Source organism: Chryseobacterium sp. CH21, assembly GCF_004119445.1.
In the GTDB taxonomy this organism is placed as follows: Bacteria; Bacteroidota; Bacteroidia; order Flavobacteriales; family Weeksellaceae; genus Chryseobacterium.
The window spans coordinates 1-57,671 of record NZ_QICI01000095.1 but is presented as its reverse complement, the minus strand read 5'-3'; the positions used below and the strand labels follow the sequence as shown (position 1 = coordinate 57,671).

The 57,671-nt window shown below is 36.2% G+C and carries 58 protein-coding genes and 1 pseudogene (1 of these 59 running past the window's edge); 36 read left to right on the top strand and 23 right to left on the bottom strand.

Translation table 11 applies throughout. From position 1 onward, the window contains the following. The 6 genes from nuoL to BOQ62_RS20265 all read left to right on the top strand — a co-directional run. Positions 1-1,451: the 3' portion of an NADH-quinone oxidoreductase subunit L gene (gene nuoL, locus BOQ62_RS20290; protein ID WP_129042195.1), read on the top strand. Its footprint begins 463 nt before the window's first position; only the last 1,451 of its 1,914 coding nucleotides appear in the window; its start codon lies off the left edge, out of view; it ends in the stop codon at positions 1,449-1,451. Between the two features lie 2 nt (positions 1,452-1,453). Further along, positions 1,454-2,947, top strand: coding sequence for a NuoM family protein (locus BOQ62_RS20285; protein ID WP_164976806.1), 1,494 nt, complete (start codon positions 1,454-1,456; stop codon positions 2,945-2,947). 16 nt (positions 2,948-2,963) lie between these two features. After that, entirely contained in the window at positions 2,964-4,343 is a 1,380-nt protein-coding gene (locus BOQ62_RS20280) for an NADH-quinone oxidoreductase subunit N (protein WP_129042193.1), read from the top strand. Positions 4,344-4,511: 168 nt separating this feature from the next. Continuing rightward, positions 4,512-5,180, top strand: a complete 669-nt coding sequence (locus tag BOQ62_RS20275) for a hypothetical protein (protein ID WP_129042192.1) — start codon at positions 4,512-4,514, stop codon at positions 5,178-5,180. A 221-nt stretch (positions 5,181-5,401) separates the two neighbouring features. Continuing rightward, positions 5,402-6,571, top strand: a complete 1,170-nt coding sequence (locus tag BOQ62_RS20270; protein ID WP_129042191.1) for a S41 family peptidase — start codon at positions 5,402-5,404, stop codon at positions 6,569-6,571. 153 nt (positions 6,572-6,724) lie between these two features. After that, positions 6,725-9,037, top strand: coding sequence for a GAF domain-containing protein (locus BOQ62_RS20265; RefSeq protein ID WP_129042190.1), 2,313 nt, complete (start codon positions 6,725-6,727; stop codon positions 9,035-9,037). Between the two features lie 6 nt (positions 9,038-9,043). Here the strand turns inward: BOQ62_RS20265 and BOQ62_RS20260 are convergent, their stop codons facing one another. Together BOQ62_RS20260 and BOQ62_RS20255 are read right to left on the bottom strand one after the other, a co-directional pair. Then, positions 9,044-9,967, bottom strand: a complete 924-nt coding sequence (locus tag BOQ62_RS20260; RefSeq protein WP_129042189.1) for a bestrophin family protein — start codon at positions 9,965-9,967, stop codon at positions 9,044-9,046. 16 nt (positions 9,968-9,983) lie between these two features. Then, positions 9,984-11,159, bottom strand: a complete 1,176-nt coding sequence (locus BOQ62_RS20255; RefSeq protein ID WP_129042188.1) for a Pycsar system effector family protein — start codon at positions 11,157-11,159, stop codon at positions 9,984-9,986. 83 nt (positions 11,160-11,242) lie between these two features. Between BOQ62_RS20255 and BOQ62_RS20250 the strand changes: the two genes are divergently transcribed. Both BOQ62_RS20250 and BOQ62_RS20245 read left to right on the top strand, forming a co-directional pair. Beyond that, positions 11,243-14,902 carry a metallophosphoesterase gene (locus BOQ62_RS20250; RefSeq protein ID WP_228414401.1) on the top strand — a complete coding sequence of 1,220 codons (3,660 nt, stop codon included), beginning with the start codon at positions 11,243-11,245 and terminating at the stop codon, positions 14,900-14,902. Positions 14,903-15,231: 329 nt separating this feature from the next. Then, positions 15,232-15,930 carry a hypothetical protein gene (locus tag BOQ62_RS20245; RefSeq protein WP_129042186.1) on the top strand — a complete coding sequence of 233 codons (699 nt, stop codon included), beginning with the start codon at positions 15,232-15,234 and terminating at the stop codon, positions 15,928-15,930. Between the two features lie 101 nt (positions 15,931-16,031). Here the strand turns inward: BOQ62_RS20245 and BOQ62_RS20240 are convergent, their stop codons facing one another. From BOQ62_RS20240 to ruvX, 5 genes are all read right to left on the bottom strand, one after another. Continuing rightward, positions 16,032-16,904 (bottom strand): SdiA-regulated domain-containing protein, encoded by an 873-nt coding sequence (locus tag BOQ62_RS20240; RefSeq protein ID WP_129042185.1) that lies wholly within the window; start codon positions 16,902-16,904, stop codon positions 16,032-16,034. A gap of 57 nt (positions 16,905-16,961) precedes the next feature. Further along, positions 16,962-17,729 carry a nucleoside triphosphate pyrophosphohydrolase gene (gene mazG, locus BOQ62_RS20235; RefSeq protein ID WP_129042184.1) on the bottom strand — a complete coding sequence of 256 codons (768 nt, stop codon included), beginning with the start codon at positions 17,727-17,729 and terminating at the stop codon, positions 16,962-16,964. Positions 17,730-17,965: 236 nt separating this feature from the next. Next, positions 17,966-18,523 carry a DUF5606 domain-containing protein gene (locus tag BOQ62_RS20230; protein WP_105704129.1) on the bottom strand — a complete coding sequence of 186 codons (558 nt, stop codon included), beginning with the start codon at positions 18,521-18,523 and terminating at the stop codon, positions 17,966-17,968. Between the two features lie 75 nt (positions 18,524-18,598). Then, entirely contained in the window at positions 18,599-19,171 is a 573-nt protein-coding gene (gene def / locus BOQ62_RS20225; protein WP_034693378.1) for a peptide deformylase, read from the bottom strand. Beyond that, positions 19,168-19,584, bottom strand: coding sequence for a Holliday junction resolvase RuvX (ruvX, locus tag BOQ62_RS20220; RefSeq protein ID WP_129042183.1), 417 nt, complete (start codon positions 19,582-19,584; stop codon positions 19,168-19,170). Before ruvX ends, def begins: the two co-directional genes overlap by 4 nt. 115 nt (positions 19,585-19,699) lie before the next feature. Between ruvX and BOQ62_RS20215 the strand changes: the two genes are divergently transcribed. The 3 genes from BOQ62_RS20215 to BOQ62_RS20205 all read left to right on the top strand — a co-directional run bounded on the left by BOQ62_RS20215 (position 19,700) and on the right by BOQ62_RS20205 (position 22,308). Continuing rightward, positions 19,700-20,176 (top strand): SixA phosphatase family protein, encoded by a 477-nt coding sequence (locus tag BOQ62_RS20215; protein ID WP_062675602.1) that lies wholly within the window; start codon positions 19,700-19,702, stop codon positions 20,174-20,176. Beyond that, entirely contained in the window at positions 20,157-21,047 is an 891-nt protein-coding gene (locus BOQ62_RS20210) for an archaemetzincin (protein ID WP_129042182.1), read from the top strand. Before BOQ62_RS20215 ends, BOQ62_RS20210 begins: the two co-directional genes overlap by 20 nt. Positions 21,048-21,255: 208 nt before the next feature. Then, complete coding sequence (locus BOQ62_RS20205; protein WP_129042181.1) at positions 21,256-22,308, top strand: T9SS type A sorting domain-containing protein; 1,053 nt, start codon at positions 21,256-21,258, stop codon at positions 22,306-22,308. Positions 22,309-22,493: 185 nt separating this feature from the next. Here BOQ62_RS20205 and BOQ62_RS23995 read toward each other — a convergent pair whose 3' ends face one another. Continuing rightward, complete coding sequence (locus tag BOQ62_RS23995) at positions 22,494-23,555, bottom strand: serine hydrolase (RefSeq protein WP_262708374.1); 1,062 nt, start codon at positions 23,553-23,555, stop codon at positions 22,494-22,496. A gap of 32 nt (positions 23,556-23,587) precedes the next feature. Continuing rightward, complete coding sequence (locus BOQ62_RS24340) at positions 23,588-24,004, bottom strand: serine hydrolase domain-containing protein (protein ID WP_262708371.1); 417 nt, start codon at positions 24,002-24,004, stop codon at positions 23,588-23,590. Between the two features lie 120 nt (positions 24,005-24,124). On the opposite strand from BOQ62_RS24340, the gene BOQ62_RS20195 reads away from it, so the two are divergent. The 6 genes from BOQ62_RS20195 (at position 24,125) to BOQ62_RS20170 (ending at position 27,614) form a co-directional block, all read left to right on the top strand. Next, positions 24,125-24,592, top strand: coding sequence for a hypothetical protein (locus BOQ62_RS20195; RefSeq protein WP_129042180.1), 468 nt, complete (start codon positions 24,125-24,127; stop codon positions 24,590-24,592). 59 nt (positions 24,593-24,651) lie between these two features. Then, positions 24,652-25,101 carry a hypothetical protein gene (locus BOQ62_RS20190; RefSeq protein ID WP_129042179.1) on the top strand — a complete coding sequence of 150 codons (450 nt, stop codon included), beginning with the start codon at positions 24,652-24,654 and terminating at the stop codon, positions 25,099-25,101. Further along, positions 25,101-25,598, top strand: coding sequence for a metallophosphoesterase family protein (locus tag BOQ62_RS20185; protein ID WP_129042178.1), 498 nt, complete (start codon positions 25,101-25,103; stop codon positions 25,596-25,598). Before BOQ62_RS20190 ends, BOQ62_RS20185 begins: the two co-directional genes overlap by 1 nt. 128 nt (positions 25,599-25,726) lie before the next feature. Then, entirely contained in the window at positions 25,727-26,221 is a 495-nt protein-coding gene (locus BOQ62_RS20180) for a Smr/MutS family protein (protein ID WP_129042177.1), read from the top strand. An 18-nt stretch (positions 26,222-26,239) separates the two neighbouring features. After that, positions 26,240-26,956 (top strand): DUF3822 family protein, encoded by a 717-nt coding sequence (locus BOQ62_RS20175; protein WP_129042176.1) that lies wholly within the window; start codon positions 26,240-26,242, stop codon positions 26,954-26,956. A gap of 85 nt (positions 26,957-27,041) precedes the next feature. Continuing rightward, complete coding sequence (locus BOQ62_RS20170; RefSeq protein ID WP_129042175.1) at positions 27,042-27,614, top strand: RsmD family RNA methyltransferase; 573 nt, start codon at positions 27,042-27,044, stop codon at positions 27,612-27,614. Positions 27,615-27,621: 7 nt separating this feature from the next. Here BOQ62_RS20170 and BOQ62_RS20165 read toward each other — a convergent pair whose 3' ends face one another. Then, complete coding sequence (locus BOQ62_RS20165) at positions 27,622-27,957, bottom strand: winged helix-turn-helix transcriptional regulator (protein WP_129042174.1); 336 nt, start codon at positions 27,955-27,957, stop codon at positions 27,622-27,624. 85 nt (positions 27,958-28,042) lie between these two features. Between BOQ62_RS20165 and BOQ62_RS20160 the strand changes: the two genes are divergently transcribed. Continuing rightward, on the top strand, positions 28,043-28,642 hold the full coding sequence (locus BOQ62_RS20160) for a nitroreductase family protein (protein WP_129042173.1): 600 nt from the start codon (positions 28,043-28,045) through the stop codon (positions 28,640-28,642). A gap of 77 nt (positions 28,643-28,719) precedes the next feature. Here the strand turns inward: BOQ62_RS20160 and murI are convergent, their stop codons facing one another. The 5 genes from murI to BOQ62_RS20135 form a co-directional block, all read right to left on the bottom strand. Then, positions 28,720-29,550, bottom strand: a complete 831-nt coding sequence (gene murI / locus BOQ62_RS20155) for a glutamate racemase (RefSeq protein WP_129042172.1) — start codon at positions 29,548-29,550, stop codon at positions 28,720-28,722. Between the two features lie 60 nt (positions 29,551-29,610). Further along, positions 29,611-30,735: a radical SAM family heme chaperone HemW gene (gene hemW, locus BOQ62_RS20150; protein ID WP_129042171.1), complete on the bottom strand. Its 1,125-nt coding sequence runs from the start codon at positions 30,733-30,735 to the stop codon at positions 29,611-29,613. Positions 30,736-30,786: 51 nt separating this feature from the next. Next, complete coding sequence (locus BOQ62_RS20145) at positions 30,787-31,737, bottom strand: PorP/SprF family type IX secretion system membrane protein (RefSeq protein ID WP_047377725.1); 951 nt, start codon at positions 31,735-31,737, stop codon at positions 30,787-30,789. A 51-nt stretch (positions 31,738-31,788) separates the two neighbouring features. Then, a complete protein-coding gene (locus tag BOQ62_RS20140; RefSeq protein ID WP_185146812.1) occupies positions 31,789-32,862 on the bottom strand; it encodes an RluA family pseudouridine synthase in 1,074 nt (357 codons plus the stop codon). Positions 32,863-32,934: 72 nt separating this feature from the next. Beyond that, complete coding sequence (locus BOQ62_RS20135; RefSeq protein ID WP_129042170.1) at positions 32,935-34,026, bottom strand: PASTA domain-containing protein; 1,092 nt, start codon at positions 34,024-34,026, stop codon at positions 32,935-32,937. Positions 34,027-34,182: 156 nt separating this feature from the next. Between BOQ62_RS20135 and BOQ62_RS20130 the strand changes: the two genes are divergently transcribed. From BOQ62_RS20130 to BOQ62_RS20120, 3 genes are all read left to right on the top strand, one after another. Continuing rightward, positions 34,183-35,166: a D-alanine--D-alanine ligase gene (locus tag BOQ62_RS20130; protein ID WP_129042169.1), complete on the top strand. Its 984-nt coding sequence runs from the start codon at positions 34,183-34,185 to the stop codon at positions 35,164-35,166. A 97-nt stretch (positions 35,167-35,263) separates the two neighbouring features. Beyond that, entirely contained in the window at positions 35,264-35,728 is a 465-nt protein-coding gene (gene coaD / locus BOQ62_RS20125) for a pantetheine-phosphate adenylyltransferase (RefSeq protein WP_129042168.1), read from the top strand. Between the two features lie 103 nt (positions 35,729-35,831). After that, a complete protein-coding gene (locus BOQ62_RS20120) occupies positions 35,832-36,467 on the top strand; it encodes a trimeric intracellular cation channel family protein (protein WP_129042167.1) in 636 nt (211 codons plus the stop codon). Positions 36,468-36,743: 276 nt separating this feature from the next. Here BOQ62_RS20120 and BOQ62_RS20115 read toward each other — a convergent pair whose 3' ends face one another. Beyond that, positions 36,744-37,313 (bottom strand): hypothetical protein, encoded by a 570-nt coding sequence (locus BOQ62_RS20115; protein ID WP_105704103.1) that lies wholly within the window; start codon positions 37,311-37,313, stop codon positions 36,744-36,746. 149 nt (positions 37,314-37,462) lie between these two features. Then, positions 37,463-37,960, bottom strand: a complete 498-nt coding sequence (locus BOQ62_RS20110) for a dihydrofolate reductase (protein WP_129042166.1) — start codon at positions 37,958-37,960, stop codon at positions 37,463-37,465. A 74-nt stretch (positions 37,961-38,034) separates the two neighbouring features. Between BOQ62_RS20110 and BOQ62_RS20105 the strand changes: the two genes are divergently transcribed. The 5 genes from BOQ62_RS20105 (at position 38,035) to BOQ62_RS20085 (ending at position 42,480) form a co-directional block, all read left to right on the top strand. Next, entirely contained in the window at positions 38,035-38,640 is a 606-nt protein-coding gene (locus tag BOQ62_RS20105) for a LemA family protein (RefSeq protein ID WP_129042165.1), read from the top strand. Positions 38,641-38,642: 2 nt separating this feature from the next. Next, positions 38,643-39,071, top strand: coding sequence for a TPM domain-containing protein (locus tag BOQ62_RS20100; protein WP_185146811.1), 429 nt, complete (start codon positions 38,643-38,645; stop codon positions 39,069-39,071). Then, positions 39,052-39,867, top strand: a complete 816-nt coding sequence (locus tag BOQ62_RS20095; RefSeq protein ID WP_129042163.1) for a TPM domain-containing protein — start codon at positions 39,052-39,054, stop codon at positions 39,865-39,867. Before BOQ62_RS20100 ends, BOQ62_RS20095 begins: the two co-directional genes overlap by 20 nt. A gap of 198 nt (positions 39,868-40,065) precedes the next feature. After that, positions 40,066-40,587: an NAD(P)H-dependent oxidoreductase gene (locus BOQ62_RS20090; RefSeq protein ID WP_129042162.1), complete on the top strand. Its 522-nt coding sequence runs from the start codon at positions 40,066-40,068 to the stop codon at positions 40,585-40,587. Between the two features lie 3 nt (positions 40,588-40,590). Beyond that, positions 40,591-42,480 (top strand): monovalent cation:proton antiporter-2 (CPA2) family protein, encoded by a 1,890-nt coding sequence (locus BOQ62_RS20085; protein ID WP_129042161.1) that lies wholly within the window; start codon positions 40,591-40,593, stop codon positions 42,478-42,480. A gap of 1 nt (position 42,481) precedes the next feature. On the opposite strand, the gene BOQ62_RS20080 is transcribed toward BOQ62_RS20085, so the two are convergent. Next, positions 42,482-43,309 carry a GIN domain-containing protein gene (locus BOQ62_RS20080; protein WP_129042160.1) on the bottom strand — a complete coding sequence of 276 codons (828 nt, stop codon included), beginning with the start codon at positions 43,307-43,309 and terminating at the stop codon, positions 42,482-42,484. A 256-nt stretch (positions 43,310-43,565) separates the two neighbouring features. Between BOQ62_RS20080 and BOQ62_RS20075 the strand changes: the two genes are divergently transcribed. Next, entirely contained in the window at positions 43,566-45,707 is a 2,142-nt protein-coding gene (locus BOQ62_RS20075) for a M3 family metallopeptidase (RefSeq protein WP_129042159.1), read from the top strand. A 105-nt stretch (positions 45,708-45,812) separates the two neighbouring features. Continuing rightward, entirely contained in the window at positions 45,813-46,190 is a 378-nt protein-coding gene (locus BOQ62_RS20070) for a YchJ family protein (RefSeq protein ID WP_129042158.1), read from the top strand. Positions 46,191-46,405: 215 nt separating this feature from the next. Here BOQ62_RS20070 and BOQ62_RS20065 read toward each other — a convergent pair whose 3' ends face one another. Together BOQ62_RS20065 and BOQ62_RS20060 are read right to left on the bottom strand one after the other, a co-directional pair. Continuing rightward, on the bottom strand, positions 46,406-46,906 hold the full coding sequence (locus BOQ62_RS20065) for a peptidylprolyl isomerase (protein WP_129042157.1): 501 nt from the start codon (positions 46,904-46,906) through the stop codon (positions 46,406-46,408). A gap of 182 nt (positions 46,907-47,088) precedes the next feature. Then, a complete protein-coding gene (locus tag BOQ62_RS20060) occupies positions 47,089-47,337 on the bottom strand; it encodes a VF530 family DNA-binding protein (RefSeq protein ID WP_105704114.1) in 249 nt (82 codons plus the stop codon). 105 nt (positions 47,338-47,442) lie between these two features. Here BOQ62_RS20060 and BOQ62_RS22625 point away from each other — a divergent pair, with 105 nt between their 5' ends. From BOQ62_RS22625 to BOQ62_RS20025, 8 genes are all read left to right on the top strand, one after another. After that, on the top strand, positions 47,443-47,595 hold the full coding sequence (locus BOQ62_RS22625; RefSeq protein ID WP_164976805.1) for a hypothetical protein: 153 nt from the start codon (positions 47,443-47,445) through the stop codon (positions 47,593-47,595). A gap of 64 nt (positions 47,596-47,659) precedes the next feature. Next, a complete protein-coding gene (locus BOQ62_RS20055; protein ID WP_129042156.1) occupies positions 47,660-48,865 on the top strand; it encodes an exonuclease SbcCD subunit D in 1,206 nt (401 codons plus the stop codon). 3 nt (positions 48,866-48,868) lie between these two features. Then, positions 48,869-51,904 (top strand): AAA family ATPase, encoded by a 3,036-nt coding sequence (locus BOQ62_RS20050; protein ID WP_129042155.1) that lies wholly within the window; start codon positions 48,869-48,871, stop codon positions 51,902-51,904. Positions 51,905-52,043: 139 nt separating this feature from the next. Continuing rightward, complete coding sequence (locus BOQ62_RS20045) at positions 52,044-53,132, top strand: sensor histidine kinase (protein ID WP_129042154.1); 1,089 nt, start codon at positions 52,044-52,046, stop codon at positions 53,130-53,132. Positions 53,133-53,136: 4 nt separating this feature from the next. Next, on the top strand, positions 53,137-53,814 hold the full coding sequence (locus tag BOQ62_RS20040; RefSeq protein ID WP_129042153.1) for a LytR/AlgR family response regulator transcription factor: 678 nt from the start codon (positions 53,137-53,139) through the stop codon (positions 53,812-53,814). A gap of 295 nt (positions 53,815-54,109) precedes the next feature. Beyond that, complete coding sequence (locus tag BOQ62_RS20035; RefSeq protein WP_228414398.1) at positions 54,110-54,844, top strand: intradiol ring-cleavage dioxygenase; 735 nt, start codon at positions 54,110-54,112, stop codon at positions 54,842-54,844. Positions 54,845-54,984: 140 nt separating this feature from the next. Then, positions 54,985-55,632 (top strand): hypothetical protein, encoded by a 648-nt coding sequence (locus BOQ62_RS20030; protein ID WP_129042152.1) that lies wholly within the window; start codon positions 54,985-54,987, stop codon positions 55,630-55,632. Between the two features lie 18 nt (positions 55,633-55,650). Then, entirely contained in the window at positions 55,651-56,151 is a 501-nt protein-coding gene (locus BOQ62_RS20025) for a hypothetical protein (RefSeq protein ID WP_129042151.1), read from the top strand. A 159-nt stretch (positions 56,152-56,310) separates the two neighbouring features. Here BOQ62_RS20025 and BOQ62_RS20020 read toward each other — a convergent pair whose 3' ends face one another. The 3 genes and pseudogenes from BOQ62_RS20020 to BOQ62_RS20015 form a co-directional block, all read right to left on the bottom strand. After that, entirely contained in the window at positions 56,311-57,171 is an 861-nt protein-coding gene (locus tag BOQ62_RS20020) for an LLM class flavin-dependent oxidoreductase (RefSeq protein ID WP_228414396.1), read from the bottom strand. Beyond that, positions 57,059-57,334 carry a hypothetical protein gene (locus BOQ62_RS23670; protein ID WP_228414394.1) on the bottom strand — a complete coding sequence of 92 codons (276 nt, stop codon included), beginning with the start codon at positions 57,332-57,334 and terminating at the stop codon, positions 57,059-57,061. Before BOQ62_RS23670 ends, BOQ62_RS20020 begins: the two co-directional genes overlap by 113 nt. A gap of 118 nt (positions 57,335-57,452) precedes the next feature. Further along, positions 57,453-57,671: pseudogene (locus tag BOQ62_RS20015) on the bottom strand (hypothetical protein); the annotation flags it as partial.

The window sequence follows — 57,671 nt, the reverse complement described above, 5'->3', positions numbered from 1 at the left end:
GATTCTGGTATACCAACGAAGAATACGGTAAAGCAGCAAGAAAAGCTTTCATCATGAACAGAATTGGTGACCTTGCGTTATTGATCGGTATTTTCATGATTGCTTCTCAAACCAATGCTGTAGATTATCTTTCTGTAGCAGAAAACGCTTCAAAATTTGAATTAGACGGAACAGTGATTATCTTTATTACAGCGAGTTTATTCATCGGTGCTACCGGTAAATCTGCTCAGGTTCCATTATATACATGGTTACCGGATGCGATGGCCGGGCCTACTCCTGTATCAGCGTTGATCCATGCGGCAACAATGGTAACGGCAGGTATCTATTTGGTAGTAAGATCCAATTTCTTATTTACTTTAGCACCTACAGTACAGGGAGGAATTTTATTCATCGGATTCTTAACGGCTGCTTTGGCAGGATTCTATGCACTACGTCAGAATGACATCAAAAAAGTACTGGCATACTCTACAGTTTCACAACTTGGGTTTATGTTCATCGCTTTAGGTCTTGGAGCATACACAACAGCAATGTTCCACGTAATGACACACGCATTCTTTAAAGCGTTATTATTCTTGGGTGCAGGTTCTGTAATCCACGCAATGAGCAACGAACAGGATATGCGTTTCATGGGAGGTCTTAAAAAATATATTCCTCTTACCCATGCTACATTCCTTATCGGAACATTAGCCATCTCAGGTTTCCCTTTATTATCAGGGATGATCTCTAAAGACGAAATTTTAGTAGCAGCTTTCGCTAAAAACCCTATCTATTGGGTAATCTTATTTGTTTTAGCAGCAATGACTGCAACTTATATGTTCAGACTGTATTATCTGACATTCCATGGAGAATTCAGAGGTACTGAAGATCAGAAACACCACTTGCATGAAAGCCCGTCTAATATGACAATACCATTGATCGTATTGGCTATTCTTTCTGTAATCGGAGGTTTTATCAACCTGCCTCACTTCATCGGTCACGGACACTATGCAAAACTGATGGAATGGTTAAAGCCAGTTCTTACGGAACAAAGCTACAGCCAGATGGAAGCTACTCTTTCAGGAGTACCTTTCAATACTGAAATGATCTTATTAGCAGCAACAATCCTGATGTTCTTCTCTGTTTGGTTTATCGTAAGAAACACCTACGTGAAAAAGAAAAAAATGGCTGTTGCAGAAGAAAGCTATACCGGATGGGAGAAACTTTCTGCTAAGAAATTATACGTTGACGAACTTTACAACGCATTGATTGTAAAAACTGTTGAAGGATTAGGACGCGGAGGAAAAATGTTTGATAAGGGTATCTTAGACCGTTTTGTAAACTTTGTAGGTGATGGTGCTGAAGACAGCGGAAAAGCTATGAAGCGTGTACAGAACGGAAATGTAGAGACATATATCCTTATCATGTCTTTAGCTGTGGGAATTATATTAATTGTTAACTTTTTATTACAATAATAATGTCTTGTTTGTTATTAACATTATTACTATTACCTCTAGTAGGTTCGGGATTAGTTTTTGCCTGGAAGAATAATTCCAGCAAATATTTGGCGCTTGGAATTGCATTGGTACAGATGCTCCTTACCTTCTACATGCTTTCGGATTTCAATTTTGGACCGACAGTAGACAGTAAGCTTCAGTACGAAATCACTTACCCTTGGTCTCAATTCATTAAAAGTTCTCTTCATTTCGGTGTTGACGGAATGAGCATGCTTCTTTTAGTATTGACCAATATTCTGGCTCCAATCATTATTTTATCATCTTTCAACGAAAATGTAAACTACAGAAATACATTCTACGGACTGATTCTGTTGATGCAGTTTGGTCTTGTAGGAGTGTTCACTTCTTTAGACGGATTGTTATTCTACATTTTCTGGGAAGTAACTTTGATTCCAATTTGGTTCATTGCCGGACTTTGGGGACAAGAGAATAAAAGGTTCGAATTCACTACGAAATTCTTCGTATATACATTCGTTGGGTCTTTATTTATGTTAGCCGGATTGATCTATGTGTACAACCACTCTGCATCATTCGCTTTAACAGATTTATATAATGCTCAGCTGAATGAAGTACAGCAGACTGTGGTATTCTGGTTTATTTTCTTTGCTTTTGCAGTGAAATTACCGGTATTCCCTTTCCATACATGGCAGCCTGACACGTATACCTACTCTCCTACTCAGGGATCCATGTTGTTATCAGGGATCATGCTTAAGATGGCAGTATATGGGGTAATGCGTTATTTACTTCCAATTACTCCCCTTCCGATAGCTGGAATTTCCGGACAGATTGTGATTATTCTTGCCATCGTAGGAATTGTTCACGGTGCTTTGATCGCTATTATCCAAACGGATATGAAGAGAATCATTGCCTATTCATCTTTCTCTCACGTAGGATTGATGGTAGCAGGGATCTTCGCTTCTGCAGTGGTTACTTTAAGAGGAACCTTCAATGTAGAAGGAGCTGAAGGAGCTTTAGTACAGACTTTTGCACACGGTATCAACGTAGTAGGTTTATTCTACTGTTGTGATATTTTATATAAGAGATTCAAATCAAGAGACATCAGACAAATGGGTGGTTTAGCTAAAGTAGCGCCTAAGTTTGCGGTGTTGTTCCTGATCATTATATTAGGTTCAATGGGAGTTCCATTAACGAATGGATTCATCGGGGAATTTATCTTGTTGAAATCAGTATATGATTTTAACGGAACAGCAGCAGTAATTGCTGGTCTTACGGTAATTCTTTGTGCTGTGTATTTATTGAGATTCTACGGAAAAGCAATGTTTGGAGAAGGAGATGAAGCCGTTTTAAGTACAGCAAAAGATTTATCAGGAGTAGAATTTTCTGTATTGGCAAGTTTAGCGGTTTTTGTGATTTTACTAGGTATTTTCCCACAACCGGTAATCGACATGGTGAGTAGTTCGGTGAAGTTTATCTACCAATCAATGGTAAGTTAATTTGATATTTTAAGAAATGAGTGTTTTAATTATTGTTTTCCTAACGGCAGTTATTGCGTTATTTTCAGGAGTTTTTGAACAAGGAAAATTCGCAAGATACATTGGGATTTTGGGATTAATCATTGCATTGTATGTAAGTTTTATGCCGGAATGTTCGTTCTTCGACCATTATAAGCATATGTACGAGTACAGTGACAATACCGCATTATTCACTAAAATATCAATCGTAACAACTTTATTGTTATTCTTCCTGGGAGGTTTTGCGTTCAGCAATCACAGAAGCCACCAGTCAGAATTATATGCATTGATGCTATTTGCATTATGTGGAGGGATCATCCTTTTCGGATATCAGAACTTAGTGACGATGTTCTTGGGAGTTGAAATCCTTTCTATTCCATTATATGTAATGGCTGGAGCTAATAAAACTGATCTTAGATCCAACGAAGCTTCTATTAAATATTTCCTGATGGGTGCTTTTGCAACAGGCTTCTTACTGTTCGGTATTGCGTTCATCTATGGAAGTGCGGGAAGTTTTGATCTTTATAAGATTCATGATTTTGGAGTAGCCAATTCAGGGAATGTAATGTTCATCTTAGGAGTATTACTGATTCTTTGTGCATTGGCCTTCAAAGTAGCTTTAGCACCTTTCCACATGTGGAGCCCTGATGTATACGCAGGTTCTCCATCATTAATCACAGCTTTCATGGCGAGTGTAGTAAAGATCTCAGGATTCTTTGCCCTATTCAGATTGATGACGCTTGGTTTCACTGGGGTAACTCACGAGTGGATCAATGTTTTAGGAGTATTCTTAATCATTACTTTACTTTTGGCAAACGTTATGGGTCTTGCTCAGACGAATGCAAAAAGAATGTTGGCATACTCTTCAGTTTCTCACGCAGGATATATCGGATTGGTATTCTTCGGAATGACAAGCCTTTCTACTTATAACCTGGCGTTCTATCTATTTGCTTATTCTTTATCTACAGTAGGAGTTTTCATGTGTCTGATCTGGGTAGAGAAATTAAAGAGAGAAACTTCTTTCGGAGCCTTCAAAGGATTGGCGAAAACGGAACCTTTATTAGCAACAGTGGCAACAATCTCTATGCTTTCAATGGCTGGAGTTCCGCTAACGGCTGGTTTCATGGGGAAATTTGCTTTATTCTCCCAGGCAATGAACGGTGCTGCTTTCTTAGTATTGGTAGCTGTACTAGGTTCTGCCCTATCTATTGCTTACTATTTAAGACTGATTATCGCGATGTTCTTCTTTAAAGAATCAACATTCAAATCGTCAGAAAAAGTAACCCTTACTTACAACATCGTTGCAGTAATTGTTATTGCTTTGATCATCATCCTTGGAGTTTTCCCGGATTTCTTTGCAAAAATGTTCGGATTGTAAAATCCAAACAACACAATATTAAAAGCACAACTTTTCAGTTGTGCTTTTTTATTACCCGTACTTTTCATACTGAAGTAAAACAAAAGCCTATATTTGAAAAAACAAAACCGGGAAGCTCAGCATCTATTTTAATGACTTTCATTTGTAAGCCCTACACCACTTTTAAATATGAAAAATCTTTTTCTCATTATATTTTCCTCATTAATTACGATTAGTTGTCATTCTCAAAACCCTAAAGATTATAATTTCGGATTTGAATCAAAAACAGGGAAAAACGAATTACCCGACGGTTGGTTCAGTTGGGGAAATAATGTTGTGAAAACAGAATCCGCTCTGTTTCATTCCGGGAAAAAATCTGTTTTCATTCAATCTGAATGGGCAAATAATACAGGAGGTATGGCCTATATTTTCATCAATAATTATAAAGAAAAGGAAATAAAGCTGGAAGGTTATATCAAAACTGAAAAAGTGGAAAACATAGCCGGTTTGTTTATAACTTTTGGAGATCAGCAGGAAATACAACTCAACGCAAAAAATGTAAAAACAGAAACTATTCAGGGAACAAGAGACTGGAAAAAATATATCATCACTATTGCAATACCTAAAGACACTGACAAAATTATGATCGGAGGCTTTCTTAAAGGAAAAGGGAAAGCATGGTTCGATGATTTTAAAGTTTATATTGATGGAAAAAATATGGAGGAAATCTCTCTGACCAGTCAGGATCTATATCAATCTGCAGATGAATATTTTCTCGATTCTCAATTCAGAACAGACAGTCTCAGCACACAACAAATTAATAATCTCTACCAGCTTGGAAAATCTGGGGATATTTAAAATATCAAAGCTCGGAAGTTTCCAAAGGAAATGCCAACTGGGATTATGAACTTTTTCGTTTTCTCCCCAATATCAATTCTAAAAATTTTGATGCTTTATTATACAGTTGGAGCAGATCTTTCGGTGCAGGAATCCACGAAGACATCAAAGAAAACTATTATATTGATTTCGATCCGGAAGAAGGAACTCCATCATTTAAAAATGAAGAAATTTATCCGCGTATGCAATGGAATGATGACGGAATGAAACTTCTCGCCTTATTCCGATACTGGAATATGATCAACTATTTTTTTCCATACAAAGACATCATTGGAAAAAACTGGGATGGTGTTTTGAAGGAATATATTCCCAAAATAGTTCGTACCAAAGATGATCTGGGTTATAAACTTGCGATGATGGAGCTCGTCAAAGAAATCAATGATTCTCATGCTGCCCTATCAGATTTTGGAAATATCACAGAGGAATTCTTCGGACTTAGTACACCTCCGATAGCTACCCGTTTTATTGATGACCAGCTGGCTATTACATTTGTTGGTAATCAGATATCAGCATCCGGTGCGGAGGTTGGAGATGTTATCACAGAAATTGATCATAAAAAAGTCAGTGAACTTATAAATGATAAGGCAAAATATACTATTTCATCCAATAGAGCAACCCTTCTCCGGGATATAAGCTTTAGTATTTTGAGAACTAATGAAGATTTTATGATACTTACCCTTAAAAAGAGTAATGGAAAAGCCGTTACAGTTTCTTTAAAAACAGTTCCTTATGAAACCTTTATGGAAGAAAAAAACATTCCCATTTCTAAAGAATTCGGTCAGAACATCGGTTATATTTATCCTGCGGTTATCACGAAAGATGAGATCAAAACGGTCATGAAAAAATTCACGAATAAAAAAGGAATTATCATTGACCTCCGATGTTATCCTAAAGAATTTTCTGCCGAAGTTATTTCTAAATATTTTTTCCCTGATACCAGAGAGTTTGTTCAGTTTAAAGCTACATCATTGCAGCATCCCGGAAAATTTGAGGTGAAAGCCCCTCAAAAAATTGGAAAGATAAACAGCAATTATTACAAAGGTAAAGTAGCTATTTTAGTGGATGAAACTACGCAAAGTGCTTCAGAATTCCTTACAATGGCATTGCGCACCGCTCCCAAATCTGCTGTGGTAGGATCTCAAACAGCGGGGGCAGACGGAGATCTTTGCAAAATGTCTCTTCCTGGCGGAATAACCACAGCCATAAGTGGATCAGGAATATATTACCCGAATGGTAAAGGCACTCAAAGAACAGGTATTACAATTGATATTCTGGCGAAACCTACATTACAGTCTGTACGAAATGGTGAAGACCCTTTGATCCAAAAAGCAATAGAATTTATTAATCAATAACCCGCCAATCTGTCTTTCTAAAAAACAGCAATGAATTATAAAATACATTGTAGAATTTCCTCTAATAACCTGTAAATTATGTATAATAAAATAAAAATTTCAGACAGGCAATATTCTGCTTTTTTCATAACTTTACTTTAAATTTTTCAGCTCTTGGCTAATCTCTATAAAAAAGACTCTCCCTTTCAGGTTTATATATCATTCAAAAAATATTTGGATGTTCTGGAACATATCCGCTATAATGACAGACTGGAATACAGGGTCAATTATGCTGAGTCTTTATTAGAAAGTACCAGAAATTTTAAAGACCTTAGAGAAGGATTTCAGGACACAACCCTTCTTGAAAAACATGAAGACCTCATCAGACTGCTTCTTGCTGATCTTTTTCCAACAGGGCTTACCAGAAATGAAATAAAGGCTGCAAGTATTCCTCTTTCAAACATTACCTTCAATTATACCGAAAGATTTAAAGATATTCTGAAAGATGCAGGAAAAGACTTTGAAATAGAACTCAGGAATATTTCAGATAATGAATTTTATGTATTCTGCTGCTGTCTGATACTTCAGAGCTACTTCAAAAAAGATATTAAAAGTACGATCCCGTTCTATTATGACATTCCCAATAAGCAGGGAATCATGAAACATTATAAAATTACAGTCAATTCAGATTTTACAGAAATTACTCCTACAGAAGATGCCAAAATTCCATCTGATGATTTTCTGGATATGCTTCTGGAAAACCTGGATGACTTTAAACTCTGGAAGAAATATTTCCCATCTCAATCTTGGATATTGAAAGGATTTACCATTATTTCACTGGTAGACTGTACCTCTGAAGTTGCCCTTTCTGATCTGAAATCAAGCATGATTGAAATTGATCCGGAAAATATGAATCCCAACGAAAATCTGACGGAAATTTTCAAATCCTACTTTGATGTTCCGGAACTCAGTTTTGGGCTGATGACTTTCAACAAAAAGGAACAGAAGCTGGATAAACTGCCGATTTATGAGAGTCTCCTTACCAATCATATTCTGGATTTCTGGATCAATGCATTTGACGAAGATACCCGTAAGAGTACTTTTAATAATTTAAATCATAATTCAAAGCCTGTAGTTGTCTCCAATGTAAACAACCTGGACGAGAATGTCAAGCTGCTTCCTTCCTTTAGCATTTTAAAGGATAACAATGTCAATAGTTTCATGGTAATTCCTATCATGAAAGATGGTGAGCTCCTTGCCATCATGGAATTTACGTCTCCTATTGCCGGAAGCTTCAATGGTTTAAAGCTTAAAAAACTGGAGTTTTTCACGGATATGGTTCTTTTCTCTCTGAACAGGTTCTATTTTGAAAAAAACTATCAGATAGAAGCCATTATTCAACGTGAATACACTACTATCCACGACAGTGTGGTATGGAAATTCAGAAATGAGGCTGAAAAATATTTTACAGCATCACTTGGAAGGAAAATATATACTTTAAAGCAAATTGCATTCAAAAATCTTACTCCTCTGTTTGGAGTTTCAGATATCCGTTCATCATCGGAAAAACGATATAATCTGATGCTGCAGGATCTTAATCAGCAGATTGAATGGCTGAATGAGATTTTTACACTCACGAATTCTGATTCTGAAAAATTTCTATTGGCACTGGATGTTTTTGAAAATGAGCTGAACAATGAAATCAAAGCTGATACTGAACAGCGTTTTCAAAGACTATTAAGAGACGAAATTCATCCTTTTTTACAGGGAAAACTGGAAATAAAAACAGCAAGAGAAATAAAGGCAAAAATCAAAGATTATTTTTCACACATCTTTGCCCCTACCGACTTGTTTTACCATCACAGAAAAAACCTTGATGATTCTATTACACTGGTCAATCGAAAACTGGCAGATATGCTGGATGAAAGCCAGATAAAAGCACAGGAAATTTTCCCACATTATTATGAAAGATTTAAATCTGATGGTGTGGAACATAACCTGTACATTGGCCCAAGCATCGCTCCTGAACTTCACTATACCTCAAAAGTTGTTCACAAACTGAGATACTGGCAGCTTAAAACCATCTGTAAAATGGAACTTGAATTTCAGTCGTTCAAAAAATATCTTCCTGTACAGCTGGATATTGCGTCACTCATCTTTGTCTACAATGAAAAAATAGACATCCGTTTCAGAATGGATGAAAAACGCTTTGATGTAGACGGAGCTTACAATTCTTATTACGAAATTATCAAAAAGCGTCTGGATAAAGCGCATGTCAAAGATTCTTCAGAACGCATCACTGCACCCGGAAAAATCACCATCGTCTATTTCGGAATGGAAAATCAAAAGGAATATCTGGACTACATTTCAAAACTTCAGAAAAAAGGAGTTCTACAAAATGATATAGAATTCTTAAAGGTAGAAGATCTTCAGGGAATTACAGGATTGCTGGCGCTGAGGGTTTCTTTTACACTTCCTGAGAAATAGAAAATCCTAATCCACAAAATAAGTATCCGGCTTCTTCAATTCACCTTGCGGAATTCCTGCCTGCTCAAAAATAGAAAATTCAATCGTTCGGCAGATGCTGTTCAGGGCAAGGTCGTTTTCTTCCTCACCAAAAGGTTCTCCAATCTCCTGAATAATGGCATCAAGAGCAATAAAAGTATAGCTGATCAGCAGAACAATTAAAGGCATCATCCACCCCAAGGTATCTACCAATCCGAAAGGAAGCCAGAAACAATACAGATATACAGTACGATGCAGAAGAACGCTGTAAGCAAAAGGTAATGGAGTATTATAAATTCTCTCGCAGCCACCGGAAATATTAGAAAACTGATTCAGTTGATGATCCATAGAAGTCATCACAATGGTGTCAATATTTCCTTTTTTATTCTGTTCATTAAGCCAATCGGCGATAAACCCAAGAATAATATTGGGAATGAATTTTTTATGCTTCACCTGTTCCAATTGTTCAGGAGAAAGCAGCCGCTCAAGATGTTCTGTCCCCGTTTTATCTCTCAGCTGAAAGTTTAAAGCCCAGCCAAACGCAGAGATCAGTTTGATAATTTTTTGTTTTTCTTCCTGAGCATCGGGAGAAAAATCGTTCACTAATGATAAGATTTGTCTCGTCAATGATCTGGTTTCAATAACAAGCAATCCCCAAAGCTTCCGTCCTTCCCAAAAACGGTCGTAGCTTGCAGAATTACAGAAACCCATAAATATGGCCAATGCTAATCCTATCAATGTAAAAATCGTAGGATTAAGATGCACTTTATAATCAAAGATTCTCCCTTTGAAAATATAGATAGCCAAAGAAAACAGCGTAATGATAGAGAGCTGAACAACAATTTTCTTTAATACAGATCCTCTCCATATAAATAACATTTTCAGCCAATTTGTTCGCTGTCTGACTATCATTTGCGTGTATTTTTAATTAAAGACTAAGAAATGCCGCTCCGAAAGACAGAACAGAAATAATAATCCCTGCCATAAAAATCTTATAGGTAATGGACAAAAGTTTGTATTTTCTGTTAAGAACTTTCCCTAGATAATACAGATCTTTTACCATAGAATCATAAATATAATCTCTGTCTTTAATCAGATCTTTCATCGCATTATGATAGTCATCAAACAACATCTGCTGGAAATTTCCAAAGAAAAGAAGGTTTACTTTTCTGTTCACAATATCCTGAGATGTGAATGTTGTCTTTGTTACATTAGGTTTTGTGGATAAAATCGCAAATATGATCGTCAATACACTTGATAACAATAATATAAAACTTGGAAGAATCAGGTGAGAATTCTTAGGAGCATCCAGCTTAGGAACCAAAACGGAAAGACAAACCGAGATAATAATTGCATTTACAGATAAAAGAATATTGGCCTTGCTGTCCGCAATATCACTTAGTCTGGTATGATTATTAAGTGTTACTCTGAATAAAGTATCTACACTTCTGTCTGATTTTTCTTTTTCCTTTTTACCTTCCGAACTCTCCTTTTTGTTCTCTTTTTTCTCTTCTTCTTTTTCCAGCTTCTTTTCGATCTTTTTAATGTTTTTCTTTTTTAGAGGCTCCCAGTTTTCTTTAGCATAATCGGTATAAAAAGTATGCTTATTTTTCAGCATATCGAGATTTCCGGCATTCCATTCTTCATTGGAAAAACATCTTACATTGGTTAGTTCCCATTCTTTTCTCAAAGCATCGGAAATATCACTGTAATCATGACCTGCAAAATGACTGAAATCAGCATCTTTTACAATTTTCTCCAGTAAATTCTGAGGTTCATAGTGTATTTTAGTAGCCAGAATCAGCTTTTCAACATCTGCAATATAGTTTTCCGGATAATTTTCCTGGTGTAAAAAAGCCTTCATCACCTCCACACTCCTTTCCTCATGGTTCAAAGCACATTCTATATATCCCGTATCATGAAACCATAATGCTACGAGTACTTTCTCCTGATCCTCTTCAGAAACAGGAGTATTTTTCATGATTTCCTCAGCCTTATTGACTGTATAGGCAGTATGGATAAAATTATGATAAAAATATACTGAAGATAACTTATCTTTGAATAAGATTTCAACATAATTTTTAGCTTTTTGTAAAATGCTCATCCCTGAAATTTTGTTAATGTAAATTTATGAATTTATCCTTTAAAACTCATCTAAAAAATACTTCTATTGTTCTTCGAACAGTAATGTCCGCTGGAGTCCTTTATTCATGTGCTACCTATAACGTGCAAAAGGGCAAAAACTTATATGAAGTAAAAGATTCCGAAATAAAATCTGACCATGATTTTAAACTCTTTCTGATTGGAGATGCAGGAAACTCAGATGAACCTCAGGCACAAAAAACACTGAATTTACTGAAAAGTAAGCTGGATTCTGCCGACAGTAACTCTATGCTGATATTTTTGGGCGACAATATCTACCCGAATGGGATGCCTAAAGAAACAGATAAAGAGTATGCCCTGGCAAAACAAAAACTGGAAAACCAGCTTGCCATAACGAAGAATTTTAAGGGGAAAACATTGGTCATTCCCGGAAATCACGACTGGTATAATGGGATTGATGGATTGAATACCCAGGAAGGTCTGGTAAAAAAATATCTTGATGATAAAAAAGCTTTTCTTCCTAAAAACGGATGCCCTATTGATGATATCAACGTTTCTAAAGATATCAAACTCATTGCTGTAGATTCGGAATGGGTAATTGCCAACTGGGATAATTATCCCGGAATCAACAAAAATTGTAACATCAAAACCCGTGAAGACTTTTTCACCGAGTTTAAAGATCTTATTATTAAAAACCAGGGCAAAAAAATCATTGTTGCCTTACACCACCCTATTATCAGCAGTGGTACTCATGCAGGTTTTAATTCTGCAAGATCACACCTTTATCCATTCAAAAGTAAGGTTCCTGTTCCTGTAGTGGCAAGTGTAGTCAATATTTTAAGAAGTTCTTCCGGAGCAAGTCCTGAAGATATCAATAACCAGCATTATGCAGATCTGGCCAACAGACTGAAAAGTATTGTTCAGGATAAAGAAAATATTATTTTTGTTTCCGGACATGACCATAACCTGCAATATCACGAAGACGGAAATCTAAGACAGATCATCAGTGGTGCAGGTTCTAAAACAGATCCATCTACCATTGTGGAGAAAACTGATTTTTCTTACGGAGGCAGCGGTTTTGCGGTTTTAAATTTCAGAAAAGATGAAAGTACTGATGTTGAATATTTTTCTACAAAAGATGCCCAGCTTCAAAAACTGACTCATATTTCCGTTATTTCCAAGCCGGATGTATTCATCAATAATTTTCCGAATTCTTTTCCGGCAACATTCTCTTCCACCATCTATCCGGTACAGCTTACCGAGAAAAGAAAATTTTACAGATGGCTTTGGGGAGACCATTACAGAAGATATTACGGAATCCCGATTGAAGCTCCAACTGCCAATCTTTCAGAATTGAATGGCGGATATATTCCTTTCAGAGAAGGCGGAGGAAACCAGTCTAACAGCTTACGACTGAAATCTACGGACGGGCAGGAATTTGTGATGCGTGGCGTGAAAAAAAGCGCGATTCGTTTTCTTAATAATATGGCTTTTCAAAAAAGTACATTGGGAGAAGAACTTGCTGATACTTTCCCTGAAAAATTCCTGTTGGATTTTTATACCACCAATCATCCATTTACTCCGTTTACCATCGGAAATATGTCGGAAAAGCTTAATATTTTCCACAGCAATCCAAAATTGTATTATATTCCTAAACAGCATGCATTGGGAAGATACAACGAAGATTACGGGGATGAGATGTATATGATTGAAGAACGTTTTTCTTCAGATCCGAAAACTCTGGCATACCTTGACCATGCAAAAGATATTGTTTCAACAGATGATGTATTAAAGAACCTCAGCAAAAGCAATAAATATTCTGTTGACAGAGAATCCTACATCAGAGCAAGATTATTTGATATGCTGATCGGTGACTGGGACAGACACTCGGACCAGTGGAAATGGGCAGAATATGAAGTAGGTGACAAAGTAGTCTACAAACCTATTCCTAAAGACAGAGATCAGGCATTCAGCAAATATGACGGCGCAGCATTTAAACTGATTATGAATGTTCCTGCAATCCGCCATATGAAAACCTTTACAGAAGATATCAGCAGTGTCAAGTGGCTTGCTATGGAGCCTTATCCGATGGATCTCGTTTTCTTAAAAGGTGCAGATCAGAACGAATGGGAAATGCAGGCAAAATATATTCAGGAACATCTGACAGATGCGGATATTGATGATGCCTTTCATAATCTTCCAAAAGAAGTACAGGACGACACTATTGCCGAAATCCAGAGAAAACTGAAAACAAGAAAAACAAAACTTGTGAGCTACGCCAGCCAGTATTATGATGTATTACAGAAAAAAGTACCTCTGGCAGGAACCGTACATCCTGATAAATTTGTTATTACAAAAAACGGACATTCCGTACTTGTACAGCAATATTATCTGGGTAAGAATAAAGATCAAAACGAGCTGGTTTTTGAAAAGACTTATCATGATTCGAAAACAAAAGAATTATGGATCTACGGACTTGAAGATGACGATACTTATGTAGTAACAGGAAGCGGAAATCCTAAAATGAATATCAGACTGATTGGCGGCTATAACCATGATACCTATAACGTTGCAGATGGAAGGAAAGTAAAGATTTATGATTTTAAATCTCAGAAAAACACGTATAATGACGGTAATGCAACGAAGAATATTACGGATGATTATGATATCAACAGCTATAATTATAAGCATCCTAAATATAATTCTGTAGCAGGATATCCTAACCTGGATTACAACCCGGATGATGGTGTTATTGTAGGAGTTTTAGCTAATTATACGGTGAACAATTTTATCCGCGACCCATTTACTCAAAGACATAGTTTAAAAGCTAATTTTTATACAGCAACTGCAGGATTTAGCCTTACATACAAAGGTGTATTTAAAAAGGCAATTTCAGGTTGGGATATCAACCTTGATGCATTTTATACCACTCCAAGATTCTCCCAAAATTTCTTCGGGCTTTCTAACGAAAGTGATTATGACAAGAAAAATACGGAAAGAGAATACAACAGAGCCAGAATTTCCAAATTCAACTTTGCCCCTTCCATCTCGCAGAAGAGCTGGATGAATCTGAGCCATCAGTTTCAATTAACTTTTGAAGATAATAAAGTACAGAGAAAAGCTGACCGCTTCATCAATCAGTCTCCGGATGTAAGACCGGGTGTATTCAACAGTCAGCAGTTTGTGGGTGCCAATTATACATTTGGTTATAAAAATGCTGATAATGTTGCCTTCCCTACTCTTGGACTTGAATTTATGCTGAATGCAGACTGGAAAGCAACGCTTTCTGACTTTAATAAAAACTTTGTAACCGTAAAAGGAAAACTGGCCGTTGACCACAGAATTGATAAGAGAGGGAAATTTGTATTTGCCAATTCCAGTAATGTGATGTGGATCAATAACAATAATTTTGAATTCTATCAGGCGGCAGCCATTGGAGGTAACAACGGAATGAGAGCTTTCAGAAACGAAAGATTCGCCGGAAGATCGTATTTTACCAATAACTCGGAAATCAGATGGGATTTTGGAAGAGTAAGAAACAATATTGCTCCCGCCAATATGGGAATCCTTATCGGGTACGATATCGGCCGTGTATGGAACGACAGTGAAAATTCCAGAAAATGGCATCAATCTGCCGGAGCAGGTGTATGGTTAAGTATTGTAGAAATGATGTCTGCTAGGCTAAACTATTTCTATGGTTCTGATGGCGGAAGACTTTCTGCAGGAATAGGGATGAAATTTTAAATGATATTTTTATAAAAATTAAATCAAATTTTCGAAACCGAAAACAAATCAATAAAATACTGATTATCAATACATTAAACTAATTAAAAGTAAAATATTCAAAATATTATCAATTTTAATTGAATTTAATAATTCTAATTTTCAAATAGCATTTTTCATCAATAAAACAAATATGGTTTTTAATTAAAAGCCATATTTTCAGCTACATAAGTCAAAACTACGCATAGCTTTATATGTTTATTGATTCTTTAAAAAAAAGACATTTTAAAAACATTTTATATTTGTCTAAACTAAAAAATCAACAATTGAATGAAAAAAAGCTACTATACATGGCATTATTCGTCATGTCCTTATCTCTAAATGCACAAATAGGGATTAAAACAGCAACACCCCAAAATACCTTACATGTCAACGGTTCACTTCAGGTAGTAAAGGATCTGAATGTAGGCGGAGATGACAGAACCAAAGGAAACTCAGGAAATAAAGGTGAGGTACTAATGTCAAATGGCGAGGGAAATGCTCCTGTTTGGAAGACTATTGAATCTGAAAACTTTTTAAAAGTTGTTTATGTAGGAAATAAAACGAACATAAGCCCCGCCAGCGGAAGTTATACCGGAACCCATTCTACTCCTGTTAATACCCATGAAAGTTATTCACAGACTTATGTTTTTAATGTAAGTAATAAGATTGATACGGCTTATTTAACGTATAACTCTACAACCGGACTTTTTACCGTAGTAAAACCAGGGTTTTATAATATTGTCCCTTATGCAACTTATGACCTGAATCTGAATCCTTCTGGGCAGACTGCAGGAACAGCCAATTCTTATATCCAGAAAGTTTCTCCTACGCTCACAACGCTTGCCGGCATCTCCACAGGACACGGAGAGCGCACTACAGGGCTGAATCATAATCTTTCCTCCATTAACTTTTTTGATACAGGAGAAACCTTCAGAATACGCTGCAGGTATACACAGGATTTCAGATTGTCAAGTGGTAACATTCATATATCTTACCTTACTCCGTAACCGATACAAACATCAATCACTTTAATACTTTCATATATTCAAAAACCCCACAGATTTATGCTGTGGGGTTTTAATTTTATTGAAATATATCCTTTAAAAGTTTAAAAGGTAAACGTATACACATTTCCACCTTCATCTTTACCCTTCTCATCAGCGATCATTAATGTCTTATCGTCAAGGAAAACAATAGCTTCCTTCTGAGAATTATGGTGTAAAGGAATTTTCTGGATTTTTGCAGTGCTAAAATTATCTGCAGTAAACCCGGTAAGAACATGTACATTTTTATGTGTCAGCAATACAATTTTATCTTTTGTACTGTTGATGGTTGCAGAAGTAATTGCCGCATCATTATAACCTCCTTCAAGTTTTAATGTTCCTATCAATTTTGCTTCAAAATTACCTTCTTTATTAGGCACCTGGAATATCAGGAAAGTTCCGTCAAAACCCTTGCTTCTGTTTTTCGTGAATAAGTAGAAATTCCCGTTCATTTCTACAAAAGCTTCACAATCATACAGCAGATTTGATTTTTTAGGTGGAAATTCAGTCTGTCCCTGATAATGGAATTTTGTAGTCTGAACCACTTTCGTCGTTATTTGAGTGATATCTTTCAGATCTGTTTTTAAGATCGCCAGATCCTGTCTGTCATTATCATTATTCCCAAAATCTCCGATATAAATGTTTCCCTGAGTATCTGAAATGATATCTTCCCAGTCGGTATTCTCAGTATTTTCTACGGGTACTTTTGCTACCAGATCTCCTTTATTATCTACGCCGTATATTGCATTTTTATTTCCTCTGTCTTCTATTGCCCAGATTGTTTTCTTATCCTTTGATAAAGTAATTCCGGAAACTTCCTTCAACTTTTTAGGTAGGGTAAATTGAACCTTCAATTCATCTTCGTTAGTGGGAGAATTCTGAGCTTTTGGATTGCAACTCAATAAAAGCAAAGCGGGTAAAATAAGAAAGCGTAACATATTTATTTTTTATTTTTTTAACTGAATATAAGAAGCATTAATTGTTCCAATCGGTAACTATGAAAGTTTTTTTGCCTGTTCCCAGAGAACATCCATTTCTTCAAGAGACATATCTGCTAATTTCAGATCCTGCTCCTCGGCAAGTCCTTCCATTTTTTGAAATCTCGAAATAAACTTCAGGTTGGTTCTTTCTAAAGCAGAATCCGGATTGATCCCCGAAATCCTTGCATAATTGATCAGAGAGAAAAATACATCACCCAATTCCTGTTCTTTTTTATCAAGATCAGTCTCGGCATGAAACTCCTGAATTTCTTCATCTACTTTTTTCCATGCATCTTCAGCATCATGAAATTCAAAACCAATTCCTTTTACCTTATCCTGAATTCTGTAGGCTTTTACCAAACTCGGCAGACTTTTCGGTACTCCGCCTAAAATGGATTTATTGCCTTCTTTTAATTTTAATTTCTCCCAGTTCTGTTTCACCTCTTCCTCATCTTTTACTTCAACATCTCCATAAATATGAGGATGACGGAAGATCAGCTTTTCATTCAGGGAATTGATAACATCTGCAATATCAAAACTTTCTTTTTCCGAACCAATCTTAGCATAAAAAACCAAATGAAGCAGAACATCGCCCAATTCCTTTTTTATTTCTTGCAAATCGTTCTGCAAAATAGCATCTGAAAGTTCATAGGTTTCTTCAAGGGTAAGATGACGAAGGGATTCTAACGTTTGTTTCTGATCCCACGGACATTTTTCACGCAAATCATCCATAATATCCAGCAATCTGCCAAAGGCCTCCAGTTTCTCCTGTTTCGTATTCATAAGTAATGGGAAATTCAATCTTATACAAATGTAAGGGTTATTCGGACATCATTACAAACGTTGGAAGTAAAAGTTGCGGAGTGCAGAATCCGGAAAGATTCGATATGTAAACCTAACAGGTTTTCGAAACCTGTTAGGTTTGGAATATTAGCAAGCAATTATCTTTTGTCTGAAAAAACAAAAAACCTTGTCCGGAAATTCCAGACAAGGCTTTGTATTTTTAATTCAAAAATGAATTATCCTTGTTTTCTGTGTGTACTCTTTGGAGCTGATTTTGCAGCTGAAGTAGCTTTTACTTTTGGAGCAGCTGGTTTCTCCGCCTTTGGAGCTTTCTTAGCTTCTTTTTCAATGCTTACTTCTTCTGTTGCAGGCTCTCCGTCTAAAGTTTCAGGCTCTGCTTTTACAAAGCTATCCGGAGTGATATATCCTGCTTTATGTAGGATGTTGTACCACTGCGCTAGTTTCTTGATGTCAGAAGAATATACTCTTTCTGTATCATAATTAGGAAGAGAAGCTAACATGAAGTCTTTCAAATCTGCATCAGAAGATTTGTGAGAAATAGTTTCCTTATAATCATTGTTTTTAGCAATATTTTCAAATACTTCAAACAAAGGAACTTCTTTCTCAAATGTAAACATAGCAATATTGTCTAGTAAGCTTACCTGGCTTGAGTTTCCAATGCTTACTTTTTTCTTGTTGGTAACATCTTCAATGATGAATCCGTTTCTTAATTGAGAAACTAATTTGAAAAGTCCTGGTTTTCCAGAAATTGAAATTATTTTTTCTAACAGCATAATTTTATTTTTTGTAAATTCTGCAATCAGCACTAGCTTTTTGCTTTATATTATTCGTTTTAATCCTTGTTTAAATTACTTTGGAAATCTCATTTTGTAACCGATGTTTACGTCACCCTGAGAGATTTTTGTCAGTTTACCCTTCACCAGTTTCTTTTTCAATGCACTCAGGTGGTCAGTAAATAAAACCCCTTCAATGTGGTCATATTCATGCTGAATTACGCGGGCTCTAATATCGGAAAAAGTTTCTGTATGTTTCACAAAATTTTCGTCATAATATTCAATAACGATAGTCCCCTTTCTTTTCACGTCTTCTCTTACATCCGGAATAGAAAGACAACCTTCATTGAACTTCCATTCTTCACCGGATTCTTCAAGAATCTGAGCGTTGATGAAGACTTTTTTAAACTCTGCCAACTCATCTTTAATATCTTCATAATCCTCATCTTCTGCAAGAGGCGTCACATCTATTACAAACAGACGGATATCCAAACCAATCTGAGGCGCTGCAAGACCTATGCCATTTGCGCTGTACATCGTTTCGAACATATTGTCTATCAATTCCTGTAATTCGGGATAATCTTTGTCTATATCTTTTCCCACTTTTCTCAAAACAGGATCCCCAAAAGCTCTTATCGGTAATATCATCTTAATCTTTGTTCTAAAAAATTCTGCAATATGATGGTTGCACTTACTTTATCTATTAATCCTTTTTCCTGCCTCTTTTTCTTATTTTTTCCACTTTGGGAAATAAAGAATGAAGCCATTTTGGAAGTAAATCTTTCGTCCAAACGGTGAACCGCAATATCCGAAAATTCTTTTTTAAATTCTTCTATGAATTTTAAAATATCCGTTTCCACTTCCGAAACGTTTCCTTTCAAATCTATGGGAAGTCCAATTACTACTTCATCTACCTTGTTTTCGCTGAAATATTTTTTCAAAAAACCCATTAAAGAACGGTTCTCTACAGTGTCCAGCCCACTGGCTATGATCTGCATATCGTCAGTTGCAGCGATACCACAACGAGCTTTTCCGTAGTCTATTGCAAGGATTTGTCCCATAAGTCTGCAAATTTAGTAAAATTTACTGATTTTATTCATAACGCAGTTTTTTTATATAAATCATGTTTTATTCCATTATTTTTTTTATAATTTTAATCTTCCAAAAAACAATTATATGAAGAAACTCATCCTCGTAAGACATGCGAAAAGCGACTGGCCGGAGGAAACGGAGGACTTTGACAGACCTTTGGCAGACAAGGGTTTGGAGGATGCTATGCACATGTCCAGATTCCTGAAAAACAATAATATTTCCATTGATCATTTTGTGTCCAGCCCCGCAGTACGCGCGCTCAATACCTGTAAAATTTTTAATCAGGCTTATCAACTCAACTGTTCCACTGATGAAAAATTGTATAATCCCTCGGAAAGAAGTTTTGAATCTGTAATCTATGACCTGGATGACAACCTTAATTCGGTTGCTTTCTTCTCCCATAACAATGGAATTTCCAATTTTGCCAATTCCATTTCTGAAGATATTTTCCATTTTCCTACCTGCGGAGTGGCCGGTTTTGAAGTAGACTGTGAATCATGGTCCGAATTCGACGGAGCGAAAAAGAAACTGTTGTTCTTTTATGAGCCGGGGAAAATATAACTTTAGTCCCTTATTTTTTTATGTCACAATATTAATCCTTCTTTTCTCATGTCAGAAACAGAAGAAAACTTTCTATGAGTCTATTGCTTTAAATGATATAAAGCTTTCTTCACCAAAACCCGGAAGCTGGCGGTATAATCACAATGAACATTTCCAAACGTTTGAAGATTTTCAAAAATTAAAAAAGATAAAACCAGAATCTGGAAAAAATATCATTTACCTTCAACCTATCGGAACGTTTAATGAATTTCAGAAAAAAGAAATAGCCCTCACAAAGGAATATTTAAAAATATATTTCCAGCTGGAGACTAAAATACTTCCTGCTATACCCAATACCATCTTCCCTGAAAAAGTGAAAAGAATTTCAAAGGAAGGACAAGAACAAATTCTGGCAGGATATGTACTGGACAGCATTCTGATCAAAAGAAAGCCTAAAGATGCTGTAGTACTTATGGGAATTACAGAGAAAGATCTTTTCCCAAAACCGGAATGGAACTACATTTTCGGACTCGCTTCCTATGAAGATGGCGTAGGAGTAACTTCGATGTACAGATTTGCAAACGGTCACTTAACCGATTCAAATTTCAATGAGAGTCTTTTAAGATTAATAAAAATAAGTTCCCACGAAATTGGTCATATGTTCGGAATCAGCCACTGCCTGAATGCCAACTGTGTAATGAATGGAACCAATTCATTATCAGAAACTGATTATCACCTGGCCAGAGCCTGTTCACTTTGTCAAAGAAAACTGAATTCAAGCATCCATTATAACAATAAGAAAAGACTTCTTGAGCTAAAAAATTTCTTTGAAAAACAACATCTTAATACAGAGCTTACTTTAGCAAATCAGGATCTTTCTCTTTTAAGATAATACATTTTATTTTTTAAGTTTTGCTAAATCCAAATTGATCACAACCACTATTGAAGGACGGCTAAGGCCGGATTCTGCTAAATCTTGCAATTATTTTCCAACATATAAATGTAAGCTATTTTGTTTATGACTTTTGTCACATTCCTATAAATTTTGTTTTTATTAATATACTTTTGTTTTAAAATTTAATTATTCTAAATAAAAATAAATGAAAAAACAACTTTATTTCTTCGTGTTTATCATCTTTTTAACAGGAGCCAGATTATATGCACAAGCTACTGCAAATGTATTTATTAGTAATCTGAACACCCCCAATCCTATGATTATTGACGGCAATACCATGTATATCGGACTGTATTCAGAGGATAAAGTCATCAAAATCAATATAAATGATCCCGCTTCTCCCCCGGTTGATGTTGTTACAGGTGTCAATCGTCCTTATGGACTTGCTTTGAGAAACAATGTCCTGTATGTTTCAGAGTTTGGGGGAGATCAGATTTCTAAGGTTGACCTTACTTCTAGCAATCCAAGCCGTGAAGTTGTATTAACAGGTATCAGCAGTCCTCTTGGATTGGAATTCGTAGGAAATGATCTGTATATGGCACTTGAGGGTGACAATAAGATCGCAAAGATAGATGTAAGTCAAAACCCGCCTCAACTGATTGATGTAACATCTGCACAATCTCCGTTTGAAATTGAGATTATTGATAAGATTATTTATTTTACAGAAAGATTTGAAGGAAGGGTTTCAAAATTTGACATGAACAGCTCCAGTTCGCCTGAGATTATAGCGCAGGGGCTAAACTATCCGTCTGGTCTTGCTTCTTATGGACAGGAATTATTTATTTGTGAGGCAGGAGCAGCTAAGGTTTCTAAACTTAATTACGCTTCAGCCAATCCTGTCATATCAGACGGGCTTATTTCCAGTGGATTTCAATATCCTTCCGGACTGGCTGTAAATGGTAATACGATATATGTAACAGATTTTTTTGCAGGTTCTATATTAAATGCGGATTTGGCAGCCCTTTCAGTTTCAGATCAGAAAAACCATAAAAATACCACCGCTATTTATCCTATTCCTGCAAAAGATATATTAAATGTACGAAATGCTCCCACAAAAGAATATAAAATCTTCGGAATAAAAGGAAATCTTGTTCTTTCCGGAAGATTGGAACGGGAATCTATTAATGTAAGCAATCTGGTAAAAGGAGCTTATATCATTCAGATCGGGGATGTTATTAGGAAATTTATTAAAGAATAAAAAAAGCTAAAGCTAAGATTAAAATATTGATTCAAAAGGAGGATTCCAGTATGTACCGGAATCCTCTTTTATGTTTTGGCTAAACCTTTTAAATGAATTCAAGAAGAAAAGGCTCTCTCTTGTGCTTGCAAAGTCAAATATGACGAAAGCCCCTTCCTATAGAATATTTTTTGTGATTCCTCGTTTTATTTCTTTTTCAAATCCAGATCATCAAAATCAAAACTGAAATCTGTCACATCAGAGATTGCCTTCAATTTTGCAGATTCTGCTTTTCCGTTCTCGTCATAGCTGAAAATAATATAGGCATCAGCATCATAGCTTCTGTCGTCCCATTTAATGATAAATGAGTTGTTAGAATATGGAAGCAGTTCCCCTTTTAATCTCGGAGAGTTTTTACATGAAATTCTGTAGGTATTTCCCTGCTGAGCAATTTCTACATCACCAAACCAAACATCATTGTATGTTCCTGTAAACTGCTCTGCTTTAGGCTGAAGGGATTTTTCTTTTTTGAAGGCTTCAAATTTTGCAAAAGCATCTTTCTTCTGTTTGTCAAATTCAGCTTCCATTTTAGACATTCTGTCACCGTATGTTTTCAGCCAGTTTCTGTCTGCAACCCCAAGATAAGAATCTTTAACGGTATTCGTAATGGTGTTGAAAGCTGCACCTGACTGTTGGTTTGTTAAAACTATAATTCCCAGTTTCATATCCGGAATTAAAGTAAACTGTGTAACCGTTCCAATCAAACCACCGGTATGTTGTACTTGTTTATGTCCTTTAACATCACTTAGGAACCACCCTAACCCATATCCGTAAAAACTTGTGTCATATGGATTTTTCGCCGCTACTCTGTCTGGAATCTGCAGACTCCAAAGCTGTTGAACATTCTTGTCAGAAACCAACTTTTTTCCATCTTTTGTGGTGAAGTTATTCAACAGACATTCTGCCCAGGTAGTCATATCTTTGATATTACTCATAATTCCTCCTGCTGCATTTCCTGTCTCATTCCAATCATGAGGAACAGCAATAGCTTTTCCATCTACCGGAGCATGTGCATCAATTTTATTGGCTGTAGCTTTTGCTCTGTTGTAGCTTCCGAAACTTGAAGTCATTCCTACAGGTTTCATGATTCTCTGTTCAATAAATTCAGCCCAGCTTAATCCGGAAACTCTGTGAATCACTTCTCCTGCAACAATAAACATGATGTTGTTATAATCCAATTTTGTTCTGAAAGGGTTTTCCGGCTTCAGATATCTTACATTGTGAACGATATCATTAACCGTTAAGCTTCCTCCTTCCGGAAAAACATAAGATCTCCCTGTCCAAGTCCTAATCCGGCTCTGTGGGTAATAAGATCTTTGATTGTTACATTTTGAGAAACGTAAGGATCATACATTTGGAACTCAGGAATATATTTTGAAACTTTATCATCCCAATTCAGCTTTCCTTCGTCTGCTAAGATGGCTAACGCTGTACAGGTAAACCCCTTAGAATTGGAAGCAATCCCAACCAACGTATTGTCATCCATAGGCTGTTTAGTGGTAAGAGAACGTACTCCAAAACCTTTGGAATAGATCATTTTCCCATCTTTTACAATTCCTACGGACATTCCAGGCACGTCAAAGGTTTTCAGGGTATTTTGGATCAGTTCATCCAGCTTTTTTTCTTCAACCTGCGCATTGGTCAATCCTACGGTCAAAAGAAAAATGAAAAAGAAAGTTTCTGTTTCATTGTTTATTTTAATTTTCCCAAATTTACTAAATATTAAGCGATGCTAATTTTAGCAGTATTAAAACTTTACAATAAATCAGTTGTATTCATGAAAAAGCCTATTTGTATCTGTATTTTCTCTTTTTTCGCGATCATTGGTATTAAAGCCCAGGACAAAACTGCCAATCCTTTTCTTTTACAAACCTGGAATCTCAGTAAAATGGATACTTATATTTATACTTATGAGAAACAAGATGGTTTTGAGGCAAGAAGAGAAGGAATCAGATTCCAGAAAAACGGAAAAATTACAGGAAATCTAATAAAATCGACCTTAAGATATGATACCTTGGAAGAACCTGTTACTAAAAGAAATGAAAAACCAGACCGTTATATCGGGAGCTGGAAAAAAGCTTCAGATTCTACACTGACTATAATATTTCCTTACAATACCAATATGACCGGTACTTTTGTTATTTCAAAACTTACAGATAATCAGTTGAAATTAAAAAAGGTTTTCAGTGCTGATATTGAAAAGAAACTTGATTCTATCAGAAAAACAAGAAATATTACGGATTAAGTCCTCGTATGAATTGAGGAAAGCTTCTTTATATTTGCAATCTTAAAAAAATAGTAATAATGACAATAAACAGATTATTGGCTTTCTTCTTACTGATGATAAGCTGTAATTTATATTTCTCTCAGGATGTAACCATCAAAGACGATAAAGTGTTGGTGGATGGAAAACAGATCCTGAAAGCTGAAAAAATCAACGTAGCACAGTATTCATTTTTCTCGATGAAAGATGATCAAGAGATCCTTCTTTACCGATATATGGATAATGAAACACCAAGATATGTAAGTGATGATTACTTCATACTTAATTTTCTCACAGAAAAAACAAGAGTAGAATCTACTGATCTTGGTAAAATCTCCAATTTCATGAATTCAAAAAAAGGAATGGAAAAGCTGGTAAAATGGTTACTGAAAGAAAGAGTACTCAATCATGATGGCGAGCTAAATCCTGAGCGTGTAGCGGTATTCAAAGATAAATACCACGAAAATATTACTGAAAGAACCCTTAGATAATGACCAAAGTTCTTCTTCTTTCCGACTCTCACTCTTATATTGATGACAGAATTCTGGAATATGCTTCTCAGGCCGATGAAGTGTGGCATTGTGGAGATTTCGGAAGTCTGGATGTGATTGAACAGCTGGAAAAAATAAAACCTTTAAAAGGCGTTTACGGAAACATTGATAATGCTAAAATTCAATCCGAATTTCCGGAAGTAAACCGTTTCTTCTGTGAAAAGCTGGAAGTCTTGATGATCCACATCGGAGGGTATCCCGGAAAATATACTCCACTCACGAAGAAAGAAATCTCAAAGAAAGCTCCGAAATTGTTTATTTCAGGGCATTCTCATATTTTGAAAGCGATGTATGATGAGAAAAACAGCCTTCTTCATCTGAATCCTGGTGCTTGCGGCAAACAGGGGTGGCATAAAGTGAGAACCATGATGCGCTTTGTGGTAGATGGTGAGGAAATCAAAGATCTGGAAGTGATTGAACTGGGACCGAGGGTTTGATGAGTGAGAGGGTTGGAAAGTTTTAGGATTGGAGAGTGTGAACGTTTGAGAATAAGAGAGTTTGTTTTCTATACCTTTTACTTTTTACCTTTGCACCAATAATGGGTTCAGACAATTCTTAAAAAAATATGAAGATCGGTGATAAGGTTTCGGTAGTAGATGAAGATTTAAGCGGAGTAATTACTTCCGTGAAGGGAAATATTGTCGTTTTTAAAGATGAATATGGCTTCACCCATCAATATCCAAAAGAAAAACTGGTTCCTAAAGATGCTGATCTTTATGAAAATATCCGAGTGGTAAGAAAACCAGAACCTAAAAAAATCATTTCTAAGAAGCATCAGAAAAATCATTTGGTTTTAGACTTGCATTTTCATAATTTGGTAAAGAATCCTAATGACTATGACAGCTTTGAAAGATTGTTTATTCAAAAGGAAAAATTAATTGAAGTGATTGAATTTTGCAGAAAAAACAACCTAAAGAGACTGGAAATTGTTCACGGCATTGGTGACGGGACTTTGCAGAGGATGGTTCGGGACGTTTTGGAAAGCCAGGTCAATATTGATTTTTATAATAAGGAAATACTTCACCATCAATCGGGTGCGGTAATGGTAGAATTTCACTAAATTTGCAGGAATTGAAATATGAACGTACTTAATTTACTTTTTACCAAAGACGGATTAATCTATCAGATTGTTAAGAACAAAAACATTCTGGAGGAAAAGTCTTATTTCGTGACTGAAGAGACGCCAGCCAATCTTATTGAGCAGCAGCTGGATGAAGTTCTTATTAAGCAGCGCTATGAAGAGATCCAGGTGATTTCCGCATTTAATCATTTTACCCTGATGCCGGAAGGTTTTTCTGAGCATGAGACAGGATTTGATCTGATCGCCTTCAACGCTCCCGCCGACAGAGAACGTGAAGAGCTTATGCTTTCTATTAATAAAAAATTCAATATTCAGTTTTATTATACTTTTCCTAAAAACTATTACAAGAAAATAAAAGAGCTGGCAATTCCGGTTCATTTTAATTTTTCAGGAGAAAAGTTTTTAAGTTCGATCAATAATAAAACCACTAAAGAAATTCACATCAATTTGTATCATAACCAGTGTGAGTTTTTTGCGATTGACAATAAAAAAATCATTCTTTATAATAATCTGGATGTCAATTCTGAAGTAGATTTTCTTTATTTCATCATGTTTACATTGAGCAAAATAGGTTTCGGAATCAATGAAACTACTTTTTATGCTTATGGAGAAACTACGGAAAATGAAACATTCATCTCCGAACTTCAGAAATTTGTTAAAAACTTAAAAATTGTTTTTGACAATATTCCAAACAAGAATTTTATACTTAACTAGGTTTCAGGCCGCAGAAATTAGAGATTAGTTCCTAGAAACAGTCACCTGCTACCTATAATCTACCACCTAAACCCTAACAAAAAATATGTTCAGAATCATATCAGGCAAATGGAAAGCCAAAAAAATTGCCGCTCCTAAAAACTTTGATGTAAGACCTACCACCGATTTTGCGAAGGAGGCTTTATTCAGCATTCTGGAAAATAAATATGACATGCAGTCCATCTCCGTGCTTGATCTTTTTGCCGGAATTGGCTCTATTACCCTTGAATTTGCTTCCAGAGGATGCCAGAATATTACTTCTGTGGAGATGAACCCAAAACATACCGCATTTATCAACTCTACAGCAGCTGAACTTGACATGGCACTTCAGATCAATATGCAGAGAGGTGATGTATTCGACTGGCTTAAAAAATTCAGAAATAAAAAATCTTTTGAGATTGTTTTCTCTGATGCACCTTTTGAAATGGAAGAGAAAAAATACCACGAACTGATCTCTTTGGTTTTAAACAATAAATACCTGAAAGAAAACGGAGTTCTTATTGTAGAGCACCAAAGCCGCATGAAGTTTGACCATCCCAACTTAATAGATACCCGAAAATACGGAAACGTAAGTTTTAGTTTTTTTGAACCGAATAAAGAAGATAATCAGGAACTTTAATTCCTGATTATTTTTTTGAGATAACCGGAGCGGCTTCACCCCATTTTGTTATCGCTTCCAGAACAGGCAATAGCGTTTTTCCAAAGTCTGTTAATTCATATTCTACCACTAAAGGAGGTTTTTCTGTAAAAACTTTTCTTTCTACAATTCCGTCTTCTTCCAATTGTTTTAGCTGTAAACTCAATGTTCTTTCCGTAATGGTAGGAATTGATTTTCTTATCTCATTATATCGCTTTGCACCGCCAATAAGATGGTGTAAAATTACTGCTTTCCATTTCCCACCTATAAATTTCATAGTGACACTGGTACAGCAGGGATAGGATTTATTATCTATGGTATACATTTTTTATACTATCATTTTTTACCGTTATTGCAAAGTTAAGAAACTTAAATTAATTTTGTAACTATAAAAATGATAGTATAAAATTATGAACTTCTTAGACAAAATGAAAAACAGGTATACTGTAAAAAAGTATAACCCGCAGGTAAAAATCAGTGAAGAACAAATTACAACGCTTCAGGAGATTTTAAATTTAAGCCCTTCATCCATTAACAGCCAGCCATGGAACTTTGTTTTTGTAAATGATCCGGAACTGAAAAAGCAATTGGGTGACAAGTCTTATTTTAATAAAGAAAAAGTGTTGGATAGCAGCCATATCATTGTCTTTCAGGTGATCAAAAACGTAGAAAACTTTGAAAAGCAAATTGAAGAAAACCTTCCGGAGGGTTCTGTTAATTATTACCGGACTATGGTAAAACCTAAGGGAGAAGAGGCTATCAAATCATGGCTTGGGCATCAGGTTTATTTATCTTTAGGAGTGCTTTTATCTGCATGTGCAGCGATGGGAATAGATTCTACACCAATGGAAGGCATTGAGCCGGATCAGTATGACGATATTCTGAAAAATGAAAATTACGAGACGCTATTTGCTGTAGCCATCGGGGAAAGAGATGAAGCTGATACCAACCAGCCAAAGTTTAATCCAAAGAAAAGGCTGAATGCTGAAAAAGTAATTGTGGAAGCGTAATTTCAAACACGAATTTCACAAATTATTTCACAAAGAACACAAATAAAAAAGTCTGCTATTTAGAGCAGACTTTTTATCTATAATACTTTCAATTCTAAATCAATTGTTTTTCCAAAGAATTTCTTAGAGATTTTCTCAAAGTTCTTGGTAATATCCGAAAGATAGAAATGATAATTCGGTTTTGAATTATGATCATTCAAGAGATTATACTTATCCAGAATAATCTTAAGATGATTGGCTACAATGTTCGGAGAGTCTATCACACGAACTCTGTTTCCGTAATACTGTTTGATTTCATCTATTAAAAGAGGATAATGGGTACAGCCCAAAATCAACGTTTCAATATTTTTTAACTTGTTATTGCTTAAATAATTATAAATAATAGCGTGCGTGATCGGATGATTTTTAAACCCTTCTTCAATGGCAGGAACCAATAGTGGTGTAGCCAGTTCATCCACTTTGATCCATTTATTATGCTTTCTAATGCTCTTCTTATACAACCCCGAATTTACAGTGGCTTTGGTAGCAATTACTCCTACATTATTGTGGATTTCATAAGATACTTTTTCAGCAACAGGATTAATAACGTCTATGACCGGAACTTTTCCTGCAACGGACTTCATCACTTCATTCAATGCGTTAGCGGTTGCCGTATTACAGGCAATTACAATCGCTTTGCAGTTCTGCTCCAGCAGAAAATTAGTAATCTTTGTAGAATATTCAATAATAGCATCTTTAGACTTTTCCCCGTAAGGAAGGTGCTTTGTATCTCCAAAATAGATCAGATCTTCGTTAGGAAGAAGTCTTTTGATTTCTTTGGCAACGGTAAGACCTCCTACCCCGCTGTCGAAAATTCCGATAGGCTGGCTTGGTGAAAGATGTGAATAATCTTGTTTTTTAGTTTTCAAATGAGTTGAAATTTTATACAAAAATAGTGAATTTTATGGCATACTGTATACATACAGACATTATACAATAAACAAATCTGAAGCAATTCCATCTGCCATAAACCAATGTTTTTCAGGGATTTTTAAATGATCATTCTCAATAGTTAAAATACCTTCTTCAATTTTGGATTTTATTTCTCTTTGAAAATGCTCTAACATCCTCTCTGAAAATTTATTATTTAAGCTTTCCAGATCTACCCCCCAGATGGTACGCAAACCAATCATAATCATCTCATTAAACTGATCTTCTTTGGAAAGGATTTCCTCTTCCTTAGCCAAAAGTTTATCATTCAGTTTTTTAATGTATTGCTGATTATTGGCTACATTCCAGCTTCTGACATCAAATCCGTTATAAGAATGTGCTGAAGGGCCTATACCAAGATATTCATTGTATTTCCAGTAAGCAGAATTGTGTCGTGAGTAGAAACCGGGTTTTGCAAAATTGGAGACTTCATAATGCTCAAAACCATTGTCTTTTAAAAAATCAGACAAGTAATAGAATTCTTTGTTTTGTTCTTCTTCTTTGGGACTTTTTACTTTTCCTTTTGATATCCAGTTTTCCAAAGCTGTTTTGGGCTCTACCGTCAATGCATAAGATGAAATATGTGGAACTTCCAGAGCGATGGTTTTATTCAGGTTTTCTTTCCAGATCTCAAGATTGGAAGTGGGTGAACCGTAAATCAGATCAATACTCAGGTTTTCAAAACCAAAATCCTGAGCACGTTTGATAGAACTTTCTGCTTCGGAAGCACTGTGAGCCCTGTTCATGAGTTTTAAATCTTCTTCAAAAAAACTTTGAGTACCAATAGATAATCTGTTTACCGGAGTTCCAGCCAGTTGTTTTAGGAAACTTTTATCCAGATCATCCGGATTAGCTTCCAGAGTGACTTCTATATCTTTTTCAAAACTGAAATATTTTAATACTTCATCTATCACGGAACTGATTTCATCTACAGAAAGAATAGAGGGTGTTCCGCCTCCAAAATACAGCGATTTCAGGTTTTTGTTCTGCAATTCATCTTTTCTCAGCTGTATTTCAGCTTTCATAGCACGGAGCATTTCATCCTTGAAATTCAGGGATGTTGAAAAATGAAAGTTACAATAACTGCATTTTTGTTTACAGAACGGAATGTGAATATATATCATAAAAAAAGCTCTGAAAAATTTCAGAGCTCAAATTTATTTAAATTAAATTAATTAGTATCTAAATCCTCTAGCATTAATGAAGTTGTCAAAGTTATACCCCAGACCAATCATGAAGCTGTTTCCACCATAGCTCTGGATATCAGATATTCCAAGGTTATAAGTAGCTCCGATCATGAATTTGTTGAATCTTACTTTTACAATTGGAGAGATGCTCAGGTTTTGGTTATCAAATCTGTTCTGAACCGTTCTGTAGCTTACCCCGAAAGAGAATGCGTTGATATCATTAGAGAAAGTCGCCATTAAGTTCCAGTCGATCATTCTCGTTGAGTTTGTATTAAGGTTAATCAATGCTGATGGTGCAATAGTAATATTGTCAGCAATGTTCCAGTTATATCCTAAGTTTAAGAAGAATTTAATTGGAGAAGGCTCGTAGTTGTTTACGATAGAGGCATCATTACTTAATGCGATATCATTCACGGAAACACCCCCGAATAGACCTCTGTAGGTAGCAGCCAAACCGAAATTGGCATACACCATGAAGATGTTACTTTCCTCACCTCTTAATAACGGGTCACCTCCTTCTTCAGTATTAATTTTAGAATAATCAAAGTTCATGTTATAGAAGTTAACACTAGTACCGAAAGAGAACTGGTCTTTTCTGTCTCCTTCACTACTTAGAGGAATAAAATATGAAGCACCAGCTGTAATTCCCCCTGCAGAAATAGGCCCGTTGCTATCTCTAAACACGGAAATACCAGCACCTACTCTATCAAAGATATTCGCGTTAATCCCGATTGACTGTACATTCGGAGAATTGTTGAACTTTGAAAATTGTTGTTGATAATTGGCGTTGAGCTGTACGTAATCTGTTTTTCCGTATTGAGCTGGGTTGAACAGGAACTCACCATCCAAAAGATATTGCTGATAGTATGGTAGTGATTCTTGTGCTTTGTATGCATTTGACAAAAGAGCTAAACATACGATAGCATATAGTTTTCTCATAACAAATCTTGATTTCAATTCAACAAATATAAAAAAATTCTCAATATATTTTTAGTTTTCTAAATAATTTCTCCATTTTTTTACAGCATCCGCCATATCTTTGGGCATTGGGCTCTCAAAATATAATTCCTTTTTAGTCGTCGGGTGTATAAATCCGAGGGTATGAGCATGAAGTGCGTGTCTTGGCAAAATCTCGAAAACATTTTTTATAAATTGTTTGTATTTCGGAAGATTTACGCCTCTTAAAGGTGTATGACCTTCATATCTTTCATCATTAAACAAAGTATGTCCAATGTGTCTGAAATGCGCCCTGATCTGATGCGTTCTTCCGGTCTCAAGTTTACATTCTACCCAGGTCATGTACTTGAATCTCTCAAGAACTTTATAATGCGTCACAGCGTGTTTCCCCTGGCTTCCGTCTTCATAAACGGACATCTGCATTCTGTTTTTAGGATGTCTTCCGATATGACCTCTTATAGTACCCTCATCATCCTGCATATTTCCCCATACAAAAGCCCAATACAGCCTTTTTGTAGTACGGTTAAAGAATTGTTTTGCAAGGAAGCTCAATGCATATTCATTCTTAGCGATTACCAGCAGTCCTGATGTATCTTTATCAATCCTGTGAACAAGTCCTACTCTGTCAAGATCAGATTTTTCGCCATTCTTTTCAAAATGGAAAGCCAGTGCATTCACCAATGTTCCGTCCCAGTTTCCAAATCCAGGGTGCACTACCATTCCTGCTTCTTTATCTACGACTACAAGATCATCATCTTCATAAATGATGTTTACAGGAATATCCTGAGGAATAATGACGTTCTCTCTTGGAGGATGGGTAAGCAATACAGAAATCTGATCTCCCGGTTTTACACGATAATTCTGTTTCACCGCAGTTCCGTTCACAATAACGTTTCCGGCTCTGCAGGTTTGTGAAATCTTATTTCTTGAAGAATTCTGCCTGTATATCAAAAGGAACTTATCAATTCTTAATGGTTCCTGTTTGTTGTCTACAGTGATATTAAGATGTTCATATAATCCTTTATTTTCCTCGTCAATATCGATGTTTTCAATACTGTTGGAATCTAATAATTCTTCATCTAAAAAATCTTCGTTATCTTCTGACATTGTTTTATTTTTTTACACAAAAGGCTTCAACATTTTATAGTTGAAGCCTGTATTTTTGATATTAATCTGATCTTATTCTACAACGACCTTCTTAGCTTTCGGCTTTTGAGCAGGCTGTTGTGTCGTTGTTGAAGCTGCCGGTTTGGCTGTACTTCCTGTAGCAGGAGTATTGGTAGAAGTTTTAGGCTTCTCTGTACTTTGGCCTGCAGGTTTTGAAGTTGTAGTCTGAGGTTTTGGAGTCTCAGTTTTCGGAACTTCAGGTTTTGGAGTTTCTCTTCGGGGTGCAGGAGCTGGTACTGGCGGCGCTTCATAGTTTGGTTCACTGTGTACTTCTTCATATCGTACAGGAGGAAGTGAAGTATCCACTTTCATTCTGTAGATAGAATTCAGCTGTTCTACTTTCGCTCTCAGTTCTGCGGGAGTTTTCTTACTTGCCCAAAGGTCAATCTGCATTCCCTGATCACGAACATCTCCTGAGGCAGGATCCTGATAGTAAATAATATCAGATTCATCCTTACTTCCGTCTTCATGCTCTACCAAACCTACTTCAAACATACTTTTGGTAATTACGGCTCTCGCCTCTTTTACCGTAAGTCCTACTACATTAGGAATCGTAATATTTCTCATAGGTCCGGAACCTACTACTACGTCAATAATAGAGAATCTAGGTAAACGGGTGCCTGGGTTTACTGCATTTCCTTTATATAATATTCTTAAAAGAGCATCTTTCTGAATACTTGGTTCATAGATGGTATCTCCGATTTTAAGACCTACCTGATCCAATCTCTGGAAGGCAAGTCCTGAATATTTATTAATAACATTCGGCACAGCAATAGGAGCCCATGTTCTTGGGTTTACTTTAAGGGTTACCGTTCTTCCGTCCTTTACACGTGAACCTGGGGCAGGATATACCATTAACACCTGGAAAGGTCTGTATTTCGGATCGTAATTGGCGCTGTCTACTTCATATTCAAGCCCTGTATCATCTAATATTTTTACGGCATCATGTACCGATTTATTTACAATATTGGGAACAGGAATTTCCTGACCGTGATTAGTATGGTACTCCAACCAGCGAAACGTAAGCCACACCAGCCCTACGAAAATACCGATGGCTACTACTAAATTCAGTAAAACTTTCCAATTGAAAAGTGATTTAAGCATACTTAAAAATACTATAATTATAACCGCAAATATAGCTAATAATTTTAGAATGGACTTTTTATTTAACACAATTCATTTTTGATTTTAAAATTTGCGGATTTCCCATATTGCATTGCATAAAATGATTAAATTTGCCTTAATTGATACTATATGGTTATGAACAAAAAAAGTGTTGCCGTAGTAATGGGAGGCTATTCTGATGAATATGTCGTTTCTTTAAAAAGCGGACAATTGATTTATGATTCTTTAGACAGAAATCTCTATGACGTATATAAAGTAGTAGTCCTTAAAGATGAATGGTATTTTTTAGGTGAAAATGATCAAAAATATGCCATCAACAGAGGAGATTTTTCTGTGACTTTAGATAATGGAGAAACCTTAAAATTTGATGCATGTTTCAATATCATCCATGGAACTCCGGGAGAAAATGGAATTCTTCAGGCTTACTGGAATGCCATTGGCCAAAAATATACAGGTTGTGATTTTTACCAGAGTGCCCTTACTTTCAATAAAAAAGATACGCTTGCCGTATTATCAAAATATGGAATTCCTTCGGCAAAAAGCATTTATTTAAGAAAAGGGGAAGATATCAATGTAGATGAGATTGTATCTGAGCTTAATCTTCCTTTGTTTGTAAAGCCCAACCAATCCGGATCGTCTTTGGGAATTTCCAAAGTAAAAGAAAAGTCTGAACTGATTGCCGCTACCGAAATTGCCTTCAAAGAGGATGATGAAATCCTGATTGAAAGTTTCCTGGACGGTATGGAAGTTTCCGTAGGTGTTATAGATTTTAAAGGTGAAACTATTGTTTTAGGAATTACAGAAATTGTTCCTACTAATGAGTTCTTCGATTATGAAGCCAAATATGAAGGCGCTTCTGAAGAAATTACCCCGGCAAGAATTGACGAAGAAACTACAAAAAGAGTGGAAGAAATCGCCAAAAGAGCTTACAATTCATTAGGAATGAGTGGTTTTTCAAGAAGTGAATTTATTCTGATGAACGGAATCCCTTATATGCTTGAAATGAATACCAATCCTGGATTCTCTCCTGCAAGTATTCTTCCTCAACAGGCAAAACATTATGGAATTTCCATCATGGACCTTTGCGGAAATGAAGTAGAAAAAGCCCTTAATAAATAAAATAGAAGTTAGAAATTTAGAGGTTAGAAGTTAGATATACATTATGCTCATAGCTTTTAACAGATAATTTACCATTCAACATCATAACTCGTACAACATGAAAATTGCTGTTTTCCCGGGGTCTTTTGACCCGATTACACTAGGACATTACGACATTATAGAAAGAGCGGCACCGCTGTTTGATAAATTAATTATTGCAATAGGGCAGAATTCTCAAAAGAAATATATGTTTCCTCTTGAAAAAAGAATGGAATTCATTCAAAATTCAGTGGCAGAATTCCCCAATGTAGAAGTTGACTCATTCGAAGGTCTAACGGTAGATTACTGTTTTGAAAAAAATGCTCAGTACATCATCAGAGGATTGAGAAACCCCGCCGATTTTGAATTTGAAAAAGCGATTGCTCATACCAACAGAACGTTAGCCCACAAAAAGCTGGAGACTGTATTTTTACTGACTTCTTCAGGAAAATCTTTCATCAGCAGCAGCATTGTAAGGGAAGTTATTACCCACGGCGGCGAATATGAGCTGATGGTTCCGGATTCGGTGAGAGTGGAGAAATAAACAAAACCATATTTGATAAGCGATAAATGATAATTGATATAATGGCCAAGAATTTGCTTAAGCAAAAAATCATTCATCAATTATCATTACCATTATAATATTTATGCACGAACAGTTCAACTTTGCGATAGAAGTCCTTGGGACCATTGCCTTTTCCATGTCAGGAAGTTTTGCAGCAATGCAGAAACGGCTTGATCCGTTCGGAGTACTTATTATTGCATTTGTAACTTCTGTAGGAGGAGGAACTGTGAGAGATCTTTTGCTGGACATTCCTGTATTCTGGATGCATGATATTCTGATGTGTGCCCTGATTCTGGTAACCAGTATTTTTTCCATGGTATTCAAATCTCTTGAGAAAAACTTTAAGGTAACCTTATTTATCTTCGACAGCTTTGGACTTGGGTTATTTACCATTATCGGTGTTCAGAAAGGTTTAAATGCAGGAATTCACCCTATGATCTGTATCGCATTGGGTACTATTACGGGCTGTTTTGGGGGAATTATCCGGGATATCTTACTCAACAGAATTCCGCTGATTTTCAGGAAAGAAATTTATGCTACTGCCTGTATATTGGGTGGTTCAGCATTTTTATTGATGACCAGATATACTACGTTTTCTTATACTTTTATACAAATCTTCACTATTTTACTAATTGTAGCTATCCGAACATTCGCTGTAAAATACCACTGGCAAATGCCTAAATTTTATGGTTATGACCATAATAATTCGGAAATGTAATTTAAAAGTCATTACTGCCCGATAAAAAGTTTAAATATATTGCTAACAGTAGATTCCAACGGGATCAAATCCAGCTCCAATGGGAGCTAGCTGTTAATAGAATATATTTGTTTTAAAATTATAGCTCCGGAGGAGCGATCTGTTAATTATTCTTTAATTTAATCGCACAACAATGTTTAAAAGTATTTATTTGCTCAAAAGAAACTTTTAATTCCAATAATAAAAAAATAAAAAGTCCTGAAAAATTCAGGACTTTTATATTATATATTAGTTTAACTAGAAGAATTTTCCTCTGTTTCTCATATTTGGGTTATGCATATGCTTCTGCATGGTTGGCATCTTCAACTGATCTTTCATCATTTTGATCTGATCCGTCATCATTCCTGCACTGTCCAGTCTTTTTGCTTCTTCAAGCAATTTCTGTCCTTCCTGTTTTCTTCCTTTAGAAATAGCTGCTGCAGCAAGATTCAAAGTAGCCATCGCTCTGTCATGTTTCATATTCAAACCGTACTCTAAAGCCTTCTTCATGAAAGGTTCTACTTTAGCAGGGTGATCCTGAGCTTGTGTCAATCCTGATAAATAGTGAAAATAACCGTATTGAGTCTTATGAAGCTGTCCTTTGTAGTCTGTAATTTTTGATAACCATTCTCCCGCTTTTTCCATATTCTGCTTTCTCAATTGCCAGAAGGCCAAGAGGATATATTCATTTTTAAAGAATAGTAAGATTGGGAATGCAGCTAAAAGAAAAACAACAATTCCCCATCCAAGATTTCTTGTAAAAATCATCAATCCAAGTCCCGCCAGGATAAGAAGTGCCGCTACTGCAATTTTTATGTATTTATTCATTATTAAATTTTAAAAGTGCAAAGATAATAAATTTAGAGCTTAAAGTTCAAAAAGTCAATTGTGAATGGTCAATTCGCTGCACTTGTTAATTTTTATACCTGTGAGAAATTCACGATTCACTTTGCGAAGCAAAAAATCACTATTGACAGTTATTCTTCTTTTCTAATTCTTTCAAACGTCTGAAAACAGAAATCATATTCATTTTTTTCGTCTTTTTTATGAAAGATTTCGTTTGTTTTTTTCCAGATTTTCTCATTTATTTTAGGAAAGAATGTATCTGCTTTAAGATCTGCTTTCACCAAAGTAACTTCAAGTCTGTCTACAAGATCCATAGTCTGTTCATAGATATTTCCGCCACCGATAACGAAAACGTCTTCATCAATCTTCTTAGCAAATTTCAATGCTTCATTGATACTTCCTACAATAAGGATTCCCTCCTCAAACCAGTCTTTCTTTCTTGACACAACAATATTGGTACGGTTCGGAAGAGGCTTTCCAATACTTTCGTAGGTTTTTCTTCCCATAATAATCGGATGTCCTGAAGTAATATCTTTAAAATGTTTCAAATCTTTGGGAAGATGCCAAAGCAACTGGTTTTCAAAACCAATTTCATTTTTCTCTCCCATTGCCACCACTATTGTTGTCATTCAAATAATTTTTTACAAAATTAGCACATAATTTGTATATTTGGTTAGCACAAAAAATTTAAAAAAAATAAACTATGAAAAATAAAGGATGTTTGGGTGCCGGAACTATTGGTATTGCCCTCCTTATCATTGTGGCTATTCTATTCTTTTGGGGAAAAAGCGGATATAACAGCTTTGTAGAAAAAGAACAGACTGTGAATGCAAAATGGTCCAATGTAGAGACTGTATATCAGAAAAGAGCGAATCTTATTCCGAATCTGGAAAGAACCGTAAAATCGTACTCAAAATTTGAACAGGAAACTTTAACGAAAGTTGTAGAAGCACGTTCTAAAGCTACTTCTATCAACATCGATCCTACGAATATGACTGAAGCAGATATTGCTAAATTCCAGGCAGCACAGGGTGAACTATCCGGAGCATTGAGCAGATTGATGGCTGTAGTAGAATCTTATCCTAATTTGAAGGCAGACCAGCAGTACATCAACTTCCAGAGAGAATACACTGCTATTGAAAACAGTATCAGAACTGAAACTGTTTATTATAACGATGCTGCAAAGGATTACAACACTTCTATCAAGACTTTCCCGAATAATATTCTGGCGAATTTCACCAACTTTAAAGAGAAACCTTATTTCAAAGCTGAAGCAGGTGCTGAAAAAGCCCCTGAAGCATTCAAATAATAATGGGTAATTTCCTAACAAATCAACAGATCGCTTCCCTTGTGGAAGCGATTCAATCTGCGGAAGATCATTCTACGGGAGAGATCAGAGTGCATATTGATTCCAATACGGAAACCCGTGATGCTAAAACGGCATTTGATGTTTTCAAAAAATTGAATATGGATAAAACGGCTCAAAGAAATGCTGTGCTTTTCCATGTCAATTTCGAACAGAAATACCTTACCATTATTGGTGATATCGGAATTCATGAAAAGGTAAGACAGTCTTACTGGGATCATCTCCACGATTATATAACGGCAGAATTTGCCAAAGGAAATTATTATCAGGCGCTGAAAAGTGCCATCCTGGAAACAGGTCTTGAACTCAAAAAACATTTTCCTGTAGAAGGAGAAAATCCAAACCAACTTCCAAATGAAATTACGTTCTCTTAAAATAGTATTTTCATTTTTACTACTCTGCTTTTACACATTTGTATCAGCACAATACACCATTCCCGAAAAACCAGCAGTTCTTTACCCTGTTTTTGATGAAGCCGGATTGCTTTCCCAACAGGAAAAAGATGCACTTAATAATAAGCTGATCAAGTTTGCAGATTCTACCTCAACAGAAATTGAAGTAGTAATCATCCGCTCCACCAAAGGAGAAGATGTGAACTTTCTGGCAACCATGTTTGGTGAGAAATGGAAAATCGGAAAAAAAGGGGTAGATAACGGAGTTGTTTTCCTGATTGCCACAGAAGACAGAACCATGTCTATCCAGCAGGGACGTGCCGTAGAACAATATCTTACCGCTTCAGTAGCAGGACAGATCTTGGATTATATTGTCACTCCAAATTTCAAAAAAGGACTTTGGTATGACGGGATCAACGGTGGAACCTCAGCGATTATGGAGGCTGTTCAGGGGAAATTCAAGCCTGCAGAAACAACAGCTCCTTCCGGTAATGGAAGCGCTTTTAAAGTACTCATCATTGCTTTTATTATTTTCATCATCATTGCTATCCTATTTGGCAACAGAGGTGGTGGACGTGGCGGAAATAATGACGATGACGATGATGTGATCATCACCAGAAAAGGACGCAGAAATTACCCTGGTGGTTTCTTCCCATTCCCTGGCAGCTTCGGAGGAGGTGGCTTTGGTGGTGGAAGTTCCGGCGGCGGTGGCGGCGGATTCGGAGGCTTTGGCGGTGGCGGAAGTTTTGGAGGCGGTGGTGCATCCGGAGGCTGGTAAAATGAATAAGTCATTTTAAAATTGATATAGAAATCAGATCATCATGATCTGATTTTTTATTTAAAAATCTAAAATAACCTCAATTCTTTAACTTTTCTTAATCTTAAATTGATATTTAGATATTAAAAAATTAATAAAACCTCATAAAAACCACCTTTTATTCAATATTTTTTTCTTATATTTACTGAAAACAGGATTATGAAGAAGACGCTGGTAGTATTTGCACACCCTTATCTGGAGCACTCCAATTCGAATGTAGAGCTCATCAATTTCTACGTTCGCCACCAGCATTATACCCTAAGAGATCTTTACGAAGAATATCCTGACTTTCACATTGCAGCTTTCCGGGAAAGAAAACGCCTTAAAAATTACGAACGTTTTGTTTTTCAGTTTCCACTGATTTGGTTTGGGATGCCACCCCTTCTCAGATTATGGATTGATGAAGTTTTCGACAGAGACTGGCTTAAAGAGGATGAACATAATCCTCTGGAAGGAAAAGAGGTCTATATTCTAGTAACCACGGGGGGGAAAGAAAGGTCTTTCAGCAAAACCGGCACTTATCAATATACCATAGATGAACTCATCAGCGGGCTTATTGTTTCATTAAAAGTCTTTAAAGCGGATATTAAGCATATCAAAATCGTATACGAGGCCAACAAATTGTCTAAAAAAGAAATTATTTTACATAAAAAGGAATTTACAGAACTACTCAATCAATAACATATGGAATCCAGCTTAGCGATGAACACATTAATTTTCCTGGGTGTAGCCATTATCATGGTTCCATTGGCAAGGAAATTTGGTTTGAGTTCTGTTATTGGTTATATTTTAGGAGGAATCATCATAGGTCCTTATGTCCTTAAACTTACAGGAAACAATGTCAATGATATTATGCACGCCAGTGAGTTTGGAGTCATCATGCTATTATTTTTGGTAGGCCTGGAACTGGAGCCCCGGAAATTCTGGGAAATGCGGAAAAAGATAATGGGCTTAGGCCTTTCTCAAATGGCGCTCACCATTCTATTGCTTTTCTTAGTATTTACAAGCGTAGGCTGGAGAGTAGACAAAGCGATTGCCATTGCCATGTGTTTTGCTTTATCTTCCACCGCCATTGTTCTGCAGACTTTACAGGAAAAAAACAATTTCAAAACTACAGCCGGAGAAGCTTCATTCTCTACCTTGTTGTTTCAGGACATCTCTGTAATTCCTATTTTGGCAATACTTCCTATAATAGCTAATTATAAAGCCAAGCATCACGATAATGAAATTCAGATTCTGATTCAGAAGCTCCCGGAATGGCTTCAGGCCGGAACGGTAATTTTCGGAGTAGTGCTGCTTATTTTATTGGGCAGATATGTCTTTGTTCCTTTCCTACGTTATGTTTCAAAATCAGGAATGACAGAACTGTTGACCGCTTCTTCCCTATTCCTCGTTATTGGGGTCTCGGAGCTTATGGTGGTGATTGGACTTTCTCCGGCATTAGGAGCTTTCCTTGCAGGCGTAATGCTTGCCAACAGTGAATTCCGTCATGAGTTGGAAGCTCAGATTGATCCTTTCAAAGGATTATTACTGGCTGTTTTCTTCGTGAGCGTGGGATCAACAATCAATTTTAATATTATTCAGAAAGATCCTTTATTTATCTTCAGTACTGTTTTTGCGGTGCTGGCTGTAAAATTTATTGTCTTATATGCCATTGGAAAGTTTTTCAGGATAGATACTCCTCAAAGTCTTTTTTATGCATTTGCCCTATCTCAGGTGGGAGAATTTGCATTTGTGCTGCTCAATTATGCATCAGATCTATATCTTTTAGGTCCTGAAATGAATGCACAAATGATGGCTGTCACAGCAATTACGATGTGTATCACTCCTATTCTTCTGATCATCAATGACAGGTTTATTACCCCGAAATTCATTAAAGAAATTCCTGAAGAAGAGCATGATTATAATATTCTTGACAGCAATGTTACTCAAAAGAAAATCATCATTGTAGGTTTTGGGCACTTTGGAAGCACCGTAGGACGTCTTTTAAAAGCCAATAAAATATCAGCTACCGTTTTGGATCGTGATTCTGACCGTGTGAAACTGCTCAGAAGCTATGGTTTTAAGGTATATTACGGTGATGCTACCAGAATTCCTATTTTAAGAGCTGCCGGAATTGAAGATGCTGAAATTTTAGTTTTGTGTCTGGATAATCCGGATGATAATAAATTCATTGCAGAATTAGTCCGTGAACATTATCCTAGTGTAAAAATTTTCGTAAGAGCGAAAAACAGACTTGATGCTTATGACTATCTTAATAACGGAGTCAATCACATTTACCGTGAAACATTAGGAACAGCGGTGGATATGGCCGTTGACGTACTTCATGAAACAGGAATGAGAAAATATGCAGCAAGGCGTATGGGGCAAAGGTTTATGGCCATTGACAAAGCCTCTATCCGAAAGCTTGCAAAAATGAGAGAAAATAATGATGATATTACCCTCTTTACCACAAAAGAAATCCTCCAGCGAGAGGAGGAATTATTGGCATACGACAATCTTAATTTTGATAATAAAAATTGGGAAGGTTCCTCATCCACCGATGAAGAAGATGAGGAAGAATCCCAGGATTAGTTTATTGGATGTTTACGCTTCCGCCACTGCTTTCTTCTTTACTTACATTTTTAAGCTCTCCTTTTTTCGAGATATCCACACTTCCTCCAGATGAGGCTCCTGCGTTGACACTGGAAACAGCACTTATATGAATACTTGCTCCACTGGAAGCATCTGCTTCTACATTATCAGCGATTACTCCTTTAGCTGAAACACTGCTGCCGGAAGATGCACTCACATCTACCTTTTTTGCTTTTCCGGAAATATCAATAGTAGATCCTGATGAAGATTCAATACCAAGATTTACTGCCCATATTTTACCATCGAAACTGCTGCTGCTGCTAATATTGATATCCATATCATTAGCTTCCAGATCTCCGGAAATGCTTCCTGCACTTGAGGCTTCGATATCTGTTTTCTCCTGAGTAAATTTATCTTTTATAATAATTCTAGCTGCTGAATCGGCTTGAAGTTTATTAAAGTCCTTGGTATAAATTTTTGCTGTCACTTTGCTGATGTTCATTACTCGGATTCCCGGCTTATAATGAATATGCAGTTTTCCACCGTCATTATCTACAAGAATTTCATTGATGATACTCTGAGGAGCTGAGATTTCTACTTTTTCTGTTTCAGATTTTATAATCTCTGCCTCTATCGCCTGTGAAACCTGAATTTCATCAAAATCTCCGTTAAATTCTTTATGTTGTATAGGGCCGCTTTCTTTGCTTACTACTTTCTCTACCCAATTGCTTTTGTCACCCTCTCTATCTCTGTTTCTGTTCTCATGTTTATCATTACATGAGGCTAATGCCGCTAAGGCCGAAAAAATAAATAAAGTCCTTGTTTTCATGCTTATTCCTTTTGTTGATTATTTTATTTGATTTCTTTAATTAAATGACAACTAATTTATAAAAAATATTACATTACATTTAAAAATACTGCAATGGGCTGCAATACAGATTTTTCAATAAATCTTTTAATAATTCAAAAGACTCTATTCTTTCATTTTAAAACATTCATAAAACCGCTTCAATAAATACCTCTGTCAAACTATATTCCATGAGACAAGTTTTTAATATCTTTATGCTTTACTAACAACTATATTTATGAAGAATATTTCATCGGTATTATTAATCTCTGCCTTGGCGTTCAATCAATCTTGTACTACAATGAAACAGACTGATATCAAACAGGAGCTTCCTGCTCCTGACCCCTCTTTATCTTCAAATCCTTTTATGAAGAAAAGCAAGCTTCAGTACGAAGCTCCGGAATTTGACAAAATCAAAAACGAACATTTCAAACCTGCTTTTGAGTATGGTTTAAAGCAGCATGAAGCTGAAATTATAAAAATTGCCAACAATCCGGCCGCCCCTACTTTTGAAAATACAATCGTTGCATTGGAAAAAAGTGGTGAAGTATTGAGAAGAGCCCAAATTGTATTCTCTAATCTTACAAGCGCAAATACCAATCCTACGTTGCAGGCTTTGGATGAAGAATATGCTCCTATTTTTGCGGCACATTCTGATAAGCTGTACCTGAATGAAAATCTTTATAAAAGAATACAAGCCATCAAAGAAGACGGTCTTGATTCTGAAAGTAAAAGACTTGTACAGTATTATAAGCAGAACTTTGAAATTGCAGGAGCCAATCTTTCTGCGGCTGATAAAGAAAAATTAAAGCAACTTAATCAGGAACTGGCTTCCCTTTCTACACAATATTCCAATAAACTGTTAGAAGCAAGAAAGCAGGGAGGTGTATTTTTCTCTGATGCTAAAGAACTGGACGGACTTTCTGCTGATGAAATTGCTGCCGCAGCATCTGATGCTAAAACTGCAGGACAGCCAGGAAAATATCTTCTGGCTTTACAAAACACGACACAACAACCCCTTCTTCAAAATTTAAAAAACAGAGCGACCAGAGAAAAGCTATTCAAAGCTTCATGGACAAGAGCTGAAAAAGGAGATACCAACGATACAAGATCAACGATCGAGCAACTGGCTAAATTAAGATTAAAAAAAGCTCAGATTTTAGGTAAGAAAAACTTTGCTGAATGGAAACTTCAGGATCAAATGGCCAAAACACCTGAAGCAGCGACTAAACTGATGAATCAGATTGCTACTCCTGCCGTGGAAACCGCAAGACGTGAAGCAAAAGATATCCAGGATCTTATTGATCAGCAGAATGGAGGTTTCAAGGTAGAACCTTGGGACTGGAATTTTTATGCTGAGCAGGTAAGAAAAGCCAAGTTTGATCTTGACGAGAGCCAGATAAAACCTTATTTCGAAATCACAACGGTATTAGAAAAAGGAGTTTTCTTTGCCGCTGAAAAATTCTACGGACTGACTTTTAAAAAGAGAACAGATCTTCCTGTGTACCACCCGGATGTAGTAACCTATGAGGTTTTCGATCATGATGGAAAATCTATCGCCATCTACTATCTGGATTTCTATACAAGAGATTCTAAAAACGGAGGAGCATGGATGAGTAATTTTGTTGAGCAATCATACTTATTGGGAACAAAACCTGTCATTGTTAACTGTTATAATTATCAGAAACCGGCTCCAGGGAAACCTTCATTAATCAGCTATGATGATGTTTCAACCATCTTCCATGAATTTGGCCACTCTATTCACGGGATGTTTGCCAGCCAAAAATATCCTTCTCTTTCAGGAACGAATGTACCGAGAGACTTCGTAGAGTTCCCGTCTCAGATTAACGAGCACTGGGCTTTAGATCCAGTTGTTCTGAAAAATTATGCTGTACACTATGAAACAAAACAGCCTATTCCACAGGCTTTAGTAGATAAAATCAAAAAAGCATCTACATTCAATCAGGGATACATGACAACCGAATTGGTTTCTGCTGCCGAACTGGATATGGATTGGCATACAGTGAGCAACGACAGCCAGTTTATTCCTGTTCTGGATTTTGAAAAGCAATCTTTAGCGAGCCATGGATTTAATTTGGTAACCGTTCCGCCAAGATATCACACTCCTTATTTTGCTCACATCTGGGGAGGCGGATATTCTGCAGGATACTATGCTTATCTATGGTCTGAAACATTGGATAACGATGCATGGGAATGGATCAGTAAGAATGGTGGCTTGACCAGAGAAAATGGTGACCGTTTCAGAAAATATATTCTTTCCGTAGGAAATTCTGTAGACCTGAACCAGGCATTCAGAGACTTTACAGGACATGATCCTGATATCAAACCTTTATTAAGAAACAGAGGTTTTATTAAATAAATCAATGGGAAGCATTCTTTAATTAGAGTGCTTCTTTTTTATGGAGTAAAGCCCGTTTCTAATGAGATTCATTATTTTTGCAGTTCAACATTTAAAATACAATATATGGACTGTCCGTGCTGTTCAGGAAAATCCTACGAAGAATGCTGCAAGCCCTATCATACAGGAGAAAAACATGCTCCTACTGCTGAAGCCCTGATGCGTTCAAGATTCTCCGCTTTTGCCATTCCGAATGGCGAATATCTGATGGAGACTACCCTTCCGGGAAAAAGAAAATACCACAATAAGAGAGATCTTCAGGAATGGGGAGAAATCAATGAATGGACAAAACTGGAGATTATCCGGACTCCAGCTTTAAATCATGTAGAGTTTAAAGCTTATTATACAGACCAGGATGGTCATCCGCAGGTTCATCATGAGTTTTCTGTTTTCCAGAAAATGCATGAACGTTGGTATTATGTTTCGGGGGAGTTTTTGGATTAGTAAGCGGATTGAGAGAATATAAGACAGAATAATGCTTTGCGTATAGAACCACCCCGTCAAAAATTCTTTGAATTTTTGCCACCCCTCCACTAGAGGGGAATGCCAAGCATTCAATCACTATTGTAACCTTATCAATAAAAATGAGCCACAGAATTATCTGTGGCTCATTTTTTATCTCTAAAAAATATCCGAAAAACCGGACATTTTTTTATTTTTTAGTGAGCTTCGTTTCCGTCAATTCCGTGAGCATGTCCATGTGACAATTCCTCTTCTGTTGCCGGACGGGTATTTAAAACTTCAACCTGGAAGTCTAATACTTTACCTGCCATTGGGTGGTTAAGGTCTGCTACGACAACTTCCGGAGTAACTTCTACTACAAAAGCCTGAAAATTGTTTCCTTGATTATCAGACAAAGGTAAAATAGCTCCTACTGGAGGAAGCCCTGATTCTTTAAACATTTCCACTGGTAATTGTGCGATAGCATCTGGTTGTCTCTCACCGTAAGCTTCTTCAGGCTGAATTGTAAAAGCAGCTTTATCTCCAGCTTTTAAACCTAGGATATTTTCTTCAAACTTAGGAATCATCATTCCCATACCATACAAAAATGTAAGTGGATTTTCTGAAGTTGTTTCTTCTACAAGAATCTTACTTCCATCTGGTTCAATAGTGTGAAGTATATACTTTACAGCTACAACGTGATTGTTTTCGATTGTCATATTTTTTCTTTTTGTCGTGATTTTGTTTCACGATTAATGTTACAAATATACTATTTTTTGAAATGATTCAATGAGCTTGGAAGCTGGGGACGGAATAAGGAAGCTATGAAAGGCATAAAGAAAAACAGATCTTCTTTTTACTTTATATTAAACTCCATTATAAGTTCAGGAATTTCCATCCTTTATTTTTTTCTACCCTCTTCTCTTTTTTTCTGTCTCAGCATAAAGAGATAGAGACTTTCTACTTTTGTTCTTGCCCAAGGTGTTTTCCTTAAAAACTTGAGCGAAGAATTGATACTTGGATTATCTGTAAAACATTTTATATTGATCTGTTCGCCAAGCCTTTCGAAGCCTTCGTAGTATTCTACAAGTTCTTCAAGGATAGCATCCAGCCTTTTTCCGTGTAGGGGATCTTTGGACTGTTGTTCCATCTTTTTTTACAAAATTAATTTATTATTAGTTTATACGGAAATCCACCACACTTCTTCTCTTTTTGTTTCTTATTTTTGAAGAAGCTATTTCTTACCAATAAAAATATGAGCAAAAACAACGACGCGAACAGGAAAAAAAATAAAAAGCAGATTGATCAGAAAAAACGTAAGATACAGAATGCAGAAGCAGAAAGGAAAACACGTTTAAAACAAATTCTGAAAGATTTCAAAGCAAAAGAATCTGATGATCAACTATAAAAATTGTTCTTTACTCAAAGAAACAGCTAGATGTAAAACAACAAATAATTTTCAAATTTAAATTATGAAAATCCTCCACACTGCCGACTGGCATTTGGGTAAACGCCTCGACCGCTTTTCAAGACTTGAAGAGCAGGTTCTGGTTATGAATGAAATTGTTCAGATTGCCGATGAACAAAGCGTTGATTTAGTTGTAATTGCCGGTGATCTTTTTGATAATTTCAATCCAAGTGTAGAGGCTGCTGAGCTTTTCTATAAAACTTTAAAACGTTTATCATTAAATGGAAAACGTCCTGTAATTGCTATTTCCGGCAATCATGATTCTCCCAGCTTAATCAATGCCCCTGATCCTCTGGCAAGAGAATGTGGAATTATCTTAATAGGCCATCCTAAAGCAGAGATCATTCCTTTTGGTACAGAATATTTCAACATTATCAATTCAAAAGAAGGTTTCATAGAACTTAAAATTGATGGGATCAACTTTCCTGTAAGAATTCTTCACACGCCTTTCGCGAATGAGATCCGGCTAAAGGAATATTTTGGAGAAAATAAAGAGGAAGAAATCAACAAAGTTCTTTCACAGACATGGAAAAACCTTGCAGATCAGTTTTGTGATGATTCCGGAGTGAATCTTCTGACGGCTCATTTGTATATGAATAAAAGAGGTGCTGAAATTTTGGAGGAACCCGAAGGTGAAAAACCCATTAAAATAGGGAATGCAGATCTTATTTTTTCTGACAGTATTCCTGAGCAGATTCAGTATACTGCATTGGGTCACCTTCATGCTTTTCAGAATATCGGAACGAAGGAAAAACCTGTTATTTATTCATCTTCTCCCCTATGCTACAGTTTCAGTGAAGCTGGGCAGACAAAATATGTTTCCATTATTGATGCAGAACCAGGAAAAGCGGTTTCTTATGAAAAAAAAATACTGACCAGTGGAAGAACTTTAGTCAGAAAAACATTTACCTCCATTGATGATGCCGTTCAATGGCTGAGTGAAAATCCCAATACATTTATTGAGCTTACATTGGAAAGTGAAACATTTTTAACCGCTGATGAAAGAAGGGTAATTTATCAGGCTCACAACGGAATTGTTCATCTTATACCCAAAGTCAGAAACCTGGAATTGGCAGAAGATCAAACCTATGAAATCAATTTGAGTCAGGATATTGATATTTTATTTAAAGATTATTTTAAATCGAAAAACGGCGGGCAGGAAGCCAATGAAGAACTGATGAATTTGTTTAACGAAATTTTAAATGCATAAGCCATGATCCCTGTTCAATTAACTATCGAAGGGCTTTATTCCTATCAGGAACGCCAGACGATTGACTTCCGAAATCTTACAGAAGCTGGTCTTTTCGGAATTTTTGGAGCCGTGGGTTCTGGAAAATCATCAGTTCTTGAAGCGATTTCGTTTGCTTTATATGGCGAAACGGAACGTCTGAACATGCGTGATAAAAGGGCTTACAATATGATGAACTTAAAATCAAACAGTTCTTATATAGAGTTTGATTTTGTGAATTATGAGAATAAATTGTTCCGCGCCACCCGTGATTTTAAGCGAAATTCCAAAAAATTCGAAGAGGTAAAGCCGAATGCAGTTACTTTTTATGAGCATATCAATGGTAAATGGGTTCCTCTTGATCATTCCAATGCAGAATCTATTATCGGGTTAAGCTATTCCAACTTCAAAAGAACCATCATTATTCCGCAGGGACAGTTCAAAGAATTCCTTGAATTGGGTGCTGCAGAAAGAACGAATATGATGAAGGAGATCTTTAATCTTCAAAAATTTGACCTTCAAAACAATGTTTCTGCACTCAATGTAAAAAACAGATCTGAACTTGATCAGCTGGAGGGGCAGTTGAAAGGATTTGAAGAAATCAATGAAGAGAAGATCAGTATTCAGAAGGAAGAGCTGACGGAGGAACAGAAACTCCTTGCTGAATCCAATGAAAAACTGGAAAAAATTTCCCAGACGTATCAACAGCTGAAAAACTTAAAAAGTGACTTTGACAGTTTACAGCAGAATAAAGAAAAATTCAGCAAACTTTCCGAAGAAAAACCTCAAATGGATGCTCTGGAAGCACAAGCGGAATTATACGACCGTATTTTCAGACTCTTTAATCCATTAATTGTTGAGAAAAATAAGCTTTCAAAAGAGATTTCGGACAAGCAAAATGAAAAGGAACAACAGATCAAAAGCCAGCAGGAAACTGAAAAAGCTTTTAATCTTATAAAAGAACAGCTCACAGCTCTTGAGCCACAGTTTAAAGCTTTGGAGCAATCCAGAATTCAGGAAAATGACTTGAACCTCATTATTCAGATCATGAAATTTTCTGAAGAAATTAAAGTTTTGAATGAAAGAACTCAGAAAGGTTCCGAAAAAGTAAAAGAAGTAAACCTTCATAAAGAGAAGATTCAAAAGACCATTGATGAACTTTCTGCACAGACCAAAAGTTTAAAGGAACAAAAACTTGATTCTTCTCTACTTTCTGAAGTGAGTAACTGGTTTATTCAACAAAAAAATTTAAAAAAATTACTTCAGGAACAAACCGAAAAGATTGAAAAACATCAAAAGCAGATTGTAGAAATTGCAAGAGAATTAAAACCTTTTAATTATACCGAGAATTATAAAGAGGATTTCAAAAGCAGGAAAGAAACTTTAGAAACTCAGAAAAAGAAATTTTCCCAGAAACTGGATCATCTTAAAATTCAAAAAGAACTCTCCCGTTTCGCCAGTGAGCTTCATGACGGTGAAAACTGCCCTCTTTGCGGTTCTAAAGAGCATCCGCATATTGTGGAATTTTATGATGTGAATACTGAACTACAAGAAATTCAGGAGAAAATAACATCCGCGGAACAGGAAATCGTTGGTCTTCAAAAGCAGGAGGCTGAGATTGATAAAATTCTGGATCGTAAAAAAATCTTCGAAGAACAGCTTCTTTCGGAACAAAAAACAGTTCTTCAGATTCAAAAAGATATTGAAAATCATATCCTGAACTTCACATGGAAAAGCTTTTCTCCTGATCAGGAAGAGGAATTCGAAAAAAAACGCTCGGAGTCTTTTACGCTGGAAAAAAAGATTGAAGAAACGGAGCGGAATATTACTTTGGAAAGGGAAAATCTGGACAGAGAATCTAAAACGCTGGAAAAATACAGGAGTGCTTTGGAAGCTTTCCGTCTGGAAGAAGTTTCAAAACAAGAACAGATTAATATCAGCCGTTCGGGTCTTAGAATTCTGGACTGGAATCAGTATTCTCAAAAAGAAAAAACTGAAGTTGAAGAAGCTTATCAAAAGTTGGTACAATCCAACAAAGAAACCGAAGAAAATTATCAAAAAGCATTAGAGCAGGAAAAAATCCTTTCCCCGAAATTAGCGGAGCAAAAAGCGATTGTCAGCCAGTCTGAGAAACAGATTGCCGCACTTGAAAAGGAGATTTCCGCTAATGAAGATGCAATTGTCAATGCTCTGGCAGATCAAAATTTTTCAGAATTTAAAGAAATTGAAGATATTTTACTTCAGGAAATCAATATTGAATTGGTGAGAACCAAGGTTCAGCATTTCAAAGTAGAATTTGAAGCTTTAAATAAATTCATTGCAGAGCTGGAATTGAAACTTAAAGGATTGTCATTCGACAATGAACAATTTTCTCTGACCGAAAAGCAATTCAATGAGGCACAAATTAAACACAAACAGATCAGTGATTCTGTAGTTACAAAAACTGCTGAAATAGATCGGTTGGAAAAGGAGTTTGTGAAAAAAGAAACTCTTTTAAAAGAACTGGCAAAGCTTCAGAAGCGTTCGGAAAATTTAAAAATCATGATGAACCTGTTTAAAGGAGCGGGTTTTGTACAATATGTCTCGTCTATTTATCTGAGACAGCTTTGTGATCATGCCAATGTACGTTTTCACCGCATGACAAGAAATCAGCTGAGTCTTCAGCTTAATGAAAATAACGATTTTGAAATCATTGATTACCTCAACGAAGGGAAAAGCAGAAGTGTAAAAACGCTTTCCGGTGGACAGGCATTTCAGGTATCGTTGAGTCTGGCACTGGCACTGGCAGAAAGTGTTCAGGCCAATGCACAGGCAGATAAAAATTTCTTCTTTATTGATGAAGGTTTCGGAACTCAGGATACGGAATCTGTGAATATTGTATTTGAAACCCTCACCAATCTGATGAAAGAAAACAGGATTGTGGGAATCATTTCGCACGTTGAAGAACTGAAAGAGAAAATTCCTACGGCACTCAATATTATTAAAGATGAGGAAAGAGGAAGCCTGATCGAGATTGTGTAAGCAATTTTCAACAGCAAACATCTTTCAGTGAAAGTACACTTAAGCTCTGAATATTTTTTGATTTTCTGCTTAAGTGTACTTTTTTATGACTCATTTCATTACATTTGAATGAAAAAGAATCTTAATTCATGTCTCCAGTGTGAAAAAAATCGGGCAACATATCATCCTTATTCTGCTACTCTTAACAATTCCGGTTGTTTCTTCTCCGGATTTTGACGGAACTTTGTCTGTTTTTAAGGTTTCCCCATTTCAGAGAGAGTTTATCCGTTTCGTACTGGTGGTTATCTTTTTTTACTTTAATCTGAATTTTTTTCTGCCCAGATTCTACAGCCAAAAGAAATACTTGTTGTTTATAGTTTGTATTCTGATCTGTTTCGGAATTATGGTATTTGTACCCAATTATCTTACAGCTGAAAACAATATTTCTGCCCAGCATTTCCCGACTCAGATGCGGCCTCCTCCTGGAAGCCCCAACGGAAATATACCTCCCCCGCCTATGGATGGAAGATTTTCTCCAGAAAACTTTCAGCATGGTAATAATACTTCTTACGGCCAGATGATCTTTTCATCACTTCTTCCTTTTCTCTTTTCTTTTTTATCCTCTCTTTTTATTTTTAAAAATATCGAGAAAAAGGAGTTGGAACGTTCTAAAGCCAAGGCAGAATTATTGAGCTTAAAATATCAGCTGCAACCCCATTTTCTGTTCAATATTCTCAATTCCATTTACTCACTGGCTTTATTCAAATCTGATGATGCTCCCAACAGTATTCTGAAACTCTCCAATGTGATGCGCTACGTAGTCCAGGAAAGCAGTAAAGATCTGGTAAAGCTCAGTAAAGAAATTGAATATGTAAAAGATTATATAGCCCTGCAACTGATCAGAACAGACAACAGTCTGGATTTTTCCTATACAGAAACCGGAGAGGCAAAGGATTTGCAAATAGCTCCTTTTATTTTGGTAAATTTTATTGAAAATGCCTTCAAATATGGTTTTAATGCAGAAGAAAACTCTAAAATAGCGATCAACATCATGATTGAGGAAGAGCAGTTTCATTTTAATGTTTTTAATAATATTGTGAACCGAAATATTACGGATGAGGAAAGCTTGAAAGTAGGATTAAAAAACACTCTTGAACATTTACAACAAGCTTATCCCGGACAACATTCACTGAATATGACTAATAACGGAAAGACTTTTGAAGTTGATTTAAAAATTAATTTACTATAAACGTATGATAAAAGCCATCGCTCTTGACGATGAAATTCTCGCCTTGAAAATCATTGAGAATTATGCCGGAAAAATTGAAAACCTCTTTCTTGAAAAGGTCTTCAATACTCAAAGTGATGCCCAAAAATATCTTAATAAATTTCCTGTAGACCTCATCTTTCTGGACATAGAAATGCCTTCCAAAAACGGAATGGATTTTTATAAAAATATTTCTCAGAATACCAAAGTAATTTTCACCACAGCCTATTCGGAATATGCGGTAGATGCTTTCAGTATCAATGCCGTTGATTATCTGCTAAAGCCATTTTCTTTTGAAAGATTCAAAGCAGCTGTAGAGAAGGTGAAAATCAATAGTGATGCTGATGAAATAAAATACCTTTCCATACGTGCCGATTACAAACTTCATAAGATCAACTTCAACGATATTCTTCTGATTGAAGGGCTGGATGATTATATCCAGATCCATGTGAACGATCATTCAACCATCACGGCACGTTCTTCCATGAAAAACATTCTGGAAAAGCTCTCTGAAAAAGATTTTGTAAGAGTGCATCGCTCTTATATCGTTCCCATCCAAAACATTAAAACCATTGTCAACCGTAATATTCACATCGGAGAATTCATCATTCCAATTGGAGAAACTTATAAAGATCTTGTGATGAAGATTGTGAATAAGGGATAAATTCTGATGGAAGCGGGAGGATGGAAGATGGAAGTTTTGAATGCCTTTAAAACATAGTATAATACCTCCAGCTTCCTTCTCCAAACTTCCATCAAAACTCTTAATAATTCTTAAAAAACACTCATTTACCGACACATTTTATTCGTTTACCTCATAAATTTTCCTACAGCGTTTTTTGAAAATACTTTTGAAATATGAAAAGGCTGGAAACTGAAAGTTAAGTTCCGGATGTTTTTAACTTCCTTCTCCCATCTTCATACTTCCAGCCCAATGTATAATCTTAAAACCCTGTATTATGAAAACAATGAATAGAAAAGGCTTTCTGAAAAGTCTTGGATTAGCAGGGGTAACTGCCGTTGCCGCTCCTCTTTTAATCCATTGCGGAAGTGACGATGACATTATAGACTCATCTTCTACTACCTCTACAGGATCTGGTTCCACAGGATGTTCTGTTACCAATACAGAAACCGAAGGACCTTTTCCTACAAAATCTCCATCTACGTTGGTTCAAAGTAATATTGTAAGCGACAGAACGGGAGTTCCTTTTACCATTACGATCACCGTACAGAATGTGAATACAAGCTGTGCTATTTTACAAGGTGCTTTTGTAGATATATGGCATTGTGATAAAGATGGAAATTACTCTGAATATGGCGGAACGGGAATGCAGTCTGCCAACTACACTACCGTACATTTTCTAAGAGGCAGACAGACTACGGATGCTAATGGCCAGGTAAAATTCACTTCCATTTTTCCGGGTTGGTACAATGGAAGAGCCACTCACATTCATGTTCATATTTATAATTCTGCAGGACAGTCTTTATTGGTGACTCAGATTGCCTTTCCTGAAGGAAGTGACAGCGCAGTGGTACAGGTAGGAGCAAGTACCGGATACAAAGGAATGAGCGGTTACACCTACAATGCCAATGATAATGTATTCAGTGACGGAACCTCTAATGAAATGTCTGCCATTTCAGGAAGTGTAAGCGGTGGGTTTGCACTCACTCATACGATAAAAGTATCAGCATAAATTCTGAAAAGTTCCTTAAATATTATTTATTATCACATTTCCACAAAGCACAGGTCTGATATAGATATGAATTATTTGCTACTCATCCTCAAAAGCAATGTATGGATCTGTGTCTCGTGGAAATATTAAATCGTAGCCCTATGTTAGTTCAAGCCCCATCAAAAATTTTAAAAAATGATTTCAGAATCTGGCAGGAAAATGAAAAAAGTACCGTTACAGAGATCCTGAAAAGTGAAGAAAGAACTCAAACTTTGTATAGTGTAAAAGAGGTTGTTTCGGATATCGAAGGAGAGCTGAGACTCCAGTTTGATGAGGAAAGAACCCTTTTGATACTCCCTTTATATGGAGAAATTATCATCACAGATTTCTATGAAACAATTTCAGCAGGAATGTCCCTTACGCTGAATACTGAGGCTGGGAAAGACATTGTCATCAAAAATATGGTGTATCACGACCAGACAGATTTTTTAATTTTTGAGTTTAAAAAAGAAGAAAACATTCAGAACTATGCGAAGAATGAACTGGATTTTACTTTGAAAAACAATGCTTTTAAAATCTCAAAAACATTAGAACAGCCCAATTTCATAGGACTTTATAATGGCCGTGCAGAGGGATATTATGCATTGAAGGATTCAAATAAGTCTATCTTCGGAATGGTTATCAACGGTGCCTTTGAGTTTCAAAACAGACTGATGGAAAACCGGGATGCCCTTCTCCTTTGGGAAATTGAAGAACTGGAATTTGAAGCTTTGAGTGAAAATGCCTTGATTCTTTTTATGGAAGTGTAAAATGATAAAATACCTGAAATGATGAAAAAAATAAAACTCGCTTTCCGTATTGTGATTGATCAAAGTTCTGAAATGATTTGGGATCGATACGTATTTGATGATACTTATTTTGAATATAAAATTCAGCATCAGGCTTTTGATGAGAAAGAAAATCCTGTAAAGAATTATTGGGAACTCCTTCAGAAAAATCCGAATGCCCAGAAAATTCCTTTTTTATTAAGCAGTGCTGTCAGCAATTATGTTTCTCAATTAGGCGGAATGATCAGAAGTATACCGGATGTTTTGGGAAATACTTATTTTCCGTTTGAAAATTTTAAACTGGACCTTATTTCTTCTCATCTTGAAGATCCTTCAAAACATAAAATAGGGCTTACTTTTTTCTCTCCTGAGCTTTTACTGATTGATATTATTGACAATAAATACCTTCTCAGCAAAGAAACAGATCTGGAAAATGGTTGGGAAACATTCATGCTCCCATTCCATCCGCAGGTCGCAATAGCCTATTATCAGGAAATATAATTTTTGTGATTTCTATAGAAAGAGGCTGTCTCGAAAGTCACACAATTTGGCTTTTGTCATTCTGAACGAAATGAAATGTAGTGAAGAATCTCATGTATTTGGTTATCTATGAGATTCTTCCTTCGTCAGAATGACACTTCTGAGACAGTCTCTTTTATTTTATAAGTCTTTAATGACAGGTTTTACTTCTTTCCCGAATAATTCAATAGACTTCATCATCACATCATGAGCAGGATCTCCCACATCCATGTGTCCGATAAATCTGGTAATCCCGAAAATCTCCTTCATATAAGCAATTTTATCTGCTACTTCTGCCGGACTTCCGATAAATAATGCTCCATCTTTGCTTCTTCCACCGTCATACTGCGCTTTTGTGTAAGGCGCCCATCCTCTGGAAGACCCAATTCTGTCCATCTGAGATTTATAGTTATGGAAATATCCATCCACCACTTTCTGATCATCACTCACAAATGTATGGGAATGAACCGCAATCTGCATCTTCGAAACATCATGTCCCGCTTTTTGGTATTCCTGTTTGTAGAATTCGATCAGATTTCTAAACTGAATTGGCATTCCTCCAATGATAGCCACCACTAAAGGCATTCCAAGCTGTGCTGCACTTAGAACAGACTGAGGAGTTCCTCCAACGGCTCTCCAGATTGAAAGTTTTCCATCATTTTTTGCTCTTGGATATACCGTTTGATTCTGCATCGGAGCACGAAGTTTTCCTGACCAGCTAACGTTTTCTTCAGAATTGATTTTCAATAATAATTCTAGTTTTTCGTCAAATAACTGTTCATAATCATTCAATGAATAACCATACAACGGAAATGACTCTATGAAACTTCCACGTCCTACGAATATCTCTGCTCTTCCATCTGAAATAAGATCCAGTGTTGAAAAATCTTCATATACTTTTACCGGCTCCGAAGAACTTAAAACAGTAACTCCACTGGCCAGTTTGATATTTTTGTAATACTCGCGGCCGTGCCAAAACGATCTCCGGTGAGGAAACCGCATAATCCGGACGGTGATGTTCTCCCATTGCGAAAACATCAATTCCCACCTCATCCATAAATTTTACCTGATCCAGAATTTCGCGGATCTTAATTCCTGCATCTCTATATTTTCCGGTAGACTGGTCTAAAGCCAAATCTCCGAACATTCCTATTCCTAATTCCATATTGTTGATTTTAGTGATACAAAAATACCACTCTGAAATATCAAAAACATTGATGTTTGTTAAGATCGGAAGGGCTGTTGAATACTGATGATTTTTTTGTTGGAAAACGCAAAGATTTCTATGTTAATACACAAGAGAAATTTGAATTTTTTATTGACACAAATTCTTCTTTTTGTAAAAATGGCTGTTTTCTATTGATGACAGCCATTATTCTGTGTACTAATTTATTTCTTACCGCATTCAGGACACTCATTTTATTTTTTCCTTCACTTACTTTTCTTAGGAAATAAGTTTTTAATTCCTTATCTGATCTTATACTTGCCATTGCTGACATATG

Excerpts from the sequence above, each read along its gene's own strand:
- BOQ62_RS20270 (WP_129042191.1), top strand. The coding sequence starts at position 5,402 with ATGCAATGGAATGATGACGGAATGAAACTTCTCGCCTTATTCCGATAC.
- BOQ62_RS20160 (WP_129042173.1), top strand. The coding sequence starts at position 28,043 with ATGAACTTCTTAGACAAAATGAAAAACAGGTATACTGTAAAAAAGTAT.
- BOQ62_RS20135 (WP_129042170.1), bottom strand. The coding sequence starts at position 34,026 with ATGCTTAAATCACTTTTCAATTGGAAAGTTTTACTGAATTTAGTAGTA.
- BOQ62_RS20210 (WP_129042182.1), top strand. The coding sequence starts at position 20,157 with ATGAGCCGGGGAAAATATAACTTTAGTCCCTTATTTTTTTATGTCACA.
- BOQ62_RS20285 (WP_164976806.1), top strand. The coding sequence starts at position 1,454 with ATGTCTTGTTTGTTATTAACATTATTACTATTACCTCTAGTAGGTTCG.
- BOQ62_RS20085 (WP_129042161.1), top strand. The coding sequence starts at position 40,591 with ATGGAATCCAGCTTAGCGATGAACACATTAATTTTCCTGGGTGTAGCC.
- BOQ62_RS20095 (WP_129042163.1), top strand. The coding sequence starts at position 39,052 with ATGAAATTACGTTCTCTTAAAATAGTATTTTCATTTTTACTACTCTGC.
- BOQ62_RS20115 (WP_105704103.1), bottom strand. The coding sequence starts at position 37,313 with ATGAATAAATACATAAAAATTGCAGTAGCGGCACTTCTTATCCTGGCG.
- BOQ62_RS20065 (WP_129042157.1), bottom strand. The coding sequence starts at position 46,906 with ATGACAATCGAAAACAATCACGTTGTAGCTGTAAAGTATATACTTCAC.
- BOQ62_RS20055 (WP_129042156.1), top strand. The coding sequence starts at position 47,660 with ATGAAAATCCTCCACACTGCCGACTGGCATTTGGGTAAACGCCTCGAC.
- BOQ62_RS20035 (WP_228414398.1), top strand. The coding sequence starts at position 54,110 with ATGAAAACAATGAATAGAAAAGGCTTTCTGAAAAGTCTTGGATTAGCA.
- BOQ62_RS20165 (WP_129042174.1), bottom strand. The coding sequence starts at position 27,957 with ATGTATACCATAGATAATAAATCCTATCCCTGCTGTACCAGTGTCACT.
- BOQ62_RS20060 (WP_105704114.1), bottom strand. The coding sequence starts at position 47,337 with ATGGAACAACAGTCCAAAGATCCCCTACACGGAAAAAGGCTGGATGCT.
- BOQ62_RS20050 (WP_129042155.1), top strand. The coding sequence starts at position 48,869 with ATGATCCCTGTTCAATTAACTATCGAAGGGCTTTATTCCTATCAGGAA.
- BOQ62_RS20175 (WP_129042176.1), top strand. The coding sequence starts at position 26,240 with ATGAACGTACTTAATTTACTTTTTACCAAAGACGGATTAATCTATCAG.
- BOQ62_RS20120 (WP_129042167.1), top strand. The coding sequence starts at position 35,832 with ATGCACGAACAGTTCAACTTTGCGATAGAAGTCCTTGGGACCATTGCC.
- def (WP_034693378.1), bottom strand. The coding sequence starts at position 19,171 with ATGATATTACCGATAAGAGCTTTTGGGGATCCTGTTTTGAGAAAAGTG.
- BOQ62_RS20275 (WP_129042192.1), top strand. The coding sequence starts at position 4,512 with ATGAAAAATCTTTTTCTCATTATATTTTCCTCATTAATTACGATTAGT.
- BOQ62_RS20195 (WP_129042180.1), top strand. The coding sequence starts at position 24,125 with ATGAAAAAGCCTATTTGTATCTGTATTTTCTCTTTTTTCGCGATCATT.
- BOQ62_RS20280 (WP_129042193.1), top strand. The coding sequence starts at position 2,964 with ATGAGTGTTTTAATTATTGTTTTCCTAACGGCAGTTATTGCGTTATTT.
- BOQ62_RS20080 (WP_129042160.1), bottom strand. The coding sequence starts at position 43,309 with ATGAAAACAAGGACTTTATTTATTTTTTCGGCCTTAGCGGCATTAGCC.
- BOQ62_RS20245 (WP_129042186.1), top strand. The coding sequence starts at position 15,232 with ATGGCATTATTCGTCATGTCCTTATCTCTAAATGCACAAATAGGGATT.
- BOQ62_RS20145 (WP_047377725.1), bottom strand. The coding sequence starts at position 31,737 with ATGAGAAAACTATATGCTATCGTATGTTTAGCTCTTTTGTCAAATGCA.
- BOQ62_RS20090 (WP_129042162.1), top strand. The coding sequence starts at position 40,066 with ATGAAGAAGACGCTGGTAGTATTTGCACACCCTTATCTGGAGCACTCC.
- BOQ62_RS20260 (WP_129042189.1), bottom strand. The coding sequence starts at position 9,967 with ATGATAGTCAGACAGCGAACAAATTGGCTGAAAATGTTATTTATATGG.
- mazG (WP_129042184.1), bottom strand. The coding sequence starts at position 17,729 with ATGAATACGAAACAGGAGAAACTGGAGGCCTTTGGCAGATTGCTGGAT.
- BOQ62_RS20040 (WP_129042153.1), top strand. The coding sequence starts at position 53,137 with ATGATAAAAGCCATCGCTCTTGACGATGAAATTCTCGCCTTGAAAATC.
- BOQ62_RS20215 (WP_062675602.1), top strand. The coding sequence starts at position 19,700 with ATGAAGAAACTCATCCTCGTAAGACATGCGAAAAGCGACTGGCCGGAG.
- BOQ62_RS20170 (WP_129042175.1), top strand. The coding sequence starts at position 27,042 with ATGTTCAGAATCATATCAGGCAAATGGAAAGCCAAAAAAATTGCCGCT.
- BOQ62_RS20240 (WP_129042185.1), bottom strand. The coding sequence starts at position 16,904 with ATGTTACGCTTTCTTATTTTACCCGCTTTGCTTTTATTGAGTTGCAAT.
- BOQ62_RS20075 (WP_129042159.1), top strand. The coding sequence starts at position 43,566 with ATGAAGAATATTTCATCGGTATTATTAATCTCTGCCTTGGCGTTCAAT.
- BOQ62_RS20140 (WP_185146812.1), bottom strand. The coding sequence starts at position 32,862 with ATGTCAGAAGATAACGAAGATTTTTTAGATGAAGAATTATTAGATTCC.
- BOQ62_RS20070 (WP_129042158.1), top strand. The coding sequence starts at position 45,813 with ATGGACTGTCCGTGCTGTTCAGGAAAATCCTACGAAGAATGCTGCAAG.
- BOQ62_RS20250 (WP_228414401.1), top strand. The coding sequence starts at position 11,243 with ATGTCCGCTGGAGTCCTTTATTCATGTGCTACCTATAACGTGCAAAAG.
- BOQ62_RS20255 (WP_129042188.1), bottom strand. The coding sequence starts at position 11,159 with ATGAGCATTTTACAAAAAGCTAAAAATTATGTTGAAATCTTATTCAAA.
- coaD (WP_129042168.1), top strand. The coding sequence starts at position 35,264 with ATGAAAATTGCTGTTTTCCCGGGGTCTTTTGACCCGATTACACTAGGA.
- BOQ62_RS23670 (WP_228414394.1), bottom strand. The coding sequence starts at position 57,334 with ATGGAATTAGGAATAGGAATGTTCGGAGATTTGGCTTTAGACCAGTCT.
- BOQ62_RS20030 (WP_129042152.1), top strand. The coding sequence starts at position 54,985 with ATGTTAGTTCAAGCCCCATCAAAAATTTTAAAAAATGATTTCAGAATC.
- BOQ62_RS20205 (WP_129042181.1), top strand. The coding sequence starts at position 21,256 with ATGAAAAAACAACTTTATTTCTTCGTGTTTATCATCTTTTTAACAGGA.
- BOQ62_RS20230 (WP_105704129.1), bottom strand. The coding sequence starts at position 18,523 with ATGCTGTTAGAAAAAATAATTTCAATTTCTGGAAAACCAGGACTTTTC.
- BOQ62_RS22625 (WP_164976805.1), top strand. The coding sequence starts at position 47,443 with ATGAGCAAAAACAACGACGCGAACAGGAAAAAAAATAAAAAGCAGATT.
- BOQ62_RS20025 (WP_129042151.1), top strand. The coding sequence starts at position 55,651 with ATGATGAAAAAAATAAAACTCGCTTTCCGTATTGTGATTGATCAAAGT.
- BOQ62_RS20020 (WP_228414396.1), bottom strand. The coding sequence starts at position 57,171 with ATGCGGTTTCCTCACCGGAGATCGTTTTGGCACGGCCGCGAGTATTAC.
- hemW (WP_129042171.1), bottom strand. The coding sequence starts at position 30,735 with ATGATATATATTCACATTCCGTTCTGTAAACAAAAATGCAGTTATTGT.
- ruvX (WP_129042183.1), bottom strand. The coding sequence starts at position 19,584 with ATGGGACAAATCCTTGCAATAGACTACGGAAAAGCTCGTTGTGGTATC.
- BOQ62_RS20105 (WP_129042165.1), top strand. The coding sequence starts at position 38,035 with ATGAAAAATAAAGGATGTTTGGGTGCCGGAACTATTGGTATTGCCCTC.
- BOQ62_RS20110 (WP_129042166.1), bottom strand. The coding sequence starts at position 37,960 with ATGACAACAATAGTGGTGGCAATGGGAGAGAAAAATGAAATTGGTTTT.
- BOQ62_RS20190 (WP_129042179.1), top strand. The coding sequence starts at position 24,652 with ATGACAATAAACAGATTATTGGCTTTCTTCTTACTGATGATAAGCTGT.
- BOQ62_RS20180 (WP_129042177.1), top strand. The coding sequence starts at position 25,727 with ATGAAGATCGGTGATAAGGTTTCGGTAGTAGATGAAGATTTAAGCGGA.
- BOQ62_RS20130 (WP_129042169.1), top strand. The coding sequence starts at position 34,183 with ATGAACAAAAAAAGTGTTGCCGTAGTAATGGGAGGCTATTCTGATGAA.
- BOQ62_RS20185 (WP_129042178.1), top strand. The coding sequence starts at position 25,101 with ATGACCAAAGTTCTTCTTCTTTCCGACTCTCACTCTTATATTGATGAC.
- BOQ62_RS20100 (WP_185146811.1), top strand. The coding sequence starts at position 38,643 with ATGGGTAATTTCCTAACAAATCAACAGATCGCTTCCCTTGTGGAAGCG.